The organism is Aeromonas sp. QDB23 (assembly GCF_027707745.1).
Taxonomy (GTDB): domain Bacteria; phylum Pseudomonadota; class Gammaproteobacteria; order Enterobacterales; family Aeromonadaceae; genus Aeromonas; species Aeromonas allosaccharophila.
On record NZ_JAPCJA010000012.1, the window covers coordinates 1 to 57,671 of the forward strand.

The 57,671-nt window shown below is 57.9% G+C and carries 48 protein-coding genes and 4 tRNA genes (1 of these 52 running past the window's edge); 25 read left to right on the plus strand and 27 right to left on the minus strand.

The features are described 5' to 3' along the window. Positions 1 to 198: 198 nt before the first annotated feature. The 9 genes from PG888_RS07490 to repC all read left to right on the plus strand — a co-directional run bounded on the left by PG888_RS07490 (position 199) and on the right by repC (position 11,154). Entirely contained in the window at positions 199 to 822 is a 624-nt protein-coding gene (locus PG888_RS07490; protein ID WP_270693097.1) for a recombinase family protein, read from the plus strand. 786 nt (positions 823 to 1,608) lie between these two features. Then, on the plus strand, positions 1,609 to 4,074 hold the full coding sequence (gene hsdR, locus PG888_RS07495; RefSeq protein WP_270693099.1) for an EcoAI/FtnUII family type I restriction enzme subunit R: 2,466 nt from the start codon (positions 1,609 to 1,611) through the stop codon (positions 4,072 to 4,074). Positions 4,075 to 4,194: 120 nt separating this feature from the next. Beyond that, complete coding sequence (locus PG888_RS07500; RefSeq protein WP_270693101.1) at positions 4,195 to 5,697, plus strand: N-6 DNA methylase; 1,503 nt, start codon at positions 4,195 to 4,197, stop codon at positions 5,695 to 5,697. Next, positions 5,697 to 7,478: a restriction endonuclease subunit S gene (locus tag PG888_RS07505; protein ID WP_270693103.1), complete on the plus strand. Its 1,782-nt coding sequence runs from the start codon at positions 5,697 to 5,699 to the stop codon at positions 7,476 to 7,478. The genes PG888_RS07500 and PG888_RS07505 overlap by 1 nt, the downstream gene beginning before the upstream one ends. Beyond that, positions 7,478 to 8,185, plus strand: coding sequence for a DUF3800 domain-containing protein (locus PG888_RS07510; protein WP_270693105.1), 708 nt, complete (start codon positions 7,478 to 7,480; stop codon positions 8,183 to 8,185). The genes PG888_RS07505 and PG888_RS07510 overlap by 1 nt, the downstream gene beginning before the upstream one ends. After that, positions 8,179 to 8,664 (plus strand): hypothetical protein, encoded by a 486-nt coding sequence (locus tag PG888_RS07515; RefSeq protein WP_270693107.1) that lies wholly within the window; start codon positions 8,179 to 8,181, stop codon positions 8,662 to 8,664. The genes PG888_RS07510 and PG888_RS07515 overlap by 7 nt, the downstream gene beginning before the upstream one ends. A 469-nt stretch (positions 8,665 to 9,133) precedes the next feature. After that, positions 9,134 to 9,469, plus strand: coding sequence for a helix-turn-helix domain-containing protein (locus PG888_RS07520; RefSeq protein WP_214003623.1), 336 nt, complete (start codon positions 9,134 to 9,136; stop codon positions 9,467 to 9,469). A gap of 7 nt (positions 9,470 to 9,476) precedes the next feature. Then, entirely contained in the window at positions 9,477 to 10,328 is an 852-nt protein-coding gene (locus PG888_RS07525; protein ID WP_270693110.1) for a helicase RepA family protein, read from the plus strand. 46 nt (positions 10,329 to 10,374) lie between these two features. Continuing rightward, positions 10,375 to 11,154 (plus strand): replication protein C, IncQ-type, encoded by a 780-nt coding sequence (gene repC, locus PG888_RS07530; RefSeq protein ID WP_234935951.1) that lies wholly within the window; start codon positions 10,375 to 10,377, stop codon positions 11,152 to 11,154. 294 nt (positions 11,155 to 11,448) lie between these two features. On the opposite strand, the gene PG888_RS07535 is transcribed toward repC, so the two are convergent. The 9 genes from PG888_RS07535 to PG888_RS07575 form a co-directional block, all read right to left on the minus strand. Next, positions 11,449 to 12,588, minus strand: coding sequence for a site-specific integrase (locus PG888_RS07535; protein WP_270693113.1), 1,140 nt, complete (start codon positions 12,586 to 12,588; stop codon positions 11,449 to 11,451). Positions 12,589 to 12,752: 164 nt separating this feature from the next. Beyond that, positions 12,753 to 14,114 (minus strand): tRNA uridine-5-carboxymethylaminomethyl(34) synthesis GTPase MnmE, encoded by a 1,362-nt coding sequence (gene mnmE / locus PG888_RS07540; protein WP_058052647.1) that lies wholly within the window; start codon positions 14,112 to 14,114, stop codon positions 12,753 to 12,755. A gap of 110 nt (positions 14,115 to 14,224) precedes the next feature. After that, positions 14,225 to 15,871: a membrane protein insertase YidC gene (gene yidC / locus PG888_RS07545; protein WP_058052648.1), complete on the minus strand. Its 1,647-nt coding sequence runs from the start codon at positions 15,869 to 15,871 to the stop codon at positions 14,225 to 14,227. A gap of 5 nt (positions 15,872 to 15,876) precedes the next feature. Further along, positions 15,877 to 16,125, minus strand: a complete 249-nt coding sequence (yidD, locus tag PG888_RS07550) for a membrane protein insertion efficiency factor YidD (RefSeq protein ID WP_010672280.1) — start codon at positions 16,123 to 16,125, stop codon at positions 15,877 to 15,879. Then, complete coding sequence (rnpA, locus tag PG888_RS07555) at positions 16,092 to 16,451, minus strand: ribonuclease P protein component (protein WP_005339313.1); 360 nt, start codon at positions 16,449 to 16,451, stop codon at positions 16,092 to 16,094. Before rnpA ends, yidD begins: the two co-directional genes overlap by 34 nt. Further along, the gene (rpmH, locus tag PG888_RS07560; protein ID WP_005307156.1) at positions 16,451 to 16,585 is read right to left on the minus strand and encodes a 50S ribosomal protein L34; all 135 of its coding nucleotides are present in this window, start codon (positions 16,583 to 16,585) and stop codon (positions 16,451 to 16,453) included. The genes rnpA and rpmH overlap by 1 nt, the downstream gene beginning before the upstream one ends. A 270-nt stretch (positions 16,586 to 16,855) precedes the next feature. Beyond that, positions 16,856 to 17,590: an amino acid ABC transporter ATP-binding protein gene (locus PG888_RS07565; protein WP_270693114.1), complete on the minus strand. Its 735-nt coding sequence runs from the start codon at positions 17,588 to 17,590 to the stop codon at positions 16,856 to 16,858. 87 nt (positions 17,591 to 17,677) lie between these two features. Further along, complete coding sequence (locus PG888_RS07570; protein ID WP_111808823.1) at positions 17,678 to 18,346, minus strand: amino acid ABC transporter permease; 669 nt, start codon at positions 18,344 to 18,346, stop codon at positions 17,678 to 17,680. After that, complete coding sequence (locus PG888_RS07575) at positions 18,347 to 19,105, minus strand: amino acid ABC transporter substrate-binding protein (protein WP_270693116.1); 759 nt, start codon at positions 19,103 to 19,105, stop codon at positions 18,347 to 18,349. It lies immediately after the preceding gene. Between the two features lie 311 nt (positions 19,106 to 19,416). Here PG888_RS07575 and dnaA point away from each other — a divergent pair, with 311 nt between their 5' ends. The 4 genes from dnaA to gyrB all read left to right on the plus strand — a co-directional run bounded on the left by dnaA (position 19,417) and on the right by gyrB (position 25,487). Continuing rightward, entirely contained in the window at positions 19,417 to 20,787 is a 1,371-nt protein-coding gene (gene dnaA, locus PG888_RS07580) for a chromosomal replication initiator protein DnaA (RefSeq protein ID WP_042063291.1), read from the plus strand. A gap of 82 nt (positions 20,788 to 20,869) precedes the next feature. Next, entirely contained in the window at positions 20,870 to 21,973 is a 1,104-nt protein-coding gene (gene dnaN / locus PG888_RS07585; RefSeq protein ID WP_270693118.1) for a DNA polymerase III subunit beta, read from the plus strand. A 2-nt stretch (positions 21,974 to 21,975) separates the two neighbouring features. After that, positions 21,976 to 23,079: a DNA replication/repair protein RecF gene (recF, locus tag PG888_RS07590; RefSeq protein WP_270693120.1), complete on the plus strand. Its 1,104-nt coding sequence runs from the start codon at positions 21,976 to 21,978 to the stop codon at positions 23,077 to 23,079. Further along, positions 23,076 to 25,487, plus strand: a complete 2,412-nt coding sequence (gene gyrB, locus PG888_RS07595; RefSeq protein WP_042063292.1) for a DNA topoisomerase (ATP-hydrolyzing) subunit B — start codon at positions 23,076 to 23,078, stop codon at positions 25,485 to 25,487. Before recF ends, gyrB begins: the two co-directional genes overlap by 4 nt. Positions 25,488 to 25,554: 67 nt before the next feature. Here gyrB and PG888_RS07600 read toward each other — a convergent pair whose 3' ends face one another. The 3 genes from PG888_RS07600 to PG888_RS07610 form a co-directional block, all read right to left on the minus strand. Beyond that, on the minus strand, positions 25,555 to 26,319 hold the full coding sequence (locus PG888_RS07600; RefSeq protein WP_270693122.1) for a GNAT family N-acetyltransferase: 765 nt from the start codon (positions 26,317 to 26,319) through the stop codon (positions 25,555 to 25,557). Between the two features lie 178 nt (positions 26,320 to 26,497). After that, a complete protein-coding gene (locus tag PG888_RS07605) occupies positions 26,498 to 27,421 on the minus strand; it encodes a helix-turn-helix domain-containing protein (RefSeq protein WP_270693124.1) in 924 nt (307 codons plus the stop codon). 95 nt (positions 27,422 to 27,516) lie between these two features. Continuing rightward, a complete protein-coding gene (locus tag PG888_RS07610; RefSeq protein WP_270693126.1) occupies positions 27,517 to 28,287 on the minus strand; it encodes an MBL fold metallo-hydrolase in 771 nt (256 codons plus the stop codon). Between the two features lie 280 nt (positions 28,288 to 28,567). On the opposite strand from PG888_RS07610, the gene PG888_RS07615 reads away from it, so the two are divergent. After that, on the plus strand, positions 28,568 to 28,981 hold the full coding sequence (locus PG888_RS07615; RefSeq protein ID WP_005339298.1) for an Hsp20 family protein: 414 nt from the start codon (positions 28,568 to 28,570) through the stop codon (positions 28,979 to 28,981). A 92-nt stretch (positions 28,982 to 29,073) separates the two neighbouring features. Next, positions 29,074 to 29,514, plus strand: coding sequence for an Hsp20 family protein (locus tag PG888_RS07620; protein WP_042063298.1), 441 nt, complete (start codon positions 29,074 to 29,076; stop codon positions 29,512 to 29,514). Between the two features lie 66 nt (positions 29,515 to 29,580). On the opposite strand, the gene PG888_RS07625 is transcribed toward PG888_RS07620, so the two are convergent. After that, entirely contained in the window at positions 29,581 to 30,834 is a 1,254-nt protein-coding gene (locus tag PG888_RS07625) for a valine--pyruvate transaminase (protein ID WP_270693129.1), read from the minus strand. Between the two features lie 302 nt (positions 30,835 to 31,136). On the opposite strand from PG888_RS07625, the gene PG888_RS07630 reads away from it, so the two are divergent. Next, positions 31,137 to 31,370 (plus strand): hypothetical protein, encoded by a 234-nt coding sequence (locus PG888_RS07630; RefSeq protein WP_270693131.1) that lies wholly within the window; start codon positions 31,137 to 31,139, stop codon positions 31,368 to 31,370. Here the strand turns inward: PG888_RS07630 and PG888_RS07635 are convergent. Then, a complete protein-coding gene (locus tag PG888_RS07635) occupies positions 31,300 to 32,124 on the minus strand; it encodes an AraC family transcriptional regulator (RefSeq protein ID WP_270693132.1) in 825 nt (274 codons plus the stop codon). The two genes, PG888_RS07630 and PG888_RS07635, sit on opposite strands and share 71 nt — an antisense overlap. A gap of 92 nt (positions 32,125 to 32,216) precedes the next feature. On the opposite strand from PG888_RS07635, the gene PG888_RS07640 reads away from it, so the two are divergent. Beyond that, a complete protein-coding gene (locus tag PG888_RS07640; RefSeq protein ID WP_270693134.1) occupies positions 32,217 to 33,344 on the plus strand; it encodes a multidrug effflux MFS transporter in 1,128 nt (375 codons plus the stop codon). 4 nt (positions 33,345 to 33,348) lie between these two features. Here the strand turns inward: PG888_RS07640 and PG888_RS07645 are convergent, their stop codons facing one another. The 6 genes from PG888_RS07645 to PG888_RS07670 form a co-directional block, all read right to left on the minus strand. Further along, the gene (locus PG888_RS07645) at positions 33,349 to 34,032 is read right to left on the minus strand and encodes a response regulator (protein ID WP_005342298.1); all 684 of its coding nucleotides are present in this window, start codon (positions 34,030 to 34,032) and stop codon (positions 33,349 to 33,351) included. Between the two features lie 58 nt (positions 34,033 to 34,090). Continuing rightward, the gene (locus tag PG888_RS07650) at positions 34,091 to 36,679 is read right to left on the minus strand and encodes a sensor histidine kinase (protein ID WP_270693137.1); all 2,589 of its coding nucleotides are present in this window, start codon (positions 36,677 to 36,679) and stop codon (positions 34,091 to 34,093) included. Between the two features lie 126 nt (positions 36,680 to 36,805). Further along, positions 36,806 to 37,333, minus strand: coding sequence for a potassium-transporting ATPase subunit C (locus PG888_RS07655; RefSeq protein WP_058052661.1), 528 nt, complete (start codon positions 37,331 to 37,333; stop codon positions 36,806 to 36,808). A gap of 62 nt (positions 37,334 to 37,395) precedes the next feature. Beyond that, the gene (kdpB, locus tag PG888_RS07660; protein ID WP_270693139.1) at positions 37,396 to 39,453 is read right to left on the minus strand and encodes a potassium-transporting ATPase subunit KdpB; all 2,058 of its coding nucleotides are present in this window, start codon (positions 39,451 to 39,453) and stop codon (positions 37,396 to 37,398) included. A gap of 67 nt (positions 39,454 to 39,520) precedes the next feature. Further along, complete coding sequence (gene kdpA / locus PG888_RS07665; RefSeq protein ID WP_270693142.1) at positions 39,521 to 41,215, minus strand: potassium-transporting ATPase subunit KdpA; 1,695 nt, start codon at positions 41,213 to 41,215, stop codon at positions 39,521 to 39,523. A 327-nt stretch (positions 41,216 to 41,542) separates the two neighbouring features. Then, positions 41,543 to 41,980, minus strand: a complete 438-nt coding sequence (locus PG888_RS07670) for a winged helix-turn-helix transcriptional regulator (protein ID WP_204375550.1) — start codon at positions 41,978 to 41,980, stop codon at positions 41,543 to 41,545. A 196-nt stretch (positions 41,981 to 42,176) separates the two neighbouring features. On the opposite strand from PG888_RS07670, the gene PG888_RS07675 reads away from it, so the two are divergent. Genes PG888_RS07675 through PG888_RS07685 form a run of 3 tightly spaced genes read left to right on the plus strand, consistent with a single transcriptional unit; the run spans position 42,177 to position 44,896 of the window. Then, on the plus strand, positions 42,177 to 43,040 hold the full coding sequence (locus tag PG888_RS07675; RefSeq protein WP_058052664.1) for an alpha/beta fold hydrolase: 864 nt from the start codon (positions 42,177 to 42,179) through the stop codon (positions 43,038 to 43,040). A gap of 11 nt (positions 43,041 to 43,051) precedes the next feature. Next, complete coding sequence (locus PG888_RS07680; protein WP_058052665.1) at positions 43,052 to 44,056, plus strand: NADP-dependent oxidoreductase; 1,005 nt, start codon at positions 43,052 to 43,054, stop codon at positions 44,054 to 44,056. 51 nt (positions 44,057 to 44,107) lie between these two features. Next, positions 44,108 to 44,896: an SDR family NAD(P)-dependent oxidoreductase gene (locus PG888_RS07685; protein WP_058052666.1), complete on the plus strand. Its 789-nt coding sequence runs from the start codon at positions 44,108 to 44,110 to the stop codon at positions 44,894 to 44,896. 367 nt (positions 44,897 to 45,263) lie between these two features. Here the strand turns inward: PG888_RS07685 and gorA are convergent, their stop codons facing one another. The 5 genes from gorA to PG888_RS07710 form a co-directional block, all read right to left on the minus strand. Continuing rightward, positions 45,264 to 46,613: a glutathione-disulfide reductase gene (gene gorA / locus PG888_RS07690; protein WP_270693145.1), complete on the minus strand. Its 1,350-nt coding sequence runs from the start codon at positions 46,611 to 46,613 to the stop codon at positions 45,264 to 45,266. A gap of 76 nt (positions 46,614 to 46,689) precedes the next feature. Next, complete coding sequence (locus tag PG888_RS07695; RefSeq protein WP_075112319.1) at positions 46,690 to 48,657, minus strand: ATP-binding protein; 1,968 nt, start codon at positions 48,655 to 48,657, stop codon at positions 46,690 to 46,692. Between the two features lie 117 nt (positions 48,658 to 48,774). Continuing rightward, complete coding sequence (locus tag PG888_RS07700) at positions 48,775 to 51,855, minus strand: multidrug efflux RND transporter permease subunit (protein ID WP_042656855.1); 3,081 nt, start codon at positions 51,853 to 51,855, stop codon at positions 48,775 to 48,777. Positions 51,856 to 51,870: 15 nt separating this feature from the next. After that, positions 51,871 to 53,004: an efflux RND transporter periplasmic adaptor subunit gene (locus PG888_RS07705; RefSeq protein WP_042063327.1), complete on the minus strand. Its 1,134-nt coding sequence runs from the start codon at positions 53,002 to 53,004 to the stop codon at positions 51,871 to 51,873. Further along, positions 53,001 to 53,597, minus strand: a complete 597-nt coding sequence (locus tag PG888_RS07710; protein ID WP_270693149.1) for a TetR/AcrR family transcriptional regulator — start codon at positions 53,595 to 53,597, stop codon at positions 53,001 to 53,003. Before PG888_RS07710 ends, PG888_RS07705 begins: the two co-directional genes overlap by 4 nt. A gap of 231 nt (positions 53,598 to 53,828) precedes the next feature. Here PG888_RS07710 and PG888_RS07715 point away from each other — a divergent pair. The 5 genes from PG888_RS07715 (at position 53,829) to PG888_RS07735 (ending at position 54,984) form a co-directional block, all read left to right on the plus strand. Then, a tRNA-Arg gene (locus PG888_RS07715) sits at positions 53,829 to 53,905 on the plus strand. A gap of 50 nt (positions 53,906 to 53,955) precedes the next feature. Beyond that, a tRNA-His gene (locus PG888_RS07720) sits at positions 53,956 to 54,031 on the plus strand. A gap of 20 nt (positions 54,032 to 54,051) precedes the next feature. After that, positions 54,052 to 54,137 (plus strand) — tRNA-Leu (locus tag PG888_RS07725). Positions 54,138 to 54,212: 75 nt separating this feature from the next. Beyond that, positions 54,213 to 54,289, plus strand: a tRNA-Pro gene (locus tag PG888_RS07730). A gap of 182 nt (positions 54,290 to 54,471) precedes the next feature. Beyond that, on the plus strand, positions 54,472 to 54,984 hold the full coding sequence (locus PG888_RS07735; protein WP_111808859.1) for a ricin-type beta-trefoil lectin domain protein: 513 nt from the start codon (positions 54,472 to 54,474) through the stop codon (positions 54,982 to 54,984). Positions 54,985 to 55,007: 23 nt separating this feature from the next. On the opposite strand, the gene pyk is transcribed toward PG888_RS07735, so the two are convergent. After that, on the minus strand, positions 55,008 to 56,486 hold the full coding sequence (gene pyk, locus PG888_RS07740) for a pyruvate kinase (protein ID WP_270693151.1): 1,479 nt from the start codon (positions 56,484 to 56,486) through the stop codon (positions 55,008 to 55,010). A 72-nt stretch (positions 56,487 to 56,558) separates the two neighbouring features. Beyond that, a protein-coding gene (locus PG888_RS07745) for an MFS transporter (RefSeq protein WP_270693153.1) crosses the window boundary here: on the minus strand, positions 56,559 to 57,671 show its 3' portion. 225 nt of this gene lie beyond the right edge of the window; the window shows 1,113 of its 1,338 coding nt (coding positions 226–1,338); the start codon falls outside the window, past its right edge; the stop codon is at positions 56,559 to 56,561.

A 57,671-nucleotide genomic window follows, 5' to 3' on the forward strand; every position in this document is an offset into this window, starting at 1 on the left:
TATTGAACTGTCAGGAGCTGGCTGCACAACAGCCATTACGCCCAATCAACTGGTGCAGTCGTCTTCTGAAAATGACAGGTGGTTCTAAAAAGGTATACCCCATAAAAACCACTTAATACCCTCTCGAAAATCATATTGAAACCACTTATATTGAACCAATAATCAGGAACCATTTTAAACAGACTGATGGGGGTTTCAATGTTCATACGGGCGTATTTACGTGCATCGACAGTGGAACAGGATGCTGAGCGGGCACGAGAGCTGCTGATTGGTTTTGCTGCTGAGCATGCCCATCAGATTGCCAGTTTCTATGTGGAGAATGAGTCGGGGGCGACGCTGGACAGGCCTGAGCTTATGAGGCTGATCCGCGACGCAGCAGATCGTGACATTGTGCTGGTAGAGCAGATTGATCGTCTGGCCCGTCTCAATCAGACAGATTGGCAAACACTGAAGCAGTTGTTGGCCCAGAAACAGCTCTCCATCGTTTCTCCTGAACTTCCGACTTCCTGGGTGGCATTACAGGGGGACGGCCGCTCCGAGTTCACCAGCGCAATCTTACAGGCTGTAAATGGCATGCTGCTGGATATGCTGGCAGCCGTCGCTCGCAAAGACTACGAAGATCGCCGACGCAGGCAACAGCAGGGTATTGCCAAGGCCAGGGATGAGGGGAAATATCGCGGTCGCCAGAAAGATGAAAAGAAGCGTCAGCACATCGCACAGTTGTTGAGCACCGGACACAGCTACTCGGTGATCCAGGAAATGTTGGGCTGCTCCCGCCATCTGATTTCGTGCGTGGCAAAAGAGGTCCGTTCAGCAAAATAGCGGGTCATTTATCCGAGGCACCCATGCGGCGCTTCTCGATATACAGCCACGCAGCAAAGGCGCCAAACCCTATCAGGAATGAAAACAGGAGGATCAGGATGACGATGCTGTTCATGGTGATGGCCTCAGGTGTAACGGATAAAGGATGCAATCAGGTGATCGTGTGACCAAACTCCATATCACCATGGACTTCGCTCAGGAAAAAATCAACAACGCAATGAAAGTATTGAAGTTTGTTCGCTCGTAACAAACATGATTGCGTGGAATCACGCAGGATGTGGAGCCATGGAATGAACACTGTCATTCCCAACCAATTCCCGTCCAGTTTCTTTCCACATAACTATCTATCTGGAAAAGTGGTGCGAATTTTCCACATAGTGGAATGCCTGTTCAGAACGAGTTATGTGGAATCCTGATCGAAGACTTCCTATCTATCTGGAAATTTCGTGCTGTTTTTCTCTCTGGAATATTGGTCATCTTGTTTGAAGGGATGATGGACTCTGGTGTGCTGAAATATGGGGGGCGGATTCCTATCTATCTGGAATCTTGGCCTCTGCATTCAGCGAGAGCCAAACCGGCTGACTTGCGATGGGACTAACTCAAGCGATGCCCTTCAACAAGCATTCACTACGACCTAGTTATGCCATTGCCAGACGTATCCTTGGCCAGAAGGCATGCCATCAAGAGCAGCACCCCATGTTGCTTTATGAGTCTGAAATCAATAAAACCCGGCTGAATTTATGAGAGAATCTTGAGCAATATTGTCCCCCGACCGGAAGAGTGCTCATGGCCGAGATCAACAAAGCAACCCTTACCGAAGCCGACATCATTTCGAAATACCTGCTGCCTGCCATCAAGGCGGCGGGTTGGGATGACCTGACCCAGGTTCGCCAAGAGGTGAAGCTGCGGGATGGCAAGGTGGTGGTTCGCGGCCAGATGGCGGCACGCAAAAAGGTCAAATCGGCCGATATCGTGCTCTATCACAAGATGGGCTTGCCACTGGCGGTGATCGAGGCCAAAGCCAACAAGCATGAGATTGGCAAGGGGATGCAACAGGGGCTCGATTATGCCCGTCTGCTGGATGTGCCGTTCGTATTTGCCAGCAACGGCGATGGCTTCGTATTTCATGACAAGACCAATCCGGCCAAGCTGGAATCCGAGATCGCGCTGGAGGACTTCCCCAGCCCCGGCCAGCTTTGGGACAAACTCTGCACCTGGAAGGGTTACACCCAGGCACAGTTGCCTGTCATCAGTCAGGACTATTACTCGGATGGCAGCGGCAAATCTCCCCGCTATTATCAGCTGCAGGCCATCAACAAGACCGTAGAAGCCATCTCGAAAGATGAGGATCGGGTATTGCTGGTGATGGCCACCGGCACCGGCAAGACCTACACCGCATTCCAGATCATCTGGCGTTTGTGGAAGGCGGGCGCCAAGAAGCGCATCCTGTTTCTGGCCGATCGCAACATTCTAGTAGATCAAACCAAGATCAATGATTTTCAGCCCTTTGGCTCGGCCATGACCAAGGTCACCGGGCGCACGATCGACCCCGCCTATGAGATCCACCTTGCCCTCTATCAGGCGCTCACCGGGCCGGAAGAGTCACAGAAAGCCTTCAAGCAGGTCTCCCCTGATTTCTTCGACCTGATCGTGGTGGATGAGTGCCATCGGGGCAGTGCCGCTGAAGACAGCGCCTGGCGCGAGATCCTCGAATACTTCTCATCGGCTACCCAGATTGGTCTCACCGCCACGCCCAAAGAGACCGAGACCGTCTCCAGTACCGATTACTTCGGTGACCCTGTTTATACCTACTCCCTCAAAGAGGGAATCGAAGATGGCTTTCTTGCCCCCTACAAGGTGGTGCGGGTCGATATCGATGTCGATCTGCAGGGGTGGCGTCCCACCAAAGGGCAGATGGACAAACAGGGCAACCTGATTGAAGACCGTATTTATAACCAGAAGGATTTTGACCGCACCCTGGTGATCGACGAGCGTACCCAGCTGGTGGCCGAAACCATCACCAACTACCTCAAGAAAACCGACCCGATGGCCAAGACCATCGTGTTCTGCAACGACATCGATCATGCCGACCGGATGCGACGGGCGCTGGCGAACCTTAACCCCGAGCAGATGCTGAAAGATGATCGGTATGTGATGAAAATCACCGGCGATGATGACCTTGGCAAAGCCCAGCTCGACAACTTCATCAACCCGAAAAAGCCCTATCCGGTCATCGCTACTACCTCCGAGCTGATGACCACCGGCGTCGATGCCAAAACCTGCAAGCTGGTGGTGCTGGACCAAAACATCCAGTCCATGACCAAGTTCAAGCAGATCATCGGCCGTGGCACCCGCATTGACGACAAGTACGGCAAGCTCTGGTTCACCATTCTCGACTTCAAGAAGGCCACCGAGCTGTTTGCCGATCCCCGTTTCGACGGTGAGCCGGAGCGCGTCATGGTGGTCAAACCGGCAGACATCAACAATCCGGATGAAGGCTTGGGCGATATCATCGATGGCGCCGATCCACTGCCTGCCGATGAACCCGGCGACCATGGCGATCCGTTTGCCCCCGGGGTAGATGAACAACCCGGCACTTACACAACCGGTAGTGATGGTGGCCAGAGTGGCGCAGGGGGTCAGGGCGCAGGCCCGCTGGGTGGCCCCGAGCCCGGGGTCAGCAAGTATTATGTCAACGGCGTGGCGGTCAGCGTCATCGCTGAGCGGGTGCAGTATTACGATGCCGATGGCAAGCTGGTGACCGAATCCTTCAGGGACTACACCAAGAAGACCCTGCTCAAAGAGTTTGCCACCCTCGATGCCTTCACCAAACGCTGGCAAGCCGCCGAACGCAAGCAAGCCATCATGGATGAATTGGCTCAGGCGGGCGTGCTGTGGGAGGTGTTGGAGCAGGAAGTGGGCAAGGAGCTCGACCCGTTCGACCTTATCTGCCATGTGGTATACGATCAGCCGCCACTGACCCGCCGTGAGCGGGCCAACAACGTCAAAAAGCGCAACTACTTCACCAAGTACAACGATACCGCCCAGCAGGTGCTTACCAGTCTGCTCGACAAGTATGCCGATCAGGGAGTTGTGGAGATTGAGACCAAGGATGCGCTAAAAGTCGCCCCCTTTACCGAGCTGGGTCGTCCGCTTGAGTTGGCCAAGAAGGGTTTTGGTGGCCCCAAACAGTTCGAGCAGGCCATCACCGAACTGGAGCAAGAAATTTACCGTGAGCAGCAGAGCGCCTGACGACCTGACTGCTTCTGAACTACCATGCGGCCATTCCAATGATGGCCGCTTGTTTTATCGATACTCCTGACGCATTCGCCCCTGTATTCGTCACCATTTTTGTAAAAAGCAGAGAATCCCATGTCATCCATCAGCTCAGTCATCAAATCCATTCAGGACATAATGCGCAAGGACGCCGGTATCGACGGTGATGCCCAACGCCTCGGCCAGCTCTCCTGGCTGCTGTTTTTGAAAGTGTTCGACGCCCAGGAAGAGGAGCTGGAGTTTGAGCAGGATAACTATCGCTGCCCCATCCCCGAGCGCTTCCTGTGGCGTAACTGGGCGGCCGATAGCGAAGGGCTGACTGGCGATGCCCTGCTCGATTTCGTCAACAATGACCTGTTCGACAGCCTGAAAAACCAGCCTGCCAATATCGATCTCAACCCCCGTGGCTATGTGGTGAAAGAGGCGTTCAGCGATGCCTTCAACTACATGAAGAACGGCACCCTGCTCAAGCAGGTGATCAATAAGCTCAACGAGATCGACTTTACCGACAGCAGCGAACGCCACCTGTTTGGCGATATCTACGAGCAGATCCTGCGCGACCTGCAAAGCGCCGGTAACGCGGGCGAGTTCTACACCCCCCGCGCCGTCACCCGCTTTATGGTGAACCGCATCGACCCCAAACTCGGCGAGCGGATCATGGACCCGGCCTGCGGTACCGGCGGCTTTCTCGCCTGCGCCTTCGACCATGTCAAAGAGCACTATGTCGAGACCTCAGCCGACCATCAGACTCTGCAGCAGCAGATCCTGGGGGTTGAGAAGAAGCAACTGCCTCACCTCCTTTGCACCACCAATATGATGCTCCACGGTATCGAGGTGCCGGTGCAGATCCGCCACGGCAATACCCTCGACAAGCCGCTGTCGAGCTGGGATAGCGATATCGATGTGATCCTCACCAACCCGCCCTTTGGCGGCACCGAAGAGGATGGCATCGAGCAGAACTTCCCCGCCGATCTGCGCACCCGCGAGACCGCCGACCTGTTCCTGCAGCTGATTATCGAAGTCCTTGCCCCGGCAACAAATGGCAAGGGCGGTCGCGCTGCCGTGGTGCTGCCCGATGGCACCCTGTTTGGCGAAGGGGTCAAAACCAAGATCAAGCAACTGCTCACCAGCGAGTGCAACCTGCACACCATAGTGCGGCTCCCCAACGGCGTGTTTGCCCCCTATACCGGCATCAAGACCAATATCCTCTTCTTCACCAAGGGCCAGCCCACCAAGGATGTCTGGTTCTACGAGCACCCCTATCCGGCTGGGGTGAAGAACTACAGCAAAACCAAGCCGATGAAGTTCGAGGAGTTTGACGCCGAGATTGCCTGGTGGGGCGATGAGGCGGACGGCTTTGCTGCCCGGGTTGAGAACGAACAAGCCTGGAAGGTCAGCATTGACGAGATTGTGGCCCGTAACTTCAACCTCGATATCAAAAACCCCCATGTCGGTGAGCAGATAAGCCATGACCCTGACGAGCTGCTGGCGCGCTATGCCGCAGAGCAGGCTGAAATCCAGACCCTGCGTGACCAACTTAAAACCATTCTCGGTGATGCTTTAGGTAAGGGCACTGCCAAGCAGGAGGGACAGGCATAATGGCAATCGAGAATCTGATTACCGACCATCTGGATCTCTGGACTGCGGCGGTGCGCCCGAAAAGCAGTGCCGGGCGTGGCAGCAACAGCAAGCTGGAACTCTCCGGCATCAAAAAGCTGCGTGAGTTGATCCTGGAGCTGGCCGTGCGCGGCAAACTGGTACCGCAAGACCCCAGCGATGAACCGGCCTCCGTGCTGTTGGAACGAATTGCAGCCGAAATGGGGCGGCTAGTGAAAGAGGGCAAGATTAAAAAGCCCAAGGCATTACCGCAAATTAGTGAGCAAGATAAGCAGTTTGAACTGCCGGAAGGATGGGAGTGGGTAACACTAGGCTCATTAGGCGTTATCACATCTAGTAGCCGAGTGAACAAGAAGGACTGGGTAGCTACTGGCGTACCATTTTTTAGAACCCGTGAGATCGTTCAGTTATCTAAGTTTGGTATGTGTGATAATGAACTTTTTATATCTGAGCGTCTTTATGATGAGTTAATCTCTAGTGGGACAGTGCCTGAAAAAAATGATGTCATGTTGACTGGAGTTGGAACTATCGGTATCCCATACGTTGTTATGGAACATGATAGATTCTATTTCAAAGATGCTAGCGTCTTGATATTTAAAAACATATTTAATCTTCAGCCTAACTACCTTGACTTATTTTTCCGTAGCCCATGTTGGATTGAGCAAATACATGATGGGAGTATGGGCACAACAGTACATACCTTAACAATTGTTAGGGCAAATGCCATAAAAATCCCCATACCTCCTGCTGAGGAACAACAGCGCATCGTTGCCAAAGTGGTTGAGCTTATGGCCCTCTGCGACCAGTTGGAGCAGCGCAGCGAATCTCAGCTGGCAGCCCATCAGATGCTGGTGGAGACCCTGCTCGCTACACTGACAGACTGTATCGACGCCGACGAGTTGGCGCAAAATTGGGCGCGGTTAAGCACTCACTTCGATACCCTCTTTACCACCGAGGCCAGTATCGACGCCTTGAAACAGACGACCCTGCAACTGGCGGTAATGGGCAAGCTGGTACCGCAAGACCCAAGCGATGAACCCGCCTCCGCCCTGCTGGAGCGCATCGCCGCCAAAAAAGCGCTGTTGGTCAAAGAGAAGAAAATTAAAAAAGATAAACCGCTGCCTGCGATCAGCGAAGACGAAAAGCCGTTTGAGCTACCGCAAGGATGGGCGTGGTGTCGCTTTGAAGATATTGTTGATATCCAAAGTGGGATAACGAAAGGCCGGAAATTAATAAACAGAGCATTAACTACAGTGCCTTATTTAAGTGTTGCCAACGTTCAACGTGGGTATGTTGATGTGACAGGCATTAAGTCAGTTGAGCTTCCTATTGATGAAGTTGAAAAATATCAGGTTTTGACTGGTGATCTTCTGATTACTGAAGGAGGTGACTGGGATAAGGTTGGTCGTACAGCAATTTGGGCAGATGAAATGCCATATGTCGCACACCAGAACCATGTGTTTAAGGCTAGAAAGTTTCTTCAAGAACAGGATGAGTCTTGGTTAGAGATGTTCCTGAATGGGCCTTCAGCTAGAGATTATTTTGCTGGTTCAAGCAAGCAAACGACTAATTTAGCATCAATCAACAAAACACAATTACGTGGTTGCCTAATTGCCATCCCACCCAAAAATGAAAAAAGTTGTATTGTTGCCAAAGTCGATGAATTAATGAATCTCTGTGACCAACTTAAAGCCCGCCTGCAAACCAGCCAGCAGACCCAACTTGCCTTGGCCGAGTCGCTGGTAGAAGGAGCCCTTGCCTGATGAGCCGCATATTTAATGTCTATTGCGATGAGTCCTGTCATCTGGAGAACGATGGTCAATCGGCCATGGTGCTTGGAGCTGTATGGTGTCCGCTGGATAAGCGCCACGAGATCGTACGTCGCTTGCGCGAGATCAAGCAAAAGCATGGGTTGGCGCCGGATTTCGAGGTGAAGTGGACCAAGGTTAGTCAGTCGAAACTCTCCTTCTATCGTGACCTGCTAGATTACTTTTTCGATGATGATGACCTTCACTTTCGTGGTCTGGTTATCCCGGATAAATCACAGCTAAATCATGAAGCGTTTGGGCAGAGTCATGACGACTGGTACTACAAAATGTATTTCGTCATGCTGAAGACGATCTTTGAGCCGCAGAATGGCTATCGAGTCTATATCGATATCAAGGACACCTTGGGGCATGAGAAGATCAGCAAGTTGCATGATGTTTTGTGCAATAACACGTATGACTACTCGAAGAAAATCATTCATCGGGTACAGCGGATCCACTCTCATGAAGCCGAGTTGCTGCAAGTGGCGGATCTTTTGATCGGAGCCCTGAGCTATTTGCATCGAGGGTTGACCAGCAGCGAAGCCAAGCTGGCTTTGATTGAAAGAATACGGCAACGAAGTGGTTACAAGCTGACGCACAATACCCTTCTGCGAGAGAGCAAGTTCAATCTGATGGTCTGGTGCAGCAGGGGTGGATGGTGATGCAACCGGTATGGCTACCTGACCTCATTCTGATGACCGCCTCTGGCGGTGATTGGGGGCGTTTTTTCTCTGCTGTTTATGCGGCCTTCGAACAAGACTTTGTACTCAACAAACCCGAGTTCAGAGGCAAGCGTCTTGGTCTGAAACGTCATCCTGAATATGCCGGGAAATCAGCGACCTTCTGGCACATGATTTCAACTGGAGAAGTTGAAGCAGAGCGAGAACCCGATTTACGTCGATGCGAACGCATCCGCTGGCCCAAACCCATCATCGAGAATGATAGCGATCCTGAGCTGAAGGTGTGGGCTGAGCCTCGTGGCAAGCTGCAACGCATCCATATCTGGTTTGAAGCAGAAGGCTACCTCGTCGTGCTGGATGATCGCGGAGAATATATCCTGCCGTGGACGGCATTTTTCATCGAACATGAGCACGAACGGCGCAAGTACAACAAGCGCTGGGAACGGTATGGGAGTTATTGACTGCTAGGGGAGGGAATTAAGCTGGCCGCGCCCTCCGGAGAGGACGGGGCCGTAACTCCTTCTACGCTGACGCCAAAGGCTGGTAGATGAGATGCGCAAAGTGTAACGGTTACCCCGATGATTAGCAACCGACTGGCTGTATGGCGAAGTAATAAGGCGTGTATGCCGACACAAAGACAGATTCAAAAAAACAACCTCGGCGTAAGTTGCAAAGCAACCAAGAGGCCGGGGTCATGTTGCGGGCAACCTTAAAGAGACGCCCTCTTTCAGTCAAACATTTTTACCCCATTTTGTGACGGATCTGGTGGAGCCTGATGACTTTACTGGCGGTTTCTCGCCAAAATTTCACATGTGAAAATTTTCCAGAAAACGCTGTAAGTGCCCATTTTGGGCACTTACAGCGCTCTGGATTTCGTTAGGTCCCCGGTACGCTTTGCATGTTGATGTTTGTTACAGGGAGATCATCTGCATGCGTGAGCAAAATCCGGCTATTTACAGCGATCCTACGGGTTCGATTCTGCGTGAACTCCATGAGTTGAAACATCTAGTTCGCCAACAGGGGTTAGCACAGAGAGAGGTTCTCTCGGCTGAGGAGTGCGCCGAACTGCTGGGGGTATCGGTCAGCTATGTGTACCGGTTGACCAGCGAGAGGCGCTTACCGCACTACAAGCCGCAAGGGAAAAAAATTTATTTCAGGAGGGATGAGCTGCTGGACTGGCTGCTCTCCCACCGCATTTCACCGGACGCCGAACTCACTGAGCATGTGACCAAGCGTGTACGGCAAGCTAGTCATGGGCGGCTGTGAGGCTGTTATGGCGCAAGATCTCATTGCATCTCACTGGCCCCAGGATCTCCGGTCGGCTTTTGTTGAACCTCCGAAACCCCTCGATTTTGTCCTCCCGGGGCTGCCAGTGGGCTGCGTTGGTGCTTTGGTGTCACCGGGAGGAGTGGGTAAATCGATGTTGGCATTGCAACTGGCAATGCAGATATCCGGTGGGCCGGATTGGATTGGACTTGGCAAGCTGGGCAGGGGGGCTGTGCTCTACCTGCCTGCCGAGGATCCTTGGCCTGTGCTGCACCAGCGTTTGTTCACCTTGGGCGGATATCTTGACGCTGAACTTCGTGCCAACGTTGAACGAGATCTTCGTCTTATACCGCTGCAGGGATCCAGTCCAAATGTGTTGGATAGCCACTGGTGGGAAGCGATTGCCATTTGGGCTGAGGGGGTCAGGTTGGTGGTTATCGATACACTGAGACGCTTTCACGATGCCGACGAGAATGCAGCCTGTGCTATGACACTGGTGCTGGGTCAGCTGGAACGGCTGGCCATGCTGAAGGGATGCGCTGTGTTGTTTGTACACCACACCAGCAAATCCGCAGTTTTCCAAGAGGCTGGAGATCTGCAGCAGGCAAGCAGAGGTTCGTCGGTACTGGTGGACAACGTCCGCTGGCAGGCCTATCTCGCCACTATGACCAAGAAAGAGGCGCAGCAGCTGGGCGTATCGGCAGAGCTGAGCCAACTTTACGTGCGGTTTGGAGTAAGCAAAAGTAATTATGGGCAGCCACTACCGGAGCGCTGGTTGGTGCGGGGGGAAGGTGGCGTATTGTACCCCGCCAAATTGGACGAAACGCGCCGAGAGAGAGGTAAACGTGCCTTGCTTTGAATTGACCCATGCTCGGCATGACCATATGCACTGCCTGGCACCAGGATTGTTCAGAGCCATCGCTCCAGGTCAGCGCCGCCGAGACAAGCTGGATGCGGTGTATCGATTCGGTGGGGGCAATCAGATTGAGTTTTCCGGGCCAGAGCCGCTGGGTGCCGATGACCTTCGTGTGCTTCAGGGACTGGTTGCCCTGGCTGGTGTTGAGGACTATAGCGCCATCATTGAGCCCATTGCAGCTACCGGGGAGGGCAACAGCTTGCGTACCCTGCTAGAGCCTCGCTGGGCAGCCAATCAGCAACGAGTCTTGGTGGTCAAAAGCAGCCTGCACAAACTGGCCAAGGAGATTGGCTACGCCAACCCTCGTGACACCAATACGGTGCGCCGTTGTGTCGAGCGGTTATGGAAGGTGTCGGTAATAGCGCAGGTAGCAGGCCAGCGCAGCGGTTTTCGTCTGCTTGCGAACTATTCCAGCGATGCCCTGACCGACGGGCTCTTTGTAGCGCTCAATCCTTTGCTGACCTCCGCCATTATGGGCTCTGGCCGCCATGTTCGTATCGACATGACAGAGGTGCGGCGCCTGAGTGGCGGTATCACCAGACTGTTGCATCAGCGGTTATGTGCCTGGGTCGATGTTGGCCAGAGTCGGACGGTACAGCTAGACACCTTGGTTGCTTATGTTTTTCCTGAGGAAGCCAGCATGGCCACTCACCGCAAGCGGCAATCGCGAGTCCGCAAGGCATTGAATGAACTGGCTGAACTGGGCTGGTCAATCAGTGAACATGCCAAGGGGCGGTTTACCATCGGTCGGCCTGCGCTATCACGATAATGGTCACAAACCATCACGATAATGGTCACAAAGTTCACGATATTGGTCACAGGACTAATCAGTCAAACCCAAGTGCTACTTGGGCTGCAGACCGATCCTGAAATTCGATCTAGATTATCTAAGATGATCTACGCCAGCGCTGGGTAGCGCCGGCGTTTTTGTTGGCTCTTCCTGGCTAGGATTTGCTTCCTGCACTTACTGGTTAAGTATCAGTGCTGCCTGCCGGTTGGCTACTGCGGCTACTTCAGGCTTCTCACTGGCTAGGAGCTCATCAAGGGCGCGTCCCATCTTCTATCACTCCAATACGTTGGGAAAATCGAGCATGGCATCTCGGCGCCGTGATTCAAGGATGTCTGCATAGATCTCTGTGGTTCTCAACTCGCTGTGTCCCAGTAAGCGGGAGAGAGCATAGATATCGACGCCGCGGTTAAGCTGGATCACGGCGAAGGTATGACGCGCGCTGTGGAAGGTTACCTTCTTGGTTATACCCGCCTGCAACGCCCAGCGGGTGAGCTCCATGTTGTGCCAAGCCGAATACTTGAGGCCCTTGAAGATCCGCTCTGTTACCTTGCCTGGGCGCCCCATCAGCTGCATCGCCATGTCATTCAAATCCAGGTATTGCAGGCCGCTGGTCTTTTTCTGGGTGAAGACGATACGGTAATGGCCATAGAAGGGCTCCAGCTCGGCCCAGGTCAGCTTGTGAATGTCGGACCAGCGTAAGCCAGTGCAACAAGAGAACAGAAAGGCGCGCTTAAGAACGTCGTACCGGCACTCGGCCTGGGCCAGCGCTCGAACTTCGTCTTCGGTCAGGTAAACCCGTTTGTTCTTCTCCCCCTGGATAGCTTTGACACGTCGTACCGGATTATCCGGTAGCAGCCGTTCCTGCTCAGCCTGGTTCAGGGCCGCCCTTAACTTGTTGAAATAGGCACTCTGGGTGTTGCGGCTCAGTGGTGTGCCGCTTTTGGTGCGGGCCTTGTGCATCAGGTAATGCCGAAACCCCTCCAGGAACAGCTGATCTACTTCCTCGAAAGTCAGCTCCGGCAGCTTATGGTACTGGCGTAAATGCTTGAGGGCTGATATCCAGATGGAATGGTTGCTCTTGCTGCCTGCCGCCTTTTGGTCTGTAACCTCTTGGAAGTACTCGAAGAAGCTGGCCTTGTAGGCGTTCGAGAAATCCAGATGGTGTTTACCAGTCTCGTACTCGAAGAGTCGCTTGGCGCGGATGGCTTCGGCTGCTCGCTGGGTTTCTTTGTTGTGGAGCCGCTGTGCTGGGGTACGCGGCTTGTCGTACAGGAAGAGATCCAGGGGCTCTCTGCTGCGTTTGTGCTTGCGGATGCCCGTGGTTGGGTCAAGGTAGGAGCCGGCGTAGTAGGTTAAGCGCAGATCGCGCTTGCCTTCGGCGTCCGGTTCGCGGAATTCGATGCTGATCTTCATAAGTGTGTCCCCCGAAAGTACCCCGAGAGGTTACTTCGGGGTACTCTCGGGGTAAATTCTCACGAAACAAGATCAGGCAAGAACAGCCATTAAAAAACAAAGTTCAATACTTACAATGAGTTACGTTCTCAGTGGCTGCTTTTTATTGCTGATTTTTCACCACATTACTTGCCGATGCAGAAGCTGGAGAAGATGCGGCCCAGCAGATCGTCGGAGCTGAATTCGCCGGTGATCTCGGAGAGAGACTCCTGCGCGAGGCGCAGCTCTTCGGCCACCAGCTCGCCAGCCACGAACACTTCCAGCTGCTCTTTGGCCACCAGTAGGCGCTCGGCGGCGCGCTCCAGCGCATCCAGATGGCGGCGGCGGGCCATAAAGCCCCCTTCGGTGTTGCCCTGGAAGCCCATGCACTGTTTAAGGTGCTCGCGCAGTGCGGGCAGCCCCAGCTCGGTCTTGGCTGAGATGCGGTAGACGGCGTGGCCCTGCTCCTGGCTCGGTGCCAGATCCTCGCCGGTCAGGTCGGCCTTGTTGCGAATGACGGTGAGACCGATGTTTTTTGGCAACCGATCAACAAATTCCGGCCAGATCTCCCGCGGGTCAATCGCATCAGTAGTGGTGCCATCCACCATAAACAGCACCCGATCGGCCTGTTCGATCTCGGCCCAGGCGCGCTCGATACCGATCTGCTCCACCTTGTCCTGGGTGTCACGCAGACCGGCGGTGTCGATGATGTGCAGCGGCATGCCATCGAGATGGATGTGCTCGCGCAGCACGTCGCGGGTGGTACCGGCGATCTCGGTGACGATGGCCGACTCGCGCCCCGCCAGGGCGTTGAGCAGGCTCGATTTGCCGGCGTTGGGACGACCGGCGATCACCACCTTCATCCCTTCCCGCAGCAGGGCGCCCTGTTTGGCTTCCCCGCGCACGTCGTCCAGCTCGGACATGATGCTGTAGAGGTCGCCTGCCACCTTGCCGTCGGAGAGGAAGTCGATCTCCTCGTCCGGGAAGTCGATGGCCGCTTCCACATAGATGCGCAGCCTGATCAGGCTCTCCACCAGTTGCTGGATTTTGCTGGAGAACTGCCCCTGCAGGGAGTGCATGGCGCTGCGGGCGGCCTGTTCGCTGGAGGCTTCGATCAGATCGGCGATAGCTTCGGCCTGCGCCAGATCCAGCTTGTCGTTGATGAAGGCGCGCTCGCTGAACTCGCCGGGGCGGGCAGGGCGGATACCGTCGATTTTCAGAATGCGGCGGATCAGCATGTCCATGATGACGGGGCCGCCGTGGCCCTGAAGCTCCAGCACATCCTCGCCGGTAAAGCTGTTGGGGGCTTTGAACAGCAGGGCAATGCCCTGATCCAGTACCTGGCCTTGCTCATCCTTGAACGGCAGATATTCGGCGTAGCGCACCCGCGGGAGCTTGCCGAGCACTATCCCGGCGACCTGTTCGGCGGCGGGGCCGGAGACCCGGACTATGCCGACGCCACCACGGCCTGGCGCGGTGGCCTGGGCCACGATCGTATCTGTTGTCATCTTGCTTGGCTCGTTTGTTCGCTGATAGGAAAACGTAGTGGGAGACATTGTAATAAAAAAGGCGGCCCGAAGGCCGCCTCTTTTGTCATCACGGGAAGATTAGCTGCGCATCAGTTGCGAGTGTGCAGGCCTTTCTTCTCCAGCTGACGATAGATGATGGTCTGCTGGGTAATGGAGATGACGTTGCTCACCAACCAGTACAGAGTCAGGCCAGCCGGGAACCAGAGGAACATGAAAGTGAAGATGATCGGCATGAACTGCATCACTTTCTGCTGCATCGGGTCGGTCACTGTGGTCGGGCTCATCTTCTGCAGATACCACATGGAGGCACCCATGAGGATTGGCAGCACGAAGAAGGGGTCCTTCACTGACAGGTCAGTGATCCACAGGGCAAACGGCGCGTGACGCAGTTCGACGGACTCCATCAGTGCCCAGTAAAGGGCGATGAAGATCGGCATCTGAACCAGGATCGGCAGGCAGCCACCCAGCGGGTTGACCTTCTCCTTCTTGTACAGCTCCATCATGCCCTGAGACATCTTCTGGCGGTCGTCGCCGAAGCGCTCGCGCAGGGCCGCAATCTTGGGTTGCAGCATGCGCATCTTGGCCATGGAGGTGTACTGGGCCTTGGTCAGCGGGAACATGATGCCGCGTACCAGCAGGGTCAGCATGATGATGGCCAGACCCCAGTTCTGGACGAAACCGTGGAACACGGTCAGCAGCCAGTGCAGCGGTTGGGCGATGAACCACAGCCAGCCGTAGTCGACGGTCAGGTCGAGGTGGTTAGCCACCTTGGCCATCTGGTCTTGCAGCTTGGGACCGACCCACAGCTTGCTGGTCACTTCGGCCTGTTGGCCGGCGGCCACGTCTACCAGCGGCGCCTTGTAACCGATGATGGCCTGGCCTTTACCAGGGATCACGCGGCTGTAGAAGCTGTTGGTATCGTCGGCATTTGGTGCCCAGGCAGAGACGAAGTAGTGTTGCAGCATGGCGACCCAACCACCCTTGGTGGTCTTGTTCAGGTCGGCATCTTTCATCTCGTCGAAGGTGTACTTCTTGTAGCGAGTCTCTTCGCTGGAGAAAGCACCACCACGGTAAGCGCTGGCTACCATGGCATGACCTTCCTGATCCTTCGGCGTCGCTACGGTCTGCTTCAGCTGACCATAGAACTGCACCTGAACCGGCTCGGCAGATTTGTTGTCGATCTTGTAATCAACGCCAACGGCATAGTCGCCACGCTTGAGGATGAACTCCTTGGTGAAGACCACACCCTTGCTGTCGGTCCAGGTCATCGGGACGACGACTTGATCCTGACCATCGGCCAGCTGATAGCTGGTCTGGGCGGCTTCATAGGTAGGACGACCTTCGGCCTGACTGTCCGGACCATTGCGACCCACCAGACCGCTCTGGGCGATATAGAGGTGCTCAGGCTGGCTGGTCAGCAGCACGAACGGTTGGTCCTTGCCCTCTTCCAGTTTGTGAGACAGCAGTTCGGCAGACACGACGTCACCACCCTGGGTATCCAGGGTCAGCTTGAGCACGTCGGAGGAGACGGTGATCAGCTTGCGTGCGGCAGTCGCGTTGGCTTGCTCGGAAACCTGAGGAATATCACCGGTCTGACCGGCTTCAGGTACGAAATGTTCGGTTTGGGCCACGGTAGTCGGGGCCGGCTTCGGAGCCTTGTCGGACTCCCACTGTTGCCAGAGCAGAAAGCTCACGAACAGCAAACCGATCAGGAGTAGATTGCGTTGTGATTCCATAGTCTTCAGTTTCTTCGCTTTGGTTGCGGAACCGGGTCATAACCACCCTCGGATAAGGGATGGCATTTTAATAGACGTTTGCTAGCTAACCAAACGCCTTTTATGAAACCGTGAAGTCGGATGGCTTCTATCGCAAATTGGGAACAAGTTGGAGTAAAACGGCAGCGCGGCCCGAGCAGAGGGCTAATGATTAGCTGATACAGACGTATCAGTTTGATAGCTACCCATTGCAACGGCGTGACAGAGTGCGCCATAGCTTTTCCAGTAACTTGAACAGTTCCTCGTTATCCATCTCTTTCACACCGGCCTTGGCGATCACCACGATGTCGATAGCGGGCAGCTGATGTTGTTTGAGGCGGAAACTTTCCCGGACCACCCGTTTGACACGGTTACGCCAGACGGCACGCTTGAGTGCTTTTTTGGGCACAGCGAGACCAAGACGAGAGTGTTCGAGTGAATTGGGGCAGGCGAGAAGCGTAATTTGCGGGGAAGCAGCCCGGACAGGCTCGGCGAAAACGCGTTTGAAGTGTTCGGGAGTTAACAGACGTAACTCCCGAGAGAAGGTGTGCTGGGTAGGCATTAAACTACCAGACGGGCACGACCCTTGGCACGACGAGCGGCCAGAACTTTACGACCGTTGGCAGTTGCCATGCGGGCGCGGAAACCGTGAGAGCGCTTGCGCTTCAGGTTGGACGGTTGAAAAGTACGTTTCATGATTCGATTCCGTATTTCTGTACAGTTTTGATTGTCACACTTAGCCGACGCGCCAGCTATAGCGTGTGACGACTAGCAAAAGAGGCCGAATTCTAAACAGAGTTCGGCTTTTAGTCAATCCGCCGTTCCCTCTCATCCTGCCATGGTCTTGAAAAGGCCACTGCCGAGCGTGAGGATCCAGAGGATCAAGGGCTCCGGATTATACTGGCAACCCGGGGTTAAACAAGGGATCCCTCAATAAAAAAGGCGGCCAGGCCGCCAAAGAGAGAGCTATTTAAGGACTTTCCGCAAGAACTCCCGGGTACGGGGATCCTTGGGATCGACCAATATCTGATCCGGCGGGCCCTGTTCGACGATCCGCCCTCCTTCCATGAAGATCACCCGATCGGCAACATCACGAGCAAATTCAATCTCATGGGTCACCACCACCATGGTCTGGTGCTGGCGGGCCAACTCTTTCATCAACCCCAAAACCTCGTCGACCCACTCGGGATCGAGGGCCGAGGTGGGCTCGTCAAACAGGATCACCTTGGAGTGGGCCGCCATGGCGCGGCCAATGCCGACCCGCTGCTGCTGGCCGCCGGAGAGCGACGCCGGATAGGCATCCTGCTTGTCGGCGAGGCCAATGTCCTTGAGGATGCCGAGCGCAGTGGCGCGGGCCTCGGCTTTTGGCTGCTTCCAGACGGTGATCAGCCCCTCGGCGATGTTGTCGAGCGCCGTCTTGTTGGCAAACAGGGCGTAGTTCTGGAACACGAAGGAGGCGCGCTTGCGCAGCTCGATCGCCTGCTGTTCGCTGGCCTTGGCCAGATTCAGCTGCAGATCGTCGATGGCAAGGGTGCCCGCATCCGGGGTCTCCAGCAGGTTCAGGCAGCGCAACAGGGTCGATTTTCCGGTGCCGGAGGGGCCGATGATGACGACAATTTCCCCCTTTTTGACCTCCAGATCGATGCCGTTGAGCACCTGATTTCCGTCATATGCCTTGGAGAGGCCGGTTAGCTTGATCATGAGAGCCCTCCTTTAAACAGGCGCAGTGTTAAAACGGACTTCCGGCGTGCATTGCAAGCGGGTCAGTTGCTTTGTCATGGCAAACCCCTAATAGGCACGGTTGAGACGAATTTCCAGCAGGTGCTGCAAGCGGGTGAAGAAGATCACCACCACCCAGTAGACCAGCGCCACCGCCATGAAGCTCTCGAAGAACTTGAAGGAGGAGGAGGCTTCCATCTGCGCCTTGCCCATGATCTCGGCCACCCCAAGGGTGAAGGCCAGCGAGGTGCTCTTGATCATGTCGATGAAGTAGTTCATCAGCGACGGGGTGGCAATACGTGCCGCCTGCGGCAGGATGATCCGCTGCATCGCCTGATAACGGCTCATGCCGATACTGAGCGCCGCTTCCATCTGGCTTTTATGAATGCCGAGGATGGCGGCGCGGATCGACTCGGCCATGTAGGCGGCGAAGTGCAGGGTCAGACCGACGATGGCGGCGGTAAAGGCATCCATCCCCACGAAGATCGGGAATAGTTGCGGCAGTCCGTAGTAGAGCAGGAATAGCTGAACGAGTAGCGGTGTACCCCGAAAGAACGAGATATAGAGCATCGCCAGCCAGTGGATCGCGGGGACGCGAAACACCCGTACTATCGCCAGGGCCAGCGAGAGTACGAGTGCCAGCACGAATCCCCACAGGGCCATCTCCATCGTGGTGCCCAGATATTTGAGCAGGATGGGAAACAGCCCCAGCGTGTATTCGAGGTCAAATTCCATCATTTATTTGTCGGTGATGTCGGAAGCGAACCATTTTTCGGAGATCTGACGCAGGGAGCCATCATTGCGCATGGCGGTCAGGGCCTCGTCGACCTTCTTCAGCAGCGCCTGTTTCTCCGGGGTCTTCAGGAAGGGCAGGGCGTTCTCGATGGTTTCGAACGGTGCGCCAGCCTGTTGCAGCGGCAGCTTGGACTCTTTGATCAGCTGGGCGGTAGAGACGCGGTCCATCACGAAGGCGTCGATGCGACCCAGGGCGACATCCTGCTCGAAGGCGGAGTCATAGGTGCGGATATCGATCTTCTTGTTCGGGTCATTCTTGCGCAGCAGCTCTTCGAAGTTGGAACCCAGGTTCACGGCAACGCTCTTGCCTTCCAGATCCTTGATGCCGTGGATGGTGCTGTTACCCTTGCGTACCACGATCTGGGCGCCGTCATAGACGTAGGGCTGGGAGAAGTCGTACTTCGCCTTGCGCTCGTCGGTGATGGTGATCTGGTTGGAGATGGTATCGACGCGACCGGTTTCCAGCATGCCGAACAGGCCGGAGAAGCTGGCGGTCACGAACTCGACCTTGTAACCGGTGCGCTCACCGATCTGGTTCCACATGTCCACCTCGAAGCCCTGCAGCTTGTCCTGCTTGACGAAGGTGAACGGGAAATATTTGCCAGACATGCCGACCTTGATGGTCTCCTGGGCGATGGCCTGACCGGACAGGGTGGCGAGCAGCATGGCAGCGCCGGAAATCAGTTTGATGGATGTTTTCATGGTGTTTCTCTCTCTCAATGTCTTGTATTTGTAGTTGTAATAACTGGTTTGGCCCTGATGTTATTGGAATAAAATTTAAAAAATAAATGACATTTGGTTATATGAAATAACAGGAGAGAGGGACGGGATCCGTTAATTCAGGCAGTGGATCAAGCTGTGGGTAACTTTGGGGATGAAATCCGATCCAAAGGCGCTGGATCCTTGAAAGTCAAGGATCTTATTTGCCGGATCCACCGGGCGACGGCTGGAGATCCGGCGGCTAAAAACGTAGAATAGCCGGTCTTTAGTTAATCAATCGACAGGAGTTTAGAGTGACTGCTTCGCTATGGCAGCAGTGCCTTAACCGGCTGCAAGATGAGTTGCCCTCGGCAGAATTCAGCATGTGGATCCGGCCGCTTCAAGCGGAGTTGAGTGACAATACTCTGACCCTGTATGCACCGAATCGCTTTGTTCTGGACTGGGTACGAGATAAGTATCTCATCCGGGTTAACGGCATCATCAATGAACTCTATGGGGTCGACGGCCCCACCCTGCGTTTTGATATAGGCAATCGTCCCCATCCCGTCGCTGTCGCCAGAGCGCCAGTGCAGGGGGCCGCGCCTGTGAATAACTTGCAGAAGAGCTGGGAACGCAAGGCTGAAACCAAGCCAGAGCCGAACCACAAGAGCAACACCAACGTGAACTATACCTTCGAGAATTTCGTCGAGGGTAAGTCCAACCAGTTGGCGCGTGCGGCTGCCCGTCAGGTAGCGGACAATCCGGGTGGTGCTTACAACCCGCTGTTCCTCTATGGCGGCACCGGCCTGGGTAAAACCCACCTGCTGCACGCCGTTGGCAATGCCATCAAGGAGAGTAAAAAAGATGCCAAAGTCATCTATATGCACTCCGAGCGGTTTGTTCAGGACATGGTGAAAGCGCTGCAAAATAACGCCATTGAAGAGTTCAAGCGTTACTACCGCAGCGTCGATGCCCTGCTCATCGATGATATCCAGTTCTTCGCCAACAAGGAGCGCTCCCAGGAGGAGTTCTTCCATACCTTCAATGCCTTGCTGGAAGGTAACCAGCAGATCATCCTGACCTCGGATCGCTATCCGAAGGAGATCAACGGTGTCGAGGATCGTCTCAAGTCCCGCTTCGGCTGGGGTCTGACCGTGGCGATCGAACCACCGGAGCTCGAGACCCGCGTCGCGATCCTGATGCGCAAGGCCGATGAGAACCAGGTTCACCTGCCGGACGAAGTGGCCTTCTTTATCGCCAAGCGTCTGCGATCCAACGTCCGTGAACTGGAAGGCGCCCTCAACCGGGTGATCGCCAACGCCAACTTCACCGGTCGTGCCATCAACATCGATTTCGTGCGCGAAGCGCTGCGCGATCTGTTGGCACTGCAGGAGAAGCTGGTCACCATCGACAATATCCAGAAGACGGTGGCGGAGTACTACAAAATCAAACTGGCGGATCTGCTCTCCAAGCGGCGTTCCCGCTCCGTTGCCCGTCCGCGTCAGCTGGCGATGGCACTGGCCAAGGAGCTGACCAACCACAGTTTGCCGGAGATAGGTGATGCCTTTGGTGGCCGTGACCACACTACAGTTCTTCATGCCTGCCGCAAGATTGAGCAGCTGAAGGAGGAGAGTCACGACATCAAGGAGGACTATTCCAACCTGATCCGTACTCTTTCTTCCTGATAACGGACGGAGTGGACAGATGCAGCGCGAATATTCCAACCTGATCCGAACCCTTTCCTCCTGATAACAACGGAGAGCACAGATGCAGCTCGAAATTAGCCGTGAGGCCCTGTTACGTCCTCTGCAACTGGTGTCCGGCGCCCTCGGCGGCCGACCGACCCTGCCGATCCTCGGCAACGTGCTGCTTGATGTCAGCAACGGTTTGCTGTCGCTGACCGGTACCGATCTCGAAGTAGAGATGATCGGTCAGGTCTATCTGAACGGGGCCAGTGAAGATGGCCGCACCACAGTACCGGCGCGCAAGCTGCTGGATATCTGCCGTGGTCTGCCGGAAGGCGCCGAGATCCGTCTCAATACCGAAGGCGAGCGCCTGATCATCCGGTCAGGTCGCTCCCGCTTCAACCTCTCGACCCTGCCAGCGACCGAGTATCCGAACATCGAGGATTGGGAATCCGTGCTCGAGTTCGATATCAGCCAGCTGGAGCTGAAAAAGCTGATCGATGCGACCCAGTTCTCCATGGCCAGCCAGGACGTGCGTTACTACCTGAACGGCATGCTGTTCGAGAGCGAAGGTCTCGGTCTGCGTACCGTGGCGACCGACGGTCACCGTCTGGCCACCTGCCGCCGCGAGGTAGTCGGGGAATCGCTGCCCGATCATCAGGTTATCCTGCCCCGCAAGGGCGTGCTGGAGCTGGTGCGGCTGCTGGAAGCAGAAGACAAGCCGGTACGGCTGCAGATCGGTCGCAGCAACCTGCGTGCTGCGCTGGACGGCTTCATCTTCACCTCCAAGCTGGTGGATGGCCGCTTCCCGGACTGGCGCCGCGTCATTCCGCGCAACAGCGACAAGGCGCTCATCGCCGGCCGTGAGGATCTGCGTCAGGCGTTTGCCCGCGCCGCCATCCTCTCCAACGAGAAATTCCGTGGGGTGCGTCTCAATCTGCAGGAAAACCTGCTGCGCATCACCGCCAACAACCCGGAACAGGAAGAAGCTGAAGAGCTGCTTGACGTACAATATGCCGCTGGCGAGATGGAGATCGGCTTTAACGTCTCTTATGTGCTCGACGTGCTGAATACGTTAAAATGTGACCAAATTCGGATTAGCCTGAGCGATTCCATCAGCAGTGCCATTATTGAGGATTTTGAACATCAGGATGCTCAGTACGTGGTGATGCCGATGCGGATCTAGTCGTGTCCCTGGTCAAACTCCAGCTCAGCGACTTTCGCAATATCCAGCAAGCCAGTCTCAAGCTGTCGCCCGGCCTTAACATTCTGGTCGGGTGCAATGGCAGCGGCAAGACCAGCGTACTGGAAGCCATTCACTACCTTGGTCTGGGGCGCTCCTTTCGCACTCATTTGACCGGGCGGGTCATCCGCCAGGGGGAGCGGGCGTTTACCCTGTTTGCCCAGTGCGAACTGGAAGGGCGTCAGGTCCCGATCGGTCTTGCCAAAGACAAGAGTGGCGAGACCCAGCTCAAGATTGCCGGAGCGCAGGCCCAGCGGCTGGCCGATTTGGCGGAGCTGTTGCCGGTGCAGTTGATCCATCCCGATGGTTTCAACCTGCTAACGGGCGGGCCTCAGGCTCGCCGTGCCTGGCTCGATTGGGGCGTTTTCCATCAGGAGCCGACCTTCTTTGCCCTGTGGGGGCGAGTGCGGCGGCTGCTGAAACAGCGCAATGCGCTGCTGCGCCAGAGCACCCAGTACCGCCAGCTGGCGTTCTGGGATCAGGAGCTGGTGCGGCTCGGTGGTGAGCTGGCCGAATTTCGCGCCAGTTATTGTCAGTCCATTACGCCCCTGATCAAGGAGATGACGGCGGACTTTCTGCCGGAATTCGATATCAGTCTCGGCTTTTACCGGGGCTGGGAGAAAGATACCCCCCTCGGTGATCTGCTGGAGGCGGGGTTTGAGCGGGATCGGGCGCTGGGCTATACCGGTGTCGGTCCACAGAAAGCCGATGTGCGCCTCAAGGCGAACGGGGTACCCGCTCAGGATATTTTGTCCCGGGGTCAGCTGAAGTTGCTGGTCTGCGCCATGCGACTGGCCCAAGGGCTCTATTTGAATCAACATAGCAGCCGTGGCTGTATTTTTTTAATTGACGATTTTGCCTCTGAACTGGATGTCGACAAGCGCCGCTTGCTGGCCGCAAGGCTGAAGCAGTGTGCGTCTCAGGTGTTTATCACCGCCATCGATACCGGTCAGCTCGCAGACATGATGGATGCGAATGACTGCAAGTTGTTCCACGTGGAACAGGGTAAAATCTCCGAAACGTTAGAGAAGGCAGAGAGTAAGCTATGAGTGAAAATACTTACGACTCCTCGAATATCAAGGTGCTGAAGGGCCTGGATGCGGTCCGCAAGCGCCCGGGGATGTATATCGGCGATACGGATGATGGCTCGGGTCTGCACCACATGGTGTTCGAAGTCGTCGATAACTCCATTGACGAGGCGCTCGCTGGCTACTGCTCCGATATTCTGGTCAAGATCCATTCCGACGGTTCTGTCTCTGTGCGTGACAATGGCCGGGGTATCCCGGTAGACATGCACGAGGAGGAGGGCCGCTCCGCCGCAGAGGTCATCATGACCGTGCTGCACGCTGGCGGTAAGTTTGATGACAACTCCTACAAGGTTTCCGGCGGCCTGCACGGCGTGGGTGTCTCGGTAGTTAACGCCCTCTCTGACAAGCTGTTGCTGACCATTCGTCGTAACGGCCACGTCTACGAGCAGACCTATCATCTGGGTGAGCCGCAGGCGCCGCTCAAGCAGATTGGCGACAGCACCGGCACCGGTACCGAAGTTCGCTTCTGGCCGAGCCCGACCATCTTTACCGATACCCTGTATCACTACGAGATCCTGGCCAAGCGCCTGCGTGAGCTCTCCTTCCTCAACTCCGGTGTTTCCATTCGTCTGCTGGACGAGCGGGATGGACGCGAGGCGCATTTCTGCTATGAGGGCGGTATCAAGGCGTTCGTTGAATACCTGAACCAGAACAAAACCCCGATCCACCCGAAGGTGTTCCATTTCACCACCGAGCAGGATGGCATCGGCGTTGAAGTGGCGATGCAGTGGAACGACGCCTATCAGGAAGGGGTCTACTGCTTCACCAACAACATCCCGCAGCGGGATGGTGGTACTCACCTGGTTGGTTTCCGTACCGCGCTGACCCGTACTCTGAACTCCTACATGGACAAAGAGGACTACAGCAAGAAGGCCAAGTCTGCCGCCAGTGGCGACGACGTACGTGAAGGTCTGATTGCCGTTATCTCCGTCAAGGTGCCGGATCCCAAGTTCTCCTCCCAGACCAAGGACAAGCTGGTCTCTTCCGAAGTGAAGACCGCCGTCGAGCAGGCGATGGGTGAGAAGCTGGCCGACTTCCTGCTGGAAAACCCGGGCGATGCCAAGATCGTGGTCAACAAGATCATCGATGCGGCCCGTGCCCGTGAAGCGGCTCGCAAGGCCCGTGAACTGACTCGCCGCAAAGGTGCGCTGGATATTGCCGGTCTGCCCGGCAAGCTGGCTGACTGTCAGGAAAAAGACCCGGCGCTTTCCGAACTCTACATAGTGGAAGGGGACTCTGCTGGCGGTTCCGCCAAGCAGGGTCGCAACCGTAAGAACCAGGCCATCCTGCCGCTCAAGGGCAAGATCCTGAACGTAGAGAAGGCCCGTTTCGACAAGATGATCTCCTCGCAAGAGGTGGGCACCCTGATCACCGCACTGGGTTGCGGTATCGGTCGTGACGAGTACAACCCGGACAAGCTGCGTTACCACAACATCATCATCATGACCGATGCGGACGTCGATGGTGCGCACATTCGAACCCTGCTGCTGACCTTCTTCTATCGTCAGATGCCGGAAATCATCGAACGTGGCTACGTCTACATCGCCCAGCCGCCGCTCTACAAGGTTAAGAAGGGCAAGCAGGAGCAGTATCTGAAAGACGAAGATGCGCTGCTGCAGTACCAGACCGCCATGGCGCTGGATGGTGCAACCCTGCACGTCAACGAATCTGCTCCGGCCATCGGTGGCGAGGCGCTGGAGCGTCTGGTCAATCAGCACCGTGCCGTGTCTCACCTGATCACTCGCATGTCCCGCCGCGCGCCGGATGCCGTCCTGACCCAGCTGATCTATCAGCCGGAGCTGAACGAAGCGCTGCTGGCCAGCGAGAGCGATCTGCTGGCCTGGTGTCAGGGTATGGAAGCCGTGCTCAACGAGAGCAACCACGGTATCCAGTACCAGATCCAGGTTCGTCGTGACGAAGAGCGCAGCCTGTACGTGCCGCACGCCGTGGTACGTCAGCACGGTGTCGACCGCGAATACCCGCTCAGCTACGACTTCCTGCAATCCTCCGAGTACCGTCAACTGGTCTCGCTGGGCAAGGAGATCGCCAACCTGATCGAGGAAGGTGGTTACATCAAGCGTGGCGAGAAGGTCAAACCGGTTGCCAGCTTCGTGGAAGCGGTCGACTGGCTGATGAGCGAAGGCAAGCGTGGCATCTACATCCAGCGCTATAAAGGGCTGGGTGAGATGAACCCGGACCAGCTGTGGGAAACCACCATGGATCCGGAAGCCCGTCGCATGCTGCGCGTCACCATCGACGACGCCGTCGGTGCTGACCAGCTCTTCTCCACCCTGATGGGTGATGCCGTTGAGCCCCGTCGTGACTTTATCGAGACCAACGCCCTGCGCGTGGCCAACCTCGACGTCTAATCGACGCAGTCAGACAGCAAAAAGCCGCTCCTTGTGAGCGGCTTTTTTACATCTGCAATCTGCCCGATCAGAGCAGTTTGCTCATGATGACCAGATTGTGGGGGTGCTTGGTGCCATCGCTAGCCATGCGGTGACGCAAGGCTGGCACTATGTGGTGAATGGTCTGGAAGCCCAGTTTGGTATAGAAGGGCTCGGCGGTCTGGGTACCGAGATTGACCTCGCAAACCCCTTGCCGGGTCAGGTACTCCAGCACGGCAGTGGCGAGCCGGGTGCCGCTTCCCGCGGGTTGTCCCGGTCGCATCACCACTGTGCCGATATAGGCGTAACGCCGCTCATCCTGGTTCCAGATTGATCCTGACATGCCACCCTGCAATTCACCATTTTTATCGCGCAGCATCAACACAAAGGTTGGCCGGATCTTGGGATCCTGCTCGTTGACGGCCTCGATATAGAGCGTCTTGCCTGCCACATGAGTGCCAGATTGTATCCTGAAGATCGTTGTATGGTCGGGGCCTGCGGGCATATGAACCGCTTCATGCCGATAACCGTGATCGACAAGCGGGGCCTGTACCTGAGGATAAGTGGTGAGTATCACCACCTCATTGATGAGATGACCCTGTTGCTGCTGCGCCGCGATCAGTTGCGCCAGATAATCGAGCGGTGCATTGAGAAAACGGGTTTCCGGGTAGTGGACGATGACGTTTGGATTGAAACCAAACTCCTGTTCACGCAGTTGCAGCAGGGCAAATAGCGCCAGCTGTCGTTCGCTCAGTTCATCGGGGGTGCTGTTGTCCGGCTGGAACAGTTCGAGCGGGTTATGTCGAGTGGTCATTGTTTCTCCAGAGAGTAAGGCGCGGGGATGATAGCACAGACAATGTAGTCAGCCTCCCGACGTTCCACGTGAAACACTTGCAGGAAAAACTTAAGTGGATGTCAGGTTGGTTGGCCAGCCTAGCTAGCCGGTGGTCGTGCAACAGCGGGCATCATCAGGAGTTATGGCCGCGAAAAGATCATCGCCACTCGCTGGGGGAGATGGCAAAGCGGGCACGAAAGTGATTGTGCAGGGAGGTGGCACTCTTGAAGCCGACCAGCTCGGCGATGCGGTCGATGGAATGACCGCTTACTTCAAGCAACTCCTGACTGCGCCTGAGCCGTTCCGCCAGCAGCCATTCACCCACCGAGAGGCCGGTAGCCTGATGAAAACGGCGGGTAAAGGTGCGTCGGCTCATCAGGGTGTGGGCCGCCAGAGAGTCCAGGGTATGGTGGGCGGCCAAATGGGCACGCAAGTGATCGAGCAACTGGTTCATCCGGACATCGCGGGTGGAGGCGGGCACCGGCTGTTCGATAAACTGGGCCTGACCCCCTTCCCGGTGGGGCGGGATCACCAGTCGCCGTGCCACCTTGTTGGCGATGGCCGAGCCGTGGTACTGACGCACCAGATAGAGGCAGCAGTCCAGTCCGGCGGCGGTGCCTGCCGAGGTGACCAGCCCATCGTCATCCACGTAGAGGGCATTGGTATCGAGCTGCACGCAGGGAAAGCGGCGGCAGAAATCCTGTTCGTACTCCCAGTGGGTCGATGCCTTGCGACCATTGAGCAGCCCGGCATAGGCGAGCACATAGGTGCCGAGACAGAGCCCGACCAGCCGGGCACCTCTGGCTCTGGCTGCGATCAGCGCCGCCGGTGGCCGTGCAGCCGGGTCGTGCCAGAAGGGGATGACGATGATCTCCGCCTCGGCCAGCACCTCCAGCCCATAGGGGGCCTGAATGGTGAAGCCTTGTGCCGAGTGTGCGTGACGGTTGCCATCGCCGCAGCAGATCTTGAGTTCGAACAGCGGCTGGCCCGGCAGAATATCGCCGAAGATGAGGCAGGGGACGGCGCAGTGAAAAGGGCTGAAGTGATCGAAGGTCACCACGGCAACGATCGGGGTGGTCATGGTGTTGGCTCCTCTCTGCGCGCAGACCACTCATCATAAGCGTTCGGCAGTGAAAGCCGAAGGGCCATGCGCGCTGTTCGGCATGGCCCAGTCAGTTACAGCGAGAGAGCCTCGCCATCCGCCGGTATCCGCACCCGATCCATCATGCCTCGCTCGGTCAGATAGGTATGAAGTTCCTGACGTGACAGCACGGCGTGGTTGACCGCCTCCATATGGCTGGCGATCAGCGTGGCCTGCGGTGCGGCCTGATATACGGCGGCGACATCCTCCTTGCCCATGATGATGGAACCGAGCCCGGGCACCTGCGCATCGCCGCAGTTGAGAATGACCACCTCGGGCTGATGTTGTTGCAGGGCTTGCTCGACCGAGGGATGCCAGATGGTATCACCGGCCAGATAGAGGCTCTGCTCATCGGGGTGGGAGAAGACCACACCGCACACTTCTCCCATGCGCTCACCCAGCACCGCCATCAACTGGTCGCTGCCATGCTGACCACCGGTCTGCTGCAGGCGAATACCGGCAAACTCGGGCTGGTCGCTCAGCAGGCGCACATCCTCAAAGCCACTGGCACGAATGGCATCGGCATCCTTCTGATGTTGTACCAAGATCGGCAGATGCTTGGGGATCAGGGCTCTGGCGGCATCATCCCAGTGGTCGGGATGGTCGTGGGTGACAATAACGGCGTCCACATCGACCAGCGCATCGATCGGCAGTGGCAGCTCGACCAGCGGATTGCGCAGCTGGCTGTTGGCGGTGCCCTCAAAGCCGGGGAAGGCACCCTTGGCCGAGAGCATGGGGTCGATCAGAAAGCGGGTGCCGGCATAGTCGAGCAGCAGGGTGGCGTTGCGAATTTGGGTAATCTTCATGGGAGACTCCATATTGGCTGGTGGATATGAAACCCATTATGGGGGGCGGAGCGAGTTGCCATCAGTGGCCCACGGGTCGATTATCATCACTATCGGGCCAATAGGCTGATGTGCCAAAGGTCGGCGTGGCCATTTAAAAAATTTGAAAAAATCCCCCTTGAAAGGAAAAAGTGAGCCCCTATATAGGTAACAAGGCCGGAACGCTCAACAGAGGTTTCGACCAGTCGCCTGTCCATCAGGAGGGTAAACAATCCGTTATCGCTCACAAGAGGGTAATACTATGCGTTCTATCGACTTTTCTCCGCTCTATCGTTCTGCCATCGGTTTCGATCGTCTGGCCAATCTCATTGAATCTGCGGCCAGCAATGGCAATGCCGGTTATCCCCCCTACAACATCGAGCAACTGGGTGACAACGACTACCGCATCAGCATGGCGGTGGCGGGCTTTACCCAGGAAGAGCTGGAGCTGAGCTTCCAGGAAAATCTGCTGACGGTGAAGGGCAACAAGCAGGCCGACACCGGGCGCAACTATCTCTATCAGGGGATTGCCGAACGTGGTTTCGAGCGCCGCTTCCAGCTGGCCGACTATGTGCGGGTGAAAGGAGCTGACCTGAAAAACGGCTTGTTGCACATCGAGCTGGTGCGTGAAGTGCCCGAGGCGATGAAGCCGCGCAAGATTGAGATCAACGGCTGATAGCCTGAATTCACTGAAATTTTAAAATTTCCCGGGTGCCGATGACGGGCCTGTGGAGAGTTGAACCTGTTGCTTATTAGAAGGATAGGATTATGCGTAACCTCGATTTTTCTCATCTCTATTCCAATGCCGTCGGCTTCGAGCGGATGGCCCGTGAGCTGGAAGGTCTGTTCGATCAGAAGACCGCCGCTTACCCCCCGTACAATATTGAAAAGCGCGATCAGGATGGCTATCGCATCACGGTCGCCGTGGCTGGCTTCGAGCGCGAAGAGCTGGAGCTGGAGACCGAAAACGGCACCCTCAAGGTGAAGGGGCGCAAAGGGGCTGCGGCCGGTGAGCGTCAGTTCCTCCATCAGGGGATTGCCGAGCGTGACTTCGAGCTGGCCTTCAAGCTGAGCCAGCACGTGGAGGTGCAGGGCGCCAAGCTGGAGCATGGTCTGCTGACCATCGACTTGGCCCGCGAACTGCCGGAGGCGCTCAAGCCCCGCGCCATCCCCATCGGTAAACCCGACCAGCTGGCGCTGCCCGGTTAAGCAAACCGGATCGCGATAAACAACAAAGGCCTGCATCTGCAGGCCTTTCTGTTTTTGTCTGTCCGGTTAATCGGCGCGGTAGAGGCGGTTGATCTCCTCCGCCAGAATGGCGATGCCACGGCGCACCAGCTCCTCGCGCTGGGAATAGTTAAGGCGGATGCACTCCTGGCTGTGACGCCACTCGGGGTCATCGATGCCGGGGAAGAAGTAGTGACCCGGCACGATCAGCAGGTTCTTCGCCTTCAATCGCTCGTACAGTTCCTGACAGTGGATCGGCAAGCCTTCAAACCAGAGCCAGAGGAAGAGGGCCCCTTCCGGCTTGTGGATATGGAAGCGCGGGTCGGGGATCGCTTCGCGCAGCAGTTGTACCGCCAGCTCGGCTTTTTGCTGATAGAAGGGTTTCACCACCTGTTCGCTGAGAGTGATGATATCGCCGCTCTCGATCATCGGGATGGTGATGGCGGGCCCCAGACTGCCCGGCGCCAGATTGATGATGCCGCTCAGGTTGGTGATGGCTTGAATGATCTTCTCGTCGGCGATGACGATGCCGCAGCGGGTGCCCGGCAGGCCCAGCTTGGAGAGGCTCATGCAGAGGATGGTGTTGGCGTTCCAGAACGGCTTGGCTTCGCTGAAGATGATGCCGGGAAAGGGCACACCGTAGGCGTTGTCGATCAGCAGCGGAATGCCCTTGTCGCGGGCGATCTGATCGAGGTGTTCGATCTCTTCGTCGGTCAGCACGTTGCCGGTCGGGTTGGTCGGGCGGGAGACGCAGATCACCCCGATGTCGTCACCCACCTGCAGGCTCTCGAAATCCACATGGTACTTGAACTGGCCATCGGGCAGCTTCTCGATGGTGGGCTTGTAGGCCACGAAATAGTCGTCAGCCAGCGCCGAGTCGGCATAGCCGATGTATTCGGGGGCGAGCGGGAACAGCACCTTCTTCTTGCGGCCGTCGGCAAATTCACCGGCTAGCAGGTTGAACAGGTAAAAGAAGGCATTCTGGCTGCCGTTGGTCAGGGCGATATTACGGGCCGAGATATCCCACCCCAGCTCCTTGCTGAGCAGGGCGGCCAGCGCCCTGGTGAACCTGTCTTTGCCCTGCGGGCCGTCGTAGTTGGCCATCGCTTTGACCAGCTCGCCGTTGTCGAGCAGGCTCTTGGCCTCGGCCTGAAAGCGCTCCAGCATGGCGGGGATGGGAGCAGGATTGCCGCCACCCAGCATGATGGCGTCCGGATTGGTCAGCCCCTGATTGAGGTCATCCATGAGTTGAGTAATACCGGCGTGGCGAGTGAACTTCTCGCCGAACAAGGAAAATTCCATTCGGTGACAGATCCAGAGTCAGTTACGAAGATGTAGCACCATAGCTCAGTTTAAAAGCGGGTGTCGATTAAAAAGATGGGACGTTCCACGTGGAACATGGCGCAAAAATCAAGCCTGGTTAAAAGCACCAAATGTTGGTTTAAAAATGACCGAACGGGGTGCGTTTTTCGACTCAACTTGCTGTCGCAAGATAGTTAATTTAAACAAAATCATAATGTTATGAATTGTGCGAGTTGGCGCAACAATTGGTACAGCAATTGAAATAGCTATCTGGTCATCTCAACCATACCGGAGCAAACCAGATGAAAAGCCTGATCGCTACCCTGATTGTGAGTGCCCTGAGCCTGAACGTGATGGCCAACGAAAACCCGCGGCCCGAGCTGGAGAGTGCCCAGCTGGAGCAAGATGTGCAGAGCGAGTTGCAACAGGCATCCCATGCCGTGGTGCAGGATGCGCTGCACAACCTCAAGCTGCTGGCGCTGGATACCCTGGTGGTGGAGGCGAGTCAGGCTGCTGCGACTCACCCCGAGAGCTGAGATAGCGCAGGGGAGTCTGCCCCGTATGTTGTTTGAAGAAGCTGATGAAGGCGCTGTCGCTGGAGAACTCCAGCGCAGCGGCAATCCGGCTGATGGACTCGCTTTCTGCCAGTAGCTCCATGGCGCGCAACAGCCGCCACTGCTGACGCCACGCCTGATAGCTCATGCCGGTCTCCCGCATGAAGATGCGGCCAATGGTCTTGTCACTGGCACCCACCCGTTCGGCCAGCCGGTTGAGCCGATCGGGCAGGGCATCTCCCCGTTTCAACTGCTGTAGCCAGTCGCCCAGTCTGGGATCGGTCGGCAGCGGCAACTGCCACGACTCCCGCGGCGTCAGCCCCAACTCCTCCATAAACAGTGCCACCGTCCGCTGTTGCTGCTCTTGTGGCTTGTCCCACGGCCAGAGTGCCATCCGCTCGATCAGTTCGTGCAGCAGCGGATTGACCGCCAACACCTCCACCGTGGCGGGCAACTCGGGGTGTGGCTGGAAGTAGAGGGAGCGGTAGGCCACCACACCACGCATCAGTACCCGATGGGCAGTGCCCGCTGGCAGCCAGGCGGCGCGGGTGGGCGGCAGCAGGCAGACCCGACCTTCCAGCTCCATGGTCATGCAGCCGGATTGAGCGAACAGCAGCTGATGGCGCCGATGCTGATGCAGGCCCGAGTCGTGCCAACCGAGGGCGGAGGCAATGCCGATCACGCTGCCGGTCAGCTGGTCGGGGTCAAAAGGGTGATCGGGAAGAATAAAGGCCATGTGTCCGATTTTTGATGTTTATAGTCCTGTTTATTGTAATCAGACAAACGGCATCTCTCTAGAATGGCGACCTCTTGTGAAGGAGGTTTGTCATGAACAACAAGTTGCCACCGCTCTGGCTGGTGGTGGGATTGATGATGTTTCCCCAGATCGTGGAGACCATCTACAGCCCGGTACTGACCCACATCGCCACCCAGTTTCAGGTGAGCGAAGGGCAGGCATCCCAGACCCTGTCGGTCTATTTTCTGGCGTTTGCGGTGGGCGTGGTCTGCTGGGGACGGCTCTGCGATCTGATCGGGCGACGTCCCGCCATGCTGGCGGGGCTACTCACCTATGGCGTCGGCACCCTGCTGGCGCTGCTGGCCAACCAGTTTGAAACCCTGTTGCTGGCCCGGGTCATCTCGGCCTTTGGCGCCGCGGTGGGATCCGTGGTGACCCAAACCATGTTGCGCGACAGCTATCAGGGCAGCGATCTGGCGCGGGTCTTCTCGGTGATGGGCATAGCGCTCTCACTCAGCCCGGTGCTGGGGCTGCTCAGTGGCGGCCAGCTGGCGAGCGGGTTCGGCTCTCTCGGGGTCTTCAGCGGTCTGCTGGTGCTGGCGGCTCTCTTGCTGCTGGTGGCCTGTTGGCAACTGCCGGAAACCCGTCCGGCCACCACCTTGCGAGTCGCACTCTGGCCGCTGGCGTGCCGGATGATAAAGGATGGCGGGCTCTGGCGTAGTGCCATGCTGGTTGCCCTGTTCAACACCATGCTGTTTGGCTACTACAGTCTGGCCCCCTTCCTGTTTGCCGGATTGGGCTTGAGCACCGGCGAGTTTGGTTACTCGGGGATCTTGCTGGCGCTGGCGACCCTGGTTGGCAGCCTGCTCAACAAGCATCTGCTGGGGAGAGGATGGCTGCCGTCCTCTCTGGTCAGGCTGGCTTGTGTGCTGGCGCTGGTTGCCGGGCTGCTGGTTTGGGCGAGTCAGGCCAACCTCTGGTTCCTGTTGCCCATGATGGGGGTCGTCGTCGCTTTCGGGCTGGCTATCCCCAATGTGCTGAGTCAGGCGCTGTTGGCCTATCGCGAGGTGGCAGGCAGTGCTGGCGCCCTGTTCGGGCTTGGCTACTACCTGCTGCTCAGTCTGGGATTGGCGGTTGCGGCTGGATTGCAGGATCTCGGCCTGTTGCTCAGTGGCTGCGGTCTGCTGGCACTGCTGTGCTGCGGGCGCCGTTCCACGTGAAACATCAGTTGCCGATAAAGCGGTAGCCGATACCGGATTCGGTCTCGATAAGTGCTGGTTGCTGGGGGTTATCCCCCAGCTTTTTGCGCAGGCTGGCGATGACGATGCGCAGGTAGTGGGTGTCCTCCTTGTGGCTCGGTCCCCAGATGTCGTTGAGCAGCTGGGTCTGCATCACCAGCTTGCCGGGGTGGCACACCAGCGCCTGCAGCAGGGCGAACTCCTTGCGGGAGAGAGGGATCTCCTCCTCTTTCATGGTCACCTTGTGGCTGCTGACATCCAGCGTCAGGCCGCATTGGGGGAAGTGGCGCCGCTCGCCGCTGCTGACGCCGGCCCGCTGGCGCAAGAGCACACGGATACGGGCCATCATCTCGCCGATGCCGAACGGCTTGCTCATGTAGTCGTTGGCGCCGGCATCCAGTAGCCGCACCTTCTCCTGCTCCGAATCGCGGGCCGACAGCACCAGCACCGGATTGGGGTGGTGTTCGCGAATGGCCTGCAACACCTGAATGCCATCGCCATCCGGCAGACCGAGATCGAGGATCACCAGATCGGGATTGAGGTGGCGATACTGCTCCAGCCCTTCATTGACCCCCACCGCCTCACTCACCTGATGCCCCTCGGCAATCAGGCTGATCCGCAGAAAGCGACGGATCGCCGCTTCATCATCTATGACCAGAATGTGCGCCATCGGACCTCCAGAGGCGAATGGTGGGAGGGGCTGAGTGAGCCGTTCTGGCGGTCAGCCATCAGACCTCCGGTGAATTGAGGGCGAGCGGCAGGGAGATGCGCATGCAGGTGCCGTTGCCATTGGGGCCGGAGAAGGCCCAAATCTTGCCGCCGTGGGCCTCTATCATAGCGCGGGAAATGGCGAGGCCAAGCCCGGTGCCACGGCTGCCGCAATCGCCCACCGGCTGGGTGTAGAAGAGGTTGAAGATCTTCTCCCGATCCGACTCGGCGATACCGACCCCGATATCGATGATGTCGATGATGAGATCGGGTTCGGCCAGCATCACCTTGAACTCGATGGGGGTGCCTGCCGGCGAGTAGCGGGAGGCGTTGTCGAGAATATTGACCAGCACCTGCTCGATCAGAGCGCCGTGCACATAGAGCTGGGGCACATGCTGATCGAAATGGACCAGCAGCTTGTGCTGGCGCCAGGAGGAGTCGAGCCGCTTGCGGGCGCTCTCCACCAGATCCGCCAGATCGACCCAGTCCCGTTTCAGCTGGAAATCGGGGGAGCCGATGCGGGTCATATCCAGCAGATTCTGCACATAGCTGTGGAGGCGGCGCGCCTCTTCCTGTACCGAGTGGAGCAGTTCGTCGCGGTCTTCAGCGGGGATCCGGTCACCATATTCCAGCAGGGTACTGCCAGCCCCCATGATGGTCGCCAGCGGGGTTTTCAAATCGTGGGAGACCGAGGAGAGCAGGGCCGCCCGCATCCGGTCGGTCTCCGCCTGCAACTGGCTGTCGGCCAGCCGTTCGTTGAGGTCGATCCGCGCCAGTGCCGCGCGAATGTCGGTGAGCAGCGCCTGCAGCTGGTGCTCGGCGGAGGAGGAGAGCGGATTGGTCAGCGCTATGCCAATCACCAGATCGTCGCTGAGGTGGTGATACTGCGCCTCAGCGGCATTGAGGGTCGCTGTGTGGGCCCCGGCGCTCTGTTTCTGGGCCAGACACCAGTCGATGGCCGCCTTGTCGGTCTGTCCCGGTCTGTGCTTCTCGTTGCCGAGCCGGTCGTTGAACTCCTTGTCGATCACCACAGTCGGCTGGCCGAGCGCCAGCGAAATGGCCTGGGCACCTTGTCTGAGTACCTCCTCCGGACTGCTGGCGGTGGCCAGTCCCTGACTGAGGGAGAGCAGGGCATTGCCCAGCTGCTGGGTCTCGCGCAGGCCGATCAGCTGCTGGCGCTGGCGGGAGGCGAGCCGTCCCGCCGTCATGCCGACGATAAGCAGCACGAACAGGGTGAGCAGGTCGCTGTGGTTGGCGACGCTCAGGGAGAAGTAGGGGGCGGTAAAGAGCAGATTGTGGGCGATAAAGCCCAGCACCGCCGCCAGCGTGGCGGGCACCAGACTGGTGGTGAGGGCGGTCGCCAGCACCCCCAGCACGAACAGCAGCGGCAGGGCGGCTGGCGGCAGCCAGTAGGAGAGCCCCCAGGCGGCAGCCGAGGTGATCCCCATGATGGCCACCGCCAGCAGGCTGTGGTGGATATCCTTCGGCGTTGCGGAGCGCATCCCCACTCCGGGCTGGCGCTTCCCGGTATCGACCAGCGTGATTTCGAGCCCCTGCGCCTGTTTGAGCAGGTGTTGCACCAGCGAGCGGCGCCACGGCGCCTTGTGGGGTTTGCCGAGCAGCAGTTGGGAGACCTGCTGCTGTTCGGCGGTCTCCAGCAGGGTGTTGGCGACCGCGGGGCTGGAGAGGGTCAGCACCTTGGCGCCGAGGTGGGAGGCGAGCGCCAGCGCCTGCTCCACATCGGCTGAGCGGCGGCCATTGCTGTCGATATGCACCACCAGCCAGGGAAGTTGGCGGCGCTGGGCAAAGCGGTGGCCATAGCGCACCAGCGCCGAGCCGTGCTGATCGCCGAGGCAGACCATCAGCTTGCCCCGCAGCGGCAAGGTGGTCTTGCCTGCAGCCTGCCACTGCAGTTGCAGATCTCCCTCCACATGGCTGGCGGCGGTCTGCATCGCCAGCTCCCGCAATGCGGTGAGGTTGTTGAGGGAGAAGAAGGATTGCAGCGCCGCCTTGGCCTGATGGGGCACATAGACCTTGCCCTCCTTGAGTCGGCCGAGCAGCTCCTTGGGGGGCAGGTCGATCAGCACCAGACTGTCGGCTTCCAGCAGCACCTGATCGGGCAGGGTCTCTTTCACCCTGACCCCGGTCAGCTGCCACACCAGATCGTTGAGGCTCTCCAGATGCTGCACGTTGAGGGTGGTGTAGACGTCGATCCCGGCGTTGAGCAGCTCCTCCACATCCTGCCAGCGCTTCTCGTGGCGGCTGCCGGGGGCGTTGCTGTGGGCCAGCTCGTCCACCACTGCGATGGCCGGTTTGCGGGTGAGCAGGCCGTCGAGATCCATCTCCTCCAGTCGCTGCTGGCGGTGCATGTGGATCTTGCGCGGCATGATGGCGAGCTTGTCGAGCAGGGCCAGGGTCTCCTGACGGCCGTGGGTTTCCACCACGCCGATCAGGATGTCTACCCCCTCTTTGGCCTGTTCCCGCACTGCCTGCAGCATGGCGTAGGTCTTGCCCACGCCGGGAGCGGCGCCGAGAAACACCTTCAGCTTGCCCTTGTGCTCCTGTTCCAGGCTTGCCAGCAGGGCATCGGCCCGTACTTCATCACGCATCCCCATGCTCCTGCATCAGAATCGCCAGCAGGGCGTCGGCGCTTGCTACATCAGCCATTGTTATCCCTATCGAGCCAACCGCCCGTTTCGAAAATCGAGGTCATCACCAAACCGGAATGGGCGCCATCAGGCGCCCTTTTTATGATCCAGTTGCAGATTCAGCTGGAGAATGTTGACCACCTGCGGGCCAAGGATACCAGCTTGTGTGGCCGACTTGACCTGCTCCGTCAGTTGGGCGGGATCCAGCCCACGTTCTTTGGCGACGCGGTCCACCTGAGCCAGCACAGCATCGAGTGGCAGGTGGGGATCGAGGCCGGAAGCCGAGCGGGTCAGCATGGCGGGGGAGTTGGTTTCAGGCTGTGCCTTGGCTGCCTGTTCGGCAAACTCGGCCCGCAGCGGTGAGCTCATCCCCAGATTGCTGGCGCTACCGCCAATGGTGTTGAAATCGCTGGCGGAGGGGCGGGGATGGAAGTAGTCAGCCCGCTCGAATTTCTGCCCCAGCAGGGCGCTACCGATCAGTTGCTGCTTGCTGTCGGTGAGCTGGCTGCCATTGGCCTGCCAGGGGAACAGCAGTTGGGCCAGTCCGGTGACCGCCAGTGGATAACCCACTCCCAGCAGCAGGGTCAGGGTCAACAGGGTTCTGATTGCTATCATGATTCTCTTGCTCCAAAAGGATGGCTGGGGATGCGGGTTTGCCCCGCATCCCGGTTACGTCGTTACACCAGACCCAGGCCGGTAATGACCTGGTCGATCAGCTTGATGCCGATAAACGGCACCAGCAGGCCACCGACACCGTAGATCAGCAGGTTGCGGCGCAGCAGGCTGGCGGCCGAGCCTTTCAGGTCGACACCGCGCAGCGCCAGTGGCACCAGCGCTACGATGATCAGGGCGTTGAAGATGATGGCCGACAGGATGGCGCTCTGCGGGCTGCCCAGCTGCATCAGGTTCAGCGCGCCCAGTTGCGGGTAGGCGGCGATGAACAGGGCTGGCAGGATGGCAAAGTACTTGGCCACATCGTTGGCGATGGAGAAGGTGGTCAGGGCGCCACGGGTCACCAGCAGCTGTTTGCCGACCAGCACCACGTCCAGCAGCTTGGTGGGGTTGGAGTCGAGATCCACCAGATTGCCCGCCTCCTTGGCGGCCTGGGTCCCCTCGTTCATGGCCAGCCCCACATCCGCCTGTGCCAGTGCGGGCGCATCGTTGGCGCCGTCACCGCACATGGCGACCAGACGACCATCGGCCTGTTCCTGCCGGATATAGGCGAGCTTCTTTTCCGGCGTTGCTTCGGCGATGAAGTCATCCACCCCTGCCTCGGCGGCGATGGCGGCGGCGGTTTTCGGGTTGTCGCCGGTGATCATCACGGTGCGGATCCCCATATGGCGCAGGATCTGGAAGCGGGCCTTGATGCCGGGCTTGATGATGTCCTTGAGGAACACCACCCCCAGCAGTTTCTCCTGAGTGCAGACCAGCAGCGGAGTCCCCCCCTGACGGGCGATGCTGTCGACTGACTTGAGCACCAGCTCAGGTACCGCCTTGCGGTCGAGGCTGAGGTAGTTCAGTACGGCATCGACCGCCCCCTTGCGATATTGATGACCGTTGCGATCCAGTCCGCTCAGGCGAGTCTCGGCGCTGAAGGGGATCACCTTGTCATCATCCAGCTGGCTCGGCTTGGCGATGCTCTTGCTGGCCAGAGTCAGGATGGATTTACCCTCCGGGGTGTTGTCACCCAGCGAGGCCAGCATGGCAGCTTGCGCCAGCAGGGCGGGATCGACGCCCGGTGCCGGGATCAGTTCGTCAGCCATCCGGTTGCCGAAGGTGATGGTGCCGGTCTTGTCCAGCAGCAGGGTGCGCACGTCACCGGCCGCCTCGACGGCACGGCCAGACTTGGCGATGACGTTCAGCTTCACCAGTCGATCCATACCGGCAATGCCGATGGCAGAGAGCAGGCCGCCGATGGTGGTCGGGATCAGGGTGATGAAGAGAGCGATCAGGTAGAGGCGCGGTACCTGAGTGCCGTTGTAGTCGAGGAACCAGGGCAGGGTCGCGACCACCAGCAGGAAGATCAGGGTCAGCCCCACCAGCAGGGCATCGAGCGCCATCTCGTTGGGGGTCTTCTGACGTTTGGCCCCTTCCACCAGTGCGATCATCCGATCCAGTGTGCTCTCGCCCGGATTGTTGCTGACGCGCACCCAGATCTCGTCGGAGACGACGGTGGTGTTGCCGGTCACGCCGCTGCGGTCGGTGCCCGACTCGCGAATGACAGGGGCGGATTCGCCGGTGATGGCGGCCTCGTTGACCGAGGCGATACCGGCGATCACCTCACCGTCGGCCGGGATCATCTCGCCGCTGCGTACCAGCACCAGATCCCCCTTCATCAGGCTGGTGGCGGGTACCCACTCGCCCTGACCATCTTTGGCATTAGCCACACGACGGGCCTTGAGCTGGCTCATGCCCGCTTTCAGGCTATCGGCGCGGGCCTTGCCGCGTCCCTCGGCCAGCGTCTCGGCGAAGTTGGCAAACCAGAGGGTCAGCCAGAGCCAGGCGGTCAGCTGCCAAGCCAGACTGGGGGCAACACCCGAGAAGGGCTGCCCCAGCAAGGACTCCACGGTCGCCATCACGGCGGCCAGCCAGAGGGTGAACAGAATAGGGCTGCCAAACAGCGCCTTGGGATTGAAGCGATAGAGGGCCTCAACCATGGCTTGCAGGACCTGTGATTTCTGTTTTTTGCCCTTCACCTTAATGGTGTCGGTGCTCATTGCAGTGGACTTGCTCATTGGAAAGCTCCCAGCATCAGATAGTTGGCCATTGGCATCCGGATGGTGATCGACAGGGTCAGGTTCATCAGAACGCCCCTCCGATCAGGCTCAGATGTTCGGCCACCGGGCCCAGTGCCAGCACCGGCAGGAAGGAGAGGCCACCTATCAGCAGGACGGTGATGATCAGCAGGGTAACGAACAGCGGGCCGCTGATGGGAAAGTCCCCTTCGCTCGTCTCCTGACGGGGCGCACGGGCCAGCTGACCGGCGATGGCCAGTACCGGAATGATGTAGCCGAAGCGACCGAGCAGCATGGCCAGACCGATGGCGATGCACTGCCAGTTGTCACCGGCTGCAAAACCGGCGAAGGCGGAGCCGTTGTTGCCGGCAGCCGAGGCGTAGGCATAGATGAGGCGTGACAGACCGTGCGGGCCATCATGGCCAATGATGGTGCTGGCATCCGGCATCAGCAGGGTGACACCACCGATCACCAACACCCCCACCGGCATCACCAGCATGCTGGCGACCACCCACTTCATCTCGGTGATACCTAGGCGCTTGCCCAGATAGGTCGGGGTGCGCCCCACCATCAGGCCGCACAAGAAGACGGTCAGCAGCACGAACAGCATCATGCCGTAGATACCGGCACCTACGCCGCCGAACACCACTTCACCCAGCAGCATGTTGATCATGCCAACCATGCCGGCGAGGGGGGCAAAGCTGTCGTGCATGGCATTGACCGAGCCGTTGGAGGCGGCGGTGGTTGCCACTTCCCAGATGCTGGAGAGCACAGGGCCGAAGCGGCTCTCCTTGCCTTCCCAGTTGCCAGCCATATTGCTGGCGTCAGTGGTGAGGTGGGCGAGGGCTGGATCCAGTTTCAGCTCCTGAGTGATGGAGACGAAGAGCCCCAGCACCAGCATGAGGGTCATGGCGCCGAGAATGGCACGGCTGTGGGCCATGTCTTTCACGTAGCGGCCCAGAGTAAAGACCATGGCGGCGGCGATGGTGAGCAGAGTGACCATCTCCAGCCAGTTGGAGAGGGCGGTCGGGTTCTCGAACGGATGTGCCGAGTTGATGCCGAAGAAGCCGCCACCGTTGGAGCCAAGCTGCTTGATGGCAATTTGCGAAGCAGCCGGGCCGAGCGGCAGCAGCTGCTCCTGACCTTCCACACCGTGGAACGGCAGGTAGGCGGAGAGGCTTTGCGGCACCCCTTGCCACACCAGCACCAGCGCCATAATCAGCGCGATTGGCAGCAGCACGTAGAGGCAGAAACGCACCAGATCCTGCCAGAAGTTGCCAAGGTTGATGGTCTGCTGGCGGGCGATACCGCGGAACAGGGCAATGGCTACAGCGGCGCCCGTCCCTGCGGAGACGAAGTTCTGGGTGGTTAGGCCCACCATCTGGCTGAAGTAGGAGAGGCTGGCCTCACCGGAATAGGCTTGCCAGTTGGTGTTGGTCATAAAGCTGACCGCGGTGTTGAAGGCCAGTTGCCAGCTCAGACCCGGCAGTTGTTGCGGGTTGAGGGGCAGCAACCCCTGCGCCATCAGGATCAGGAACAGCAGACCAAAACCGGCGCCGTTGAAGGCCAGCAGGCTGAGGGCGTAGGACTTCCAGTCCTGCTCCCGTCCATCGGTGCCGCAACAGGCCAGCGTGGCGCGCTCGACCGGTGCCAGCCAGCGGGTTTTGCCTTCAAATACCCGGTAGATGTAGTTGCCCAGCAGCGGTGCCGGCAGCAGAACCAGCAGCACGAAGGCCACCGGATAGATTATTTCTTGCCACATATCAGATCCCTCACTCGTGACTGCGCGTGAGTGCACGCAGCAGGTAGACCATCAAGGCGAGGACGAGCAGCAGATATAGCCAATTCATATCGACTCCATTGAGATAATTAGCTGCGAAAGTCGATGTAAAACCCTATCGACTCTGTTGGTGTCATTGACGCTGAAAGGGTATGTAAAACAGGCGTAAAGGCGCCATAAAGCGCCATGGGGCAGGCGTAAAATCGGCGTAAAGAACGGCGGTTTTGCGAGAGAAATGGCGAGGAGGGATCAAAAAACCCGGCCTGAGCCGGGTTTGGGTGAAAGACGATACGATTGCCAAATCACCTGTCAGCTTTCATCAGGCATCACCACGCGCAGCGGGCGGGTCCCAATCTTTGCCCCGGTCACTTCATCGACCACGATGGCCTTGATTTCTGTGCCGGCCTCCATATCGAAGAAACGGATCATGTTGTCGTCGCCCCGATATTGGCGACCCCACTCACCAATCATGAAGAGTATCGGTAGAAAATCGCGACCGGCGGCGGTCAGCAGATACTCCTCACGGGGTGGATGTTCAGAATAAAGCCTTTTTTCCAGCAAACCCTCTTCGGTCAACGTCGCCAGTCGGCGGGTCAACATCGTGGGTGCTATCCCCAGACTTTTCCGGAACTGGTCAAAGCGAGTGAGACCGGCATGGGCATCGCGCAGGATCAATATGCTCCATGCATCACCAGCAATCGCCATGCTGCGCGCGATTGGGCATGGGGTATCGTAACTTTTTTTCATGTTCATACTGTTTTGATAGTGACTTGGTTGTGAATTGATAGTAAGTTGATATCAATTTGATAGTAACACCGCAACCACAAACAATCCACCCAACACGGAGATCTCGGACATGGTTACAAAGAAGATGGGGATCGCCTCGATAACCGGGAGATCTGCCGGTCACCGCCCGGTGACCACACTACGTCAGACAGGGCATATGGATTGGAAAGATGTGCCGACCCGTACCCTTGATGTGAACGGAACATCTTTTGCCTATCGTGCGCTGGGCCCCGACACCGGTGTGCCGGTGATCTTTTTGCACCATCTGATGGCGGTACTCGATGACTGGGATCCCGGTGTTATCGATGGCATCGCGGCGAAACGCCGGGTTATCGCTTTTGATAATCGCGGCGTCGGCGCCTCGGGGGGAGCGGTGCCACATACCATTGAGGAGATGGGACGTGATGCCATCGCCTTTATTCGCGCCATGGGATTAAAGCAGGTCGATCTGCTCGGGTTTTCGTTAGGCGGTGGTGTGGCGCAAATGGTGGCTTTGCAGGCGCCGGATCTGGTGCGCCGGATTGTGCTTGCCGGAACCGGGCCGCGGGGAGGTGGCGGTATCGACGAGATCAACAAGATTGCCGCCACCGCCTACCTCAAAGCGGCATTGACGCTGAACGATCCGCGGCACTTCCTGTTTTTTCCCCGCACACCGGATGGCAAGCGCGCGGCAAAAGAGTACTTCTCTCGCCTGAAAGCGCGCACGATTGACCGTGACCAGCCCATCTCCCTGCAGGCCAGATATGCCCAGCTCAAGGCGATCCGGAGTGCGGGATTGAGTGCGCCGGATGATCTCTCGGTCATCACGCAACCGGTGTTCGTGGCCAATGGCGACCATGACCTGATGGTCGATAGCCGACTGTCAGCGGATATGGCTCGCCGGCTGCCGAATGCCCGACTGACGATTTACCCCGACTCGGGGCACGGTGGCATTTTTCAGCACTATCTTGCCTTTGTGCCCGAGGTGCTGGCCTTCCTCGCGGATGACACAGACCTGACCCCGATGCACAGCCAAGGATGAATGACCGAACCATGAAAGCACTCACATTCAAACGTTACGGCAAGTCGCCGGAGATTGGGCTCACGGATATCCCGCGTCCCGCACTGAAGGCGGACGAAATGCTGGTTCAGGTTTATGCCGCTGGCCTGAACCCGATCGACAACATGATTCCGACCGGCATGTTCAAACCGGTGCTTCACTTTCAGCTTCCCGCCACATTGGGCAGCGATCTGGCCGGTGTCGTGACCGAGGTCGGCAGTCAGGTGACCCGTTTCAAACCGGGCGATGCCGTCTTCGCCAGTATTTTCGATCTCGGTAGCGGATCGCTGGCCGAATTTGCGGTGGTGCCTGAGCGCGCTGCGGCGTTGAAACCCGCCAATCTGGATTTCGTGCAAGCCGCCTCGATCCCGATGGTCGGGCTCACCTCATGGCAAGCGCTGAAGGAGCGCGCCAATCTGCAGGCTGGCCAAAAAGTGTTTATCCCTGCCGGATCCGGTGGCATCGGCACCTTTGCTATCCAGCTTGCCAAGCTGCTGGGGGCCAGGGTGGGCACCACCGTCAGTAGCGGCAACATCGAGCTGGTGCGCGAGCTGGGGGCCGATGAGGTGGTCGATTACAAGCAACAGGCATTCGAGCACCAACTGCACGGCTACGATGCCGTGCTGGGGACCGTCAGGGGAGATGCGATCGAAAAAGCCATCGATATCCTCAAACCGGGCAGCAAGATTATCTCCCTCACTGGCCCGCTGGATGCTGCCTTCGCGCGGGCCCGGGGGCTGAACGTATTGCTCCGCCTCCTGTTCGGGCTGATGAGCCGAAAAATCAGGTCGCGGGCGAACAAGCGGAACGTCGCCTACTCGTTCCTGTTTGTGCGTCCCGATGGCGACCAACTCACCGAAATCGGCGAGCTGCTCGACGCGCAACGCATCAAGCCGGTGATCGACAAGGTATTCCCGTTCGACCAGGCCAAAGAAGCGTTGGAGTATCTCGCCAAGGGCCACGCCAGGGGCAAGGTCGTCGTCAGCATCAAGCCGTGATCACGGCCGCATTGGCTCGTTCACCCACGCCATCCATATCAAGGAAATAACATGACCACACTACCGACAGTCTTTATCACCGGCGCCTCCAGCGGTATCGGTGCCACCTATGCCGAACGTTTTGCTCGTCGCGGCCACGATCTTGTTCTTGTTGCGCGCAACAAGTCACGGCTGGATGCGCTGGCCATGCGCCTGCGTGAGCAACACCAGATAGCCGTTGAGGTGCTGCAGGCTGACCTGACCAATTCGGCAGAGCTGCCGGCACTGGAAACTCGCCTGCGGCATGACGCACGTATCGGCATCCTCATTAACAATGCCGGTATGCCGCAATCCGGGCATTTTCTGGAGCAATCTCCCGAGGCCATCGAATCCCAGATCGCGCTGAACATAACCGCATTGACGCGGCTCGCCGCAGCGATCGCACCGCGCCTTGCGCAATCCGGCACGGGGAGCATCGTCAACATTGGTTCGGTGGTGGGATTTTCGCCCGAGTTCGGTATCTCTCTCTACGGTGCGACCAAAGCCTATGTGCTGTTTTTGTCGCAGGGGCTGGCTCATGAACTGTCACCCAAAGGGGTCTATGTGCAAGCCGTGTTGCCGGCAACAACCCGCACCGAAATCTGGGCGCATGCAGGTGTGGATGTCAACACTCTCCCCGAGGTGATGGAAGTGGGTGAGCTGGTTGATGCTGCACTGGTCGGGTTCGATCGCCGCGAGTTGGTGACGATTCCGCCGCTTCATGTCGCCGAACGCTGGACCGCTCTGGATGAGGCACGTCAAGGGCTGATGTCGGATCTTCGCCAAGCCCATGCGGCCGAACGATATCAGCCGCAAGCCTGAGCACCTCAATCTGCCAGATTGGACTTGAATGCGATGCGAGGAGATACGCTCGTCATGCCATCCAACCTGACAGCCACTGTCTAAGAACCGCGCGTGATGGCGGTACTGATGCGCAGACCGAGGTCGAATCTCGCTCTGTGGTGATAGCGCTGCTACAGGAAGTAGTTGGCGTGTGGTGGCCCACTCTGTCATGCAGTCGGGAGGAGGGGAAAAGGGGAACTGAGTTGTTGAAGCCGGCCTGATGGTGATCAGGCCGGCTTCGACGTGCTTATCGCATGGTGACAAACTCTTCCGCACTGGTGGGATGGGGCGTGGAAACACAGTTGTTGAAGCGGGTCTGATAGTGACAGGCCAGCTTCCAACGTGCCTATCGCATTGTCACAAACTCTTCCGCACTGGTCGGATGGATAGCGACACAGTTGTCAAAGTCCGCCTTGGTGGCACCCATCTTCATGGCGACGCCGAAACCTTGCAGGATCTCGTCCATCGCAAAGCCGATACCGTGCAGACCGACCACCTTCTCTTCCGGGCCGACACAGACCAGCTTCATCCTGGTGGGCTGGCGATGCTGGGTCAGCGCCGAGTACATGGCGGTGAACTGGCTGCGGTAGACCTTCACCTGATCTTCACCGTATTCGGCGATGGCTTCCGGCTCGGTCAGGCCAATGGTACCGATGGGCGGGTGGCTGAACACCACGGTCGGTACCAGATCGTAGTTGAGGTGCTCGTTCGGCTTGTTGTTGAACAGCCGCTCGGAGAGACGACGGCCCGCCGCGACGGCTACCGGGGTGAGCTGGATGCGGCCGGTGTTGTCACCCACCGCATAGATGTTGGCGACGGCGGTGTTCTGGAACTTGTCGGTCGGGATAAAGCCCTTCTCGTCCAGCGTGATGCCTGCGGCAGCCAGATTGAGGTTGTCGGTAGCCGGTACGCGGCCGATGGCCCAAATCAGGCAGTCAACGGTGAGGTGGCGACCATCTTCCAGTTGCAGGGTCAGGCTGTTGTCAGCGTTCTTGAGCACGGCTTTGGGAATGGCGTGGGTGTGCAACTTGGGCCCTTCCTGCGCCATGATTTCCACCAGTGTCTCGTGGATCATGGGGTCGAAGTTGCGCAGCGGGGCGTGCTTGCGCACCACCAGATGGGTCTCGGAGCCGAGCGCCTGCATCACGCCAGCGATCTCCACCGCGATGTAGCCCGCACCGACCACGGCAACCCGCTTGGGTTGGTTTTGCAGGTCAAAGAAACCGTCGGAGTCGATACCCAGCTCGGCGCCCGGAATGGCAGGTACTTCGGGACGGCCACCGGTGGCGATCAGAATATGATCGGCAGTGTATTGCTCGCCATTGACCTCGATGGTGTTGCTGCTGACGAAGCGGGCGAAGCCCTTGATGACGGTGATCTGGTTCTTGCCCAGCACGTTCTGATAGGACTGGTGGATGCGGCCGATGTAGGCCTGGCGGGACTCGACCAGCTTGGCCCAGCTGAATTGATTGAGGGTGGTGTCGAAACCGTAGTCGGCACCATATTTCAGGGCATCGGCGATCTGGCCGGCATACCACATGGCCTTCTTCGGTACGCAGCCTACGTTGACGCAGGTTCCACCCAACTCTTTGGCTTCAATCAGGGCGACTTTCTTGCCATACATGGCAGCCCGGTTGGCCGAGGCGATGCCGCCGCTGCCGCCACCGATGGCGATATAGTCAAAATGCTGTGCCATTGCGAGGTTCTCCGCTCATTAAGAATGCAATCACAGCATGATGGGGATAAAGCGGCTGGCTCACAAGAGCCAGCGCTCAGTTATGTTGGATTGGCAGGCGAATATGGAACTGGGCGCCGTTGCCCGGTTCGCTGGCACAGCTGATACGGCCTTTCAGCAGTTGCACCACCAGGTTGTAGATGATGTGAGTGCCGAGCCCGCTGCCACCCTGGCCCCGCTTGGAGGTGACGAAGGGATCGAAGATGCGCGGCAATATTTCGGGCGGGATGCCGCGACCGTTGTCCGAGTAGTCGATAAACAGCTCCTCTCCCTGCTGCTCCACCTTGATGGTGATCTTCTTCGGCTTGTCCCAGTTGTCGAAACCGTGGTTGATGGAGTTGAGGATCAGGTTCGAGTAGATCTGGGTAAAGCTGCCCGGGAAGGAGAAGATCGACAGCTTGGGATCGCACTGGATATCCACTTCGCACTGGCTCTTCTTCAGTTTGTGACCGAGGGAGACCACTACCTGATGCAGGTTGTCGGCGAGGCTGAAGTTGTAACGTGCTTCCGATGACTGATCGACCGCCACCTGCTTGAAGCTGGCGATAAGCTCGGAGGCGCGGCGCAGGTTGCTCTGCAGCAGCTGCATCGATTCGTCGAGGTTGACGGTGAACTCGTTGAGATAGGAGCGCGACAACTGCTTGGAGTCGATATGGGACTTGAAGTCGGCGACCCGCTCCTGCAGATAGGAGGAGGCGGTCACGCTGATGCCGATCGGGGTGTTGATCTCGTGTGCTACCCCGGCTACCAGCGAGCCGAGGGAGGCCATCTTCTCCGACTCCACCAGAGTCTGCTGGGCCTGTTTCAGATCGTCGTAGGCCTTGCCCAGCTGGTTGTTGGCCTCGCTCAGGCTACGGGTACGCTCCTCCACCTTGCCCTCCAGCTGTTCGTTAAGCTGGATGATCTCCCGCTCGACTGTTTTCAGCTGGGTGATGTCGTAGCCAAACCCGATCTGGTATTTGAGGTTGGGGCCATCGTAGAAGGGAACGAAGGTCCACTGCAGCACCAGCTCGTGGGCCTGCTGGTCATGCATGATGACCTCCTGATCTGCCAGCGAACCCTCTGCGGCCAGGATGTTGTTCAGCTCTTCCCGCTGGGTCGGGCTGACAAACAGATCCAGCCAGTTGTGCTGCAGCAGCTCCTGCTGGTGGTAGCCGGTCAGCAGGATGGCGGCCGGGTTGATGCTGGCAATGGTCAAGTCCGGCTCCATGCAGCAGATGACCATGTTGGCCGAGTTGATCAGGGTGGCGGAGAAGTCCCGCTCCTGCTGCAACTGTTCAGCCGCCTGATGGCGGGCAACCAGTTCGTCACGCAGTCTGGTGCGCATCTGGTTGAGGGTGGCGACCAGAGTATCCAGCTCATCGGGTTTCTTGCGCGGTTGCGGGCGTCCCTCCAGCTCCAGCTCCATATCGAGCCGGTCCAGATTGAACTTCTGGGCGTAGCTGGCGATGCGATTGAGGTGCCGCACCACCAGATAGTAAATGATGATCAGGATACAAAATGAGACCACCAGGGTCTTGATGGTCTGGCTGACCATGATCAGCACCGATTTTTCGATGAGGCGCTGGTAGATCTGCTCGAGAGAGGCGGCAACGAACAGCTTGCCGACGATTTCACCCTGATAGGTGAGGTTGAATTCGCGGGAGATATCGTAGCTTTCCCGTTCGGTCCCCTGGGTCAACAGCGGGACTTCCGAGTTGCCGAGCATCTCCTTGACCATCACGAACTGCATGTTGGGCAGGTTCATGATCCCTTCGATCTGCACCTTGACCTGCTCTTCATCGAGGTTCCACAAGCTGGCGGCGATGGGTTGCAGGAAAGAGGCCTCGATCTGGCCGATGCTGTCTTCGATAACGGCCACATCCTTGCGGTAATCCCAGGCGAGTTGCAACACCGTAATGATCATCGCCAATACGGTACTGCACACCAGAATGTAGGAGAGCAGGCGGTATGAGAGTCCGTTGCGGCCTACGGCCTCGGCGGTCTTGGAGATAAGTCCTGACATGGCGTCCTTGCGGTCTGGATGTGATGTTTTTTAGTTTAACTGCTTCATGCACTTATGTCGTCTTTCCTGCGAAGCATAAACAAGGCCCCGTGTCGGGGCCTTGGCGTGTCGTGATGATCAGTGTCCGCTGTTTGCCTTGGGCGGAATGGTTTCATCGAATACCGGCAACGGTTTGTGCTCGGAAGCCAGATAGGTGTAGATCACCGGCAGCACGAACAGGGTGAACAGGGTACCGATGGCGAGACCGGCCACGATGACGATACCGATGCTGAAACGTTGGGCTGCACCGGCGCCAGTGGCGTAGAGCAGCGGGATCAGACCGGCAATCATGGCGGCGGTGGTCATCAGGATCGGACGCAGACGCACCTTGGCGGCTTGCATCACGGCTTCCATCCTGTTCATGCCGCGCAGCAGCTGCTCTTCCTTCGCCACTTCACAGATCAGGATGCCGTGCTTGGTAATCAAGCCAACGAGCGTGATCAGGCCCACCTGGGAGTAGATGTTCATGGTCGCCAGTCCCCATGCCAGGGCAATCAGCGCCCCGCTGATGGCGAGCGGTACCGAGACCATTATGACCAGCGGGTCACGCACCGACTCGAACTGGATGGCCAGCACCAGGAAGATGATGGCCAGTGCCAGCGCGAAGGTGGCATAGAGTGCATTGCCTTCGGTGACGAACTGACGGGCTTCCCCCATGAAGTCGTAACGATAGCCTTGCGGCAGCTTCTCGTCGGCGACGGTCTGGAACCAGTTGATCGCATCACCCATGGCCACGCCCGGAGCCGGAACGGCGCCGATGGTGGCGGAGTTCAGCTGGTTGAAGTGGGGCAGGGCGCGGGGCTCGCCAACCACTTCAATGGTGATCAGGCTGCCGAGCGGGATCGACTTGCCGTCTGCGGCCCGCACGTAATAGCCCTTGATGGACTCCGGATTGAGACGGTATTTGCGCTCGACCTGGGGGATCACCTCGTAAGAGCGGCCATCCAGGTCGATACGGTTGACGTAACCGTCCGCCATCATGGTGCCCATGGTGATACCGATGTCCTGCATGGTGATGCCGTAGGCACCCGCCTTGTCCTTGTCGATGCGGATCTTCATGGTGGCGGAGTCGTAGTTCAGATCGAGATCCGAATAGACGAACTGACCGTTACCCTGAGCGGCAGCCAGAATCTCGCCAGCCACCAGGAACAGGCTTTCGAAGCTGTTCGGGGTGGTGATGACGAACTGGATCGGCAGACCACTGGAGGCACCCGGCAGTTCCGGGAACTGGAAGGTGGTGATGGCCATACCCGGAATGTCTTTCACCAGATTGGCGACCCGATCCAGCACCTCTTTCTGGCTCGCTTCACGCTGACTCCAGGGCACCATGGAGGCGATACCGAACGCCTGGTTGGCGTTGAACACCCCGGAGAAGACCTGGGAGAAGGCGATTTCCGGCTGTTCATCCAGGATCTTGTTCACATCCGCCATGGTGTTTTCGATGTAGTCCAGGTTGGCGTTGGACGGTGCGGTACCCAGCACGGCCATGACCCCCTTGTCCTCTGACGGGGCCAGTTCGCTCGGGATGAACTTGAACAGCAGCGGCAGGCTGCCGAACACGATGACGGCGAACGCCACGATGACGATGCGCTTCTTCATCACCGCATGCAGCATGCTGTCGTAGCGATCGGTCATCCGTTCCAGCAGGTGGTGGACTGTGCTCTCGAATTTACCCGGCGTTTCATTGGCCTTGAGCATCTTGGAGCACATCATCGGCGACAGGGTCAGCGCGATGATGCCCGAGACGAACACGGCGCCTGCCAGCGTCAGGGCAAACTCCTTGAACAGGGAGCCGGTGATGCCGCCCATCAGGGCGATAGGCGCGTATACCGCGGCCAGGGTAACCGTCATGGCGATGACCGGCACCGCGATTTCACGAGTACCGATAATGGCTGCCCGGAACGGCTCTTCCCCCTCCTTGATATGGCGGTCGACGTTCTCCAGCACCACGATGGCGTCATCCACCACCAGACCGATCGCCAGTACCATCGCCAGCAGGGTCATCAGGTTTATCGAGAAGCCGAACATATCCATCATCATCACCACGCCGATAAGACTGAGCGGAATGGTAATGATCGGGATGATGACCGCGCGGAATGAACCGAGGAACAGGGTGATGACCACCAGTACGATGGCGGCCGCCTCCAGGATGGTCTTGATAACCTCGTGAATGGACTCGTTGATCGCCACGGTGGAGTCATACATCACGTTGAGATGCATGGTGCTCGGCATGTTGCGCTCAAGGCTCGGCAGCAGATCCAGCACATCGCGGGCGATGTTGATGGGGTTGGCTGTCGGTGCGGCGTTGACCGCCATGACTACCGCTTCGCGGCCGTTGGCGCTGGCACGATAGATGTCGTGGCTCTTCTCCAGGCTCACCTTGGCAATGTCGGAGAGGCGGATCACCTTGCCGTCACGGGTGGCGACCACCAGACGCTTCAGCTCGTCGACATCCTTGACCTGGGTCTCGGCGTTGCCGTTGAACAGGGTGAAGTAGCCGGTCGCCTGACCTGTCGCGGACTGATAGTTGTTGCTGTTGAGCACCGTCATCACGTCGCTGGCCGTCAGGTTGAAGGCCGCCATCTTGGCCGGATCCAGCCATACCCGCAGGGCAAACTCGACACCGCCGTAGAGGTCAACCTTGGAGACCCCGCCGACAGTAAAGAGCTGCGGCTTGATAACCCGCTCCAGATAGTCGGTGATCTGGCTGGAGTTGAGCTCAGGGCTGGTGAAACCGAGGTAGAGCACCGCCGTGGTTGAACCGGTGGAGGAGGTGACCGAAGGGTCTTCCGCCTCTTTCGGCAACTGGGAGCGCACCGAGTTCACCTTCGCCAGGATGTCGGACAGCGCGGCGTTGGGGTCGGTGTTGAGCTTCATGTACGCGGTGATGGTGGAGCTGCCCAGCTGGCTGGAGGAGGTCATGAAGTCGATGTTGTCGGCTTGCGCGACCGCCTGTTCCAACGGCTGGGTGATGAACCCCTGGATCAGGTCAGAACTGGCGCCATAGTAGCCAGTACTGACGGTGATCACCGTGTTGGTCACCTCGGGGTATTCCCGTACCTGCATCTTGAAGATGGCCTGAAAGCCCAGCAAGGCGATCAGGAAGCTGAGCGAGATCGCCAGCACAGGCCGTTTTATAAATATGTCAGTAAATCGCATCGCAGATCTCCGCGCTTACAGCATCGGGGTTTGTGCCGGGACGGCCAGGGCATCGTTCTCGACCACATGCACCTTGGTGTCGTTGCTCAGGCGAACCTGACCCGACAGTACGATCTGGTCACCGGCCTGGATGCCGGAGAGCACATGCACATCGTTGCCACGGCGCTCACCCGCCTTGACCACCACCTGCTTGGCCCGCAGCACTTTCACCTTGTTGCCTTCCTTGTCAGTCTCTTCGCCCTCTTTGAGCACGTAGACGTTCTGGCCGTAAAGGGTGAAGGAGATGGCGGTTTGCGGGATCACGATCTGATCTTTCACCGTCGGCAGAATGATGCTGGCGCGGGCGAACATACCGGAACGCAGCTGACCGTCGTTGTTCGGGATGTCTGCCTGTACCTGGATCAGGCCGCTCTGGTAGTTGACCGCTGGCTCGATGGCGGTGATGTGACCGTCAAACTGGGTTTGCGGATAGGCATCCACATTGATCTTGATGGTCTGGCCCAGAGTGATTTTAGAGATGTCGGTCTGGGGCACGGTGAAGCGCAGGCGCATCACGCTGGTATCCTCCAGCCGCACGATATCGGTGCCCGGCTGCAGATACTGGCCGAGGAAGACGTTACGCAGGCCAACGACACCGCTGAACGGCGCGCGAACCTCACGACGGGTAATGGTCGCCTTCAGGCTCTCGATATCCGCTTCCAGCGAGCGATAGGCCGCTTCCGCCTCATCCAGCTGCTCTTTGGAGATGGAGCTGGTCTTGTAGAGGTTCTGGAAACGCTCGAACTTGGCCTTTGCCGCCGGCAGCTTGGCCTGGGAGGCGCGCAGATTGGCGCGTTCCACGGTGGAGTCCAGACTCAGCAGCAGCTGTTCAGCCTTGACCGGTTTGCCCGATTCGAAGGTGATGGCATCGATGGTGCCCGCCAGCTCGGTGGAGAGGGTCACCCCCTGATTCGGCTCGATGAAGCCGATCGCTTCGATGGTCGGTACCCAATCCTGCGCCTTGGTCACCATGGCGGTGACAGGGAACTCGGGTTCCGGCCGGTTGGCCATGTATTGGGCAATCATCTTCTGTTTGAACAAATTGAAGCCGATGACGCTGCCAAACAGGGCGATCGCTATCAGCAACATAATGGCCATCCATTTTTTCATGAACAGGCTCCTGAGGTGGAAATGTGGGGGAGTAAAATGGCATTCCAGCTGGCGCGGATCGCGGTTTCCAACTGCGATTCGGTCAACGTGATGTTGTGTACCCTGCACTGCAGGGCAAGATGCATGACACTGTCCAGACTCAACACCTGGAGTGCCCGTATCGGTAAATCAATAAACAGTCCTTGTGCCACGCCCTGTGCAAAAAAGCGGTCCAGAGGTTCCCATGCCGCCAGGATGACCGGATTGGTTTCCAGGTCTGCCCCCAATGGCGAGCTCTCGTACTGCAATTTGCACTTGATGGCGTTTGGTTCGTTAACAAAAATGGTATGAATATTGAGCCATAGTTGGCGAAATTGTTGAAATGAAACTTTATCGACATCTACACCGGCCATGACTATGGGGACACACTGCAAGATAGTGTGTTGATGCAGCTGCCGGATCAGGTCATCCTTGTCGCCGAAGTAGCGATAGATGGTGCCGGTAGCCACGTTGGCCTTTTTGGCGACTTCCGCAATCGACAGACCATGAAAACCCCGCTCACCCAGCACCTCATGGGCTGCGTTGAAGATGCTCTCTTTTTTATCCAGAATCATCAGTGTGTCTTTCAATTGAATGAACGTTCATTCATTTTAGGTGGGTGTCAAATCAAGTCAAGGTTGCAAGACAATTTGACATGGGAATTACCCCTTTTCGGGGGCAGGCAGGGGATAAGTGGAAGAAAAATGCACGATGTGCTTGAAAAAGCAACGGTCAGTGCATTGGTGGCAGAAAAGTGTAGACAAACCCCCGTCCATCATCAATAATGCGCCCCGTTCGACAGCGTAGCGCCCGTAGCTCAGCTGGATAGAGCGCTGCCCTCCGGAGGCAGAGGTCACAGGTTCGAATCCTGTCGGGCGCACCATCAAACGTGCGCCGGTTAAACGGGCGTGTTGTGGAACGAAAACAGCTGTGGTGGCTGTAGCTCAGTTGGTAGAGTCCCGGATTGTGATTCCGGTTGTCGTGGGTTCGAGCCCCATCAGCCACCCCATTTTACAGCTTGTCAGGTATGCGAAGGTGGCGGAATTGGTAGACGCGCTAGCTTCAGGTGTTAGTGCCCCCCGGGTGTGAGGGTTCGAGTCCCTCTCTTCGCACCATACTTGCTGTATGATGAGGATGACCATCAGGTCGTCTTTGTTTTTTGAAGTAAACTATTTTGAAAGAAATAGCCTCGGTGATTAGCGCAGTCCGGTAGCGCATCTGGTTTGGGACCAGAGGGTCAAAGGTTCGAATCCTTTATCACCGACCACATTTAGAAAAACCCCGCTTCGGCGGGGTTTTTTGCTTTCTGGCCTTTTCTGCGCCAGCTCTCCTCTATCTCTGTTACGTCTGTTTACACTCTATCCGGGCAGCGCGCCCCGGCTTTCGGTTATGCTGCTGCCTCGAGTCACTGACAACCGGATGTCATCGGCCCACTTCAGGCGTTTTTCCATGAATAATAAAATTTCCGTTGCTTGCACTCCTGCCATACTGGCTGCCTTGCTGCTGGGGGGGTGTACCATCAAGCCGCCATCAACCGATGTGATGATGGGCTCCATTACTTCGCAACCGCAGGAGCGGGCGCTCTCTCCCTTGCTGACCAGCGGCGATTTTTGCGTCGCGGTGTCGCAACAGAAGGTGCTGGCCCTCTCCTGCAGCGGCAAAGACGATCAGCTATTCGAGTGGGATCTGGGGGAGTTGCGCCTGCAGGATCGTTGTCTGCAAGCCAAAAACGACAGCGAGTTGATGCTGGCCCCTTGTGACGGGCAGCCGCAGTGGGAGTGGCAAAAGGACCGGCTGTTCAACAGCAAGGTCTCCCGTTGCCTCGATGTGGCCGGGCGACGCCATACCCCCGGTACGCCGCTGCGGCTGGCTGAATGTTACGGTGGCGCAAACCAGAGCTTCAGCTGGCAACGGCCCAATCCTTGGCTGGAGACCCTGAAAAAACAAAGCCTCACATGGTGAGGCTTTGCTGTCTCTATTCGGCGTTAGAGGAAAGATGAACTCCGGCTGGGCGGAGCGTCGCGGTGCTTGCTGCCGAGCGGGATCAGGCGGCAGACATCCTCACTACCCGCACCCTCCAGCGAATCGAGCCGGTTGATCAGCAGAGATTGAATGCCATGTAGTTGATTGGCTTGCTCCAGCGTTGCTATCAGCTGCCGTGAGTCTCTCTCATCTTCCACCTCCTCTTCATAAAAGAGGGGGGTGACACCGCGCAGAATCGTCATCTGGTTGAGTAACATGGGTTTGTTGGACAGTGCCCAGATTGGATTGTTCAGGTTGCTGCGAGAGATAGCGGTGACTGCATCTCCCTGTGAGGTCAGCACAGCGATACCACAGGATTGATCGTGACTGAAAGCAGCCGTCATTGCTGCCAGCGCCATGCAGTGGCTGGATTGATCGCTGTGATGGGACGCTTTCTGCCAGCGTGGTTGAATCGGGTCTATTTCACGCTCTGCTCCGTGTGCGATGCGAGCCATGGCTTCCACTGCCTCGACCGGATAGAGACCCGCCGCCGATTCGGCTGACAGCATGACGGCATCCGTGCCATCTATCACCGCATTTGCGATATCCAGCACCTCGGCTCGGGTTGGCATGGGGCTGCTGATCATGGATTCCATCATCTGGGTGGCCGTGATGACCGGTCGGCCGAGCTGATGGCAACGTTTGATCAGCTTCTTTTGTACGCCGGGCAGTCTGGCATCGCCAATCTCTACCCCCAGATCTCCACGTGCCACCATGACGATGTCTGCGGCGCGAATAACCTCGTCCATCGCCTCGACCGAGGCCACCACTTCCGCTCGTTCTACCTTGGCGACGATGGCGGCATGACTGCCTGCTGCCCGGATCAGCGTTCTGGCCTCAGCAAGGTCGGCTGCACAACGAGGGAAGGAGACGGCAATAAAGTCGGCCTCGATCTGGCTGGCGGTGAGAATATCGGCCCGGTCCTTGTCGGTGAGTGCCGGGGCGCTGAGCCCTCCCCCCAGTACATTGATCCCCTTGCGGTCGGAGAGGGGGCCACCGATCTGCACCCGGGTGAAGATATTGCTGCCTTCGATATTCAGGACCTCAAGCTGGATCCGGCCATCATCCAGCAGCAGGATGTTGCCGCTGCGTAAGTCGTTGATCAGCTCCGGGTAGTCGAGGCCGACGCGATCCTGATCGCCCGGTTGGTCACCTGGAGCCGCATCAAGGATAAAAGAGGCACCAGGGGTTAGGGTGATGTTCCCTGTGGCAAAGCGGGCAATACGGATTTTTGGGCCTTGCAGGTCGGCCAGTATCCCGATATGGAGCCCCAGCCGGGCGGCGGTCGTGCGGATCAGGCTGGCGGTGGCAATATGTTGCTCACCGCTACCATGGGAGAAGTTCAGGCGAAACACATTGGCGCCAGCCACCATCAGTTTTTCCACCATGTCGGCCGTTGAGCTCGCAGGACCCAGGGTGGCAATGATTTTGGTTTTACGCATCGGAAACATCCCTTCTCGGATTGGGCAATGAAAAAAGGGTGGTCAATTGACCACCCTTTGTCTGTTACAAGATCAATATTCGACCACTTTTTTGGCGTTCCATACCGTCAAGGCGAGCAGCATGGAGACCACGGATGCGCCGAGCCAGAAATACTGGGCACTGCTGAAGTCATAGTGAGTGACACCATCGACCACGCTGGTTTTGATCAGGGCGGCGGAGACCAGCTCCTGACAGGAGGCTGCGATGTAGGAGCAGAGGCCGATAAAGCCCTTTACTGCGCCCACGGCGGTTTTTGGCATCAGATCACAGGCTGTCAGACCCGCCAGGAATACGACAAGTCCCCCGATGGCATAACCGATCAGCGCCAGTGCGACGGCATCCATCATGCGGCTCTGCGGGCCCCAGAACATCAGGCACATACCGGCAATGTTGGCCAACCCGTAGAGCAGGGTCGGGATGTGGCGGTTGGCGTTGAACATCTTGTCAGAGATGATGCCCGCCAGAATGGCGCCGAGGAAACCGGCGATGGGGTAGGCAGACATGGCAAAGCCCGCATCGATCAGGTTGTACCCTTTCTGCTCTTGCAGATAGAGCACGGCCCAGGAGCTCATGGCGTAGCGAGACATGTACATGCAGGCACAGGCTGCCGCGATCAGCCATACGGTCGGCTGTTTAAGCACAAACAGCTGGGCGCGACGGATCTCGGCTGGCTCGACCTTCTTGGTGATCTCCGCTTGTTCGCCAAAGGCAACGGCAGGTTCTGGCAGGGCATAGGTCTGCGGGCGATCTTTCAGCACCAGATACATGCACAGCGCGGCAGCCAGAGAGGCAAGACCGGCACCGATAAAGCCCGCTTTCCAGCCGAAGAAGCTGACGATGCTGGCGGTCAGGATCCAGGAGATGCCTTCACCGATGTTGCGAGAGCCGCCCCAGATGGAATAGACGGAGCCCCGCTGCTTGGGGGAGAACCACTGGAAAATGGAGACGCAGGATGGTGCGGAACCGACCGACTGGAACCAGCCATTCAGACCCCACATCAGCACCAGGAAGAAGGTTGCGGTATTCATGCCCATCAGGATGGTACAGATGGAGGAGAGACCGAGCGAAACCGACATGAAGCGGCCAATGTTGGCGTAGTCGGAGAGGAAGCCGTTCGAGAACTTGCCTACGGCATAGGTAAACAG

Coding starts and splice junctions, on each gene's coding strand:
- PG888_RS07490 (WP_270693097.1), top strand. CDS start 199: ATGTTCATACGGGCGTATTTACGTGCATCGACAGTGGAACAGGATGCT.
- hsdR (WP_270693099.1), top strand. CDS start 1,609: ATGGCCGAGATCAACAAAGCAACCCTTACCGAAGCCGACATCATTTCG.
- PG888_RS07500 (WP_270693101.1), top strand. CDS start 4,195: ATGTCATCCATCAGCTCAGTCATCAAATCCATTCAGGACATAATGCGC.
- PG888_RS07505 (WP_270693103.1), top strand. CDS start 5,697: ATGGCAATCGAGAATCTGATTACCGACCATCTGGATCTCTGGACTGCG.
- PG888_RS07510 (WP_270693105.1), top strand. CDS start 7,478: ATGAGCCGCATATTTAATGTCTATTGCGATGAGTCCTGTCATCTGGAG.
- PG888_RS07515 (WP_270693107.1), top strand. CDS start 8,179: ATGGTGATGCAACCGGTATGGCTACCTGACCTCATTCTGATGACCGCC.
- PG888_RS07520 (WP_214003623.1), top strand. CDS start 9,134: ATGCGTGAGCAAAATCCGGCTATTTACAGCGATCCTACGGGTTCGATT.
- PG888_RS07525 (WP_270693110.1), top strand. CDS start 9,477: ATGGCGCAAGATCTCATTGCATCTCACTGGCCCCAGGATCTCCGGTCG.
- PG888_RS07535 (WP_270693113.1), bottom strand. CDS start 12,588: ATGAAGATCAGCATCGAATTCCGCGAACCGGACGCCGAAGGCAAGCGC.
- mnmE (WP_058052647.1), bottom strand. CDS start 14,114: ATGACAACAGATACGATCGTGGCCCAGGCCACCGCGCCAGGCCGTGGT.
- yidC (WP_058052648.1), bottom strand. CDS start 15,871: ATGGAATCACAACGCAATCTACTCCTGATCGGTTTGCTGTTCGTGAGC.
- yidD (WP_010672280.1), bottom strand. CDS start 16,125: ATGGCGCACTCTGTCACGCCGTTGCAATGGGTAGCTATCAAACTGATA.
- rnpA (WP_005339313.1), bottom strand. CDS start 16,451: ATGCCTACCCAGCACACCTTCTCTCGGGAGTTACGTCTGTTAACTCCC.
- rpmH (WP_005307156.1), bottom strand. CDS start 16,585: ATGAAACGTACTTTTCAACCGTCCAACCTGAAGCGCAAGCGCTCTCAC.
- PG888_RS07565 (WP_270693114.1), bottom strand. CDS start 17,590: ATGATCAAGCTAACCGGCCTCTCCAAGGCATATGACGGAAATCAGGTG.
- PG888_RS07570 (WP_111808823.1), bottom strand. CDS start 18,346: ATGATGGAATTTGACCTCGAATACACGCTGGGGCTGTTTCCCATCCTG.
- PG888_RS07575 (WP_270693116.1), bottom strand. CDS start 19,105: ATGAAAACATCCATCAAACTGATTTCCGGCGCTGCCATGCTGCTCGCC.
- dnaN (WP_270693118.1), top strand. CDS start 20,870: ATGCAGCTCGAAATTAGCCGTGAGGCCCTGTTACGTCCTCTGCAACTG.
- gyrB (WP_042063292.1), top strand. CDS start 23,076: ATGAGTGAAAATACTTACGACTCCTCGAATATCAAGGTGCTGAAGGGC.
- PG888_RS07600 (WP_270693122.1), bottom strand. CDS start 26,319: ATGACCACTCGACATAACCCGCTCGAACTGTTCCAGCCGGACAACAGC.
- PG888_RS07605 (WP_270693124.1), bottom strand. CDS start 27,421: ATGACCACCCCGATCGTTGCCGTGGTGACCTTCGATCACTTCAGCCCT.
- PG888_RS07610 (WP_270693126.1), bottom strand. CDS start 28,287: ATGAAGATTACCCAAATTCGCAACGCCACCCTGCTGCTCGACTATGCC.
- PG888_RS07615 (WP_005339298.1), top strand. CDS start 28,568: ATGCGTTCTATCGACTTTTCTCCGCTCTATCGTTCTGCCATCGGTTTC.
- PG888_RS07620 (WP_042063298.1), top strand. CDS start 29,074: ATGCGTAACCTCGATTTTTCTCATCTCTATTCCAATGCCGTCGGCTTC.
- PG888_RS07625 (WP_270693129.1), bottom strand. CDS start 30,834: ATGGAATTTTCCTTGTTCGGCGAGAAGTTCACTCGCCACGCCGGTATT.
- PG888_RS07630 (WP_270693131.1), top strand. CDS start 31,137: ATGAAAAGCCTGATCGCTACCCTGATTGTGAGTGCCCTGAGCCTGAAC.
- PG888_RS07635 (WP_270693132.1), bottom strand. CDS start 32,124: ATGGCCTTTATTCTTCCCGATCACCCTTTTGACCCCGACCAGCTGACC.
- PG888_RS07640 (WP_270693134.1), top strand. CDS start 32,217: ATGAACAACAAGTTGCCACCGCTCTGGCTGGTGGTGGGATTGATGATG.
- PG888_RS07645 (WP_005342298.1), bottom strand. CDS start 34,032: ATGGCGCACATTCTGGTCATAGATGATGAAGCGGCGATCCGTCGCTTT.
- PG888_RS07650 (WP_270693137.1), bottom strand. CDS start 36,679: ATGCGTGATGAAGTACGGGCCGATGCCCTGCTGGCAAGCCTGGAACAG.
- PG888_RS07655 (WP_058052661.1), bottom strand. CDS start 37,333: ATGATAGCAATCAGAACCCTGTTGACCCTGACCCTGCTGCTGGGAGTG.
- kdpB (WP_270693139.1), bottom strand. CDS start 39,453: ATGAGCAAGTCCACTGCAATGAGCACCGACACCATTAAGGTGAAGGGC.
- kdpA (WP_270693142.1), bottom strand. CDS start 41,215: ATGTGGCAAGAAATAATCTATCCGGTGGCCTTCGTGCTGCTGGTTCTG.
- PG888_RS07670 (WP_204375550.1), bottom strand. CDS start 41,980: ATGAAAAAAAGTTACGATACCCCATGCCCAATCGCGCGCAGCATGGCG.
- PG888_RS07675 (WP_058052664.1), top strand. CDS start 42,177: ATGGATTGGAAAGATGTGCCGACCCGTACCCTTGATGTGAACGGAACA.
- PG888_RS07680 (WP_058052665.1), top strand. CDS start 43,052: ATGAAAGCACTCACATTCAAACGTTACGGCAAGTCGCCGGAGATTGGG.
- PG888_RS07685 (WP_058052666.1), top strand. CDS start 44,108: ATGACCACACTACCGACAGTCTTTATCACCGGCGCCTCCAGCGGTATC.
- gorA (WP_270693145.1), bottom strand. CDS start 46,613: ATGGCACAGCATTTTGACTATATCGCCATCGGTGGCGGCAGCGGCGGC.
- PG888_RS07695 (WP_075112319.1), bottom strand. CDS start 48,657: ATGTCAGGACTTATCTCCAAGACCGCCGAGGCCGTAGGCCGCAACGGA.
- PG888_RS07700 (WP_042656855.1), bottom strand. CDS start 51,855: ATGCGATTTACTGACATATTTATAAAACGGCCTGTGCTGGCGATCTCG.
- PG888_RS07705 (WP_042063327.1), bottom strand. CDS start 53,004: ATGAAAAAATGGATGGCCATTATGTTGCTGATAGCGATCGCCCTGTTT.
- PG888_RS07710 (WP_270693149.1), bottom strand. CDS start 53,597: ATGATTCTGGATAAAAAAGAGAGCATCTTCAACGCAGCCCATGAGGTG.
- PG888_RS07735 (WP_111808859.1), top strand. CDS start 54,472: ATGAATAATAAAATTTCCGTTGCTTGCACTCCTGCCATACTGGCTGCC.
- pyk (WP_270693151.1), bottom strand. CDS start 56,486: ATGCGTAAAACCAAAATCATTGCCACCCTGGGTCCTGCGAGCTCAACG.